We start from the raw sequence: 56,801 nt of genomic DNA, 5'->3' as shown, positions 1-56,801 counted from the left end.
GAGTACGACGGGTACGACGCGGACGGCGCCGACACCGTGCACGTGCTGGCGGCCGGGCCGGACGGCCCGCTGGGTACCGGGCGGCTGCTGTACGGTCCCGCCGCGGCCGGGAAGACCGGTGGCGCCGACGGGTCCGTCGGCTCGCTCGGGCGGCTGGCCGTCACCCGCGCCGCCCGGGGTCTGGGCATCGGAGTCGCGCTGGTGCGGGCCATCGAGGCGGAAGCGGCCCGGCTCGGGCTGACGGCCGTCGATCTGCACGCGCAGACCCGGGCGCTCGGGTTCTACGAGCGGCTGGGGTACGCGGCGTACGGCCCGGAGTTCACCGACGCGGGGATCGCGCACCGCGCGATGCGCAAGGCGCTCTGACCCGTCACGCGGCTCGGGTTCACGTCGGGGCGCCCGGTCCGATCTGAGCCGGTATGCCAGGCGCGCGTGGCACCCTGAGGGTCTTGATCGTCGAGGCCGGAAGGTCGCCCCGTGGACCAGTTGGCGCTGCTCTTCCTGCTGCTGCTCGGAGCGGTGGTCACCGTACCGCTCGGGAACCGGCTGGGGCTGCCCGCGCCGGTGCTGATGACCCTCGGCGGCATCGTCCTGGCCCTGCTGCCGTTCGTGCCCGATGTCGGGATTCCGCCCGACTACATCCTGCCGCTGGTGCTGCCGCCGCTGCTCTACGCCTCCGTACAGCGCACCTCCTGGCGGCAGTTCACGGCCAATGTGCGGCCCATCCTGCTGCTCGCCGTGGCGCTGGTGTTCGTGACGACCGCCGCGGTCGCGGCCGTCGCCCACGCCGTCGTGCCCGGTCTGCCGATCGCCGCCGCGGTGGCCCTGGGCGCCCTGGTCGCGCCGCCCGACCCCGTGGCGGCGACCGCGGTCGCCGGGTCGCTCGGGCTGCCCCGGCGGCTGGTGTCGATCCTGGAGGGCGAGGGGCTGTTCAACGATGTGACCGCCATCGTGCTGTACCACGTGGCGATCGGGGCCGCGGTGGGCGGAACGTTCTCCTGGGCCGAGGCCACCGGCGAGCTGGTGCTGTCCGCCGTGGTGGCGGTCGTGGTCGGCGTCGCGCTCGGCTGGGGCGCGAACAAACTGATGGGCCTGCTCGGGGACGCGACCCTGCAGATCGGGCTCACGCTGCTGGTGCCGTTCGTGAGTTACGTCCTGGCCGAGGAGTTCCTCGGGTCGGGTGTCCTCGCCGTCCTGACCACCGCGCTGTACCTCGCCGAGTACGCGGTCGACGCCGACGACGTCATCGGCCGGCTCGCCGGGACCACCTTCTGGCAGATCGTCGACACCCTGGTCACCGGAGTCGCGTTCGGGCTCATCGGCCTCGAACTGCACAACGTCTTCGGCACCGCCACCGGGCGCTGGGGCGACATGCTCGGCTGGGCGTCCGCCGTGGTCGGCGTCGTCGTCGGCGTACGGCTGATGTGGCTGCTGCCCGCGGCCCGGCTGGCGAAGCGGCTGCACACCCGGCGGGACTACGACGAGGAGATCCCGGTCGGCTGGCGGGAGACCGTCGTCATGTGGTGGTCCGGGATGCGCGGCGTCGCCTCGGTCGCACTGGCGCTCGCGATTCCGCTGCGGACGGACGACGGGTCGGCGTTCCCGGCGCGGGAGGAGATCGTCTTCATCGCGTTCGCCGTCATCATGGCGACGCTCGTGTTCCAGGGGCTGACCCTGCCGTGGCTGGTGAGGCGCCTCGGCGTACGCGCCGACGCGGGCGGCGAGCGGGAGTTGGAACGCCGCCTGGCGGTCCGGGCGGCCGAGGCCGCCCGGCGCCGCCTGAACCAGATCGAGGAGGCCGAGGACCTGCCCGAGGAGGCGAGGGAACAACTGCTGCGCCGGGCGTACGACATCGGCGCCAGGATCAGCCCCGACATGGTCGACGAGGAGCGGCGCGAGGCGTACGCCCAGCGGGTCGAGCGGCTCCGGGCGGTGCAGCGCATCCAGCGGGAGATGCTGTCGGCCGCCCGCCACGAGGTGCTGTCGGCGCGCCGCGAACCGGGCGCGGACCCGGAGATCGTCGACCGGGTGCTCCGCCACCTCGACGTGCGCAGCCTCCGCTGAGCGGCGCGTCAGCCGCGTCCCGTGTGCGCGTGGCTGCCGTCCGGGCTCTGCCCGTCCGCGTCCGCCGTGTACGCACCGGAGTTGTTGCTGTGGATCTCCTCGGCGGCCGGCGGCCTGCGGTCGGACTTGCCGCGCTCCGACCACTGCCCGGCCGGCGGCAGTTCGGCCGCCGACGTCGCGATGCGCGGCAGCGCGTACGGATGCTTCTCGCACAGCCAGGCGATCATCTGCTCGCGGATCACGCACCGCGCGGTCCAGATGTCGTCCGCGTCCTTCGCGGTGACCACGGCACGCACCTGCATGGTGCTCGGTGTGGTATCCGTCACAGCCAGGCTCCAGTCGCGGCCGTCCCACGCCTTGCAGTTGTGCAGAATCTCCTGGAGCTTCTCGCGCATCAGGCTCACCGGCGCGGAGTGGTCCAGCTGGAAGAAGACCGTGCCCGTCATCTGGGCCCCGCCGCGCGACCAGTTCTCGAACGGCTTGCTGGTGAAATACGACACAGGCATGGTGATCCGGCGCTCGTCCCAGGTCCGTACGGCGAGGAACGTCAGTGTGACCTCCTCCACCACACCCCATTCGCCGTCCACCACCACGGTGTCGCCGATCCGGACCATGTCGCCGAACGCGATCTGGAAGCCGGCGAACAGGTTGCCCAGCGTGGACTGCGCGGCGACACCCGCGACGATGCCGATGATTCCGGCCGAGGCCAGCAGCGAGGTGCCCACGGCCCGCATGGCCGGGAAGGTCAGCAGCATGCCCGCGAGCGCGACCACGACGACCACCGCGGTCACGATCCGCATGATCAGCGTGACCTGCGTCCGGACCCGCCGCACACGGGCCGGGTCACGCGTCGAGGACGCGTACCTGGCATAGGTGGACTCCACGACGGCGGCGGCGATCCGGATCACCAGCCATGCCCCGGCGCCTATGAGTGCGAGTGTGAGCAGGCGGCCTATGGCTGTCTCGTGGTCCTGGATGGCCTGCCATTCGGTTTCCCGGTAGGTCCCTCTCAGCAGTGCGGTCAGCAGGATGACCTGGAGGGGCAGCCGGCAACGGCGCAGCAGGCCCCACAGGGGTGTCTCGGGGTGCCGGTCGTCCACGCGGCGCAGCAGCAGGTCGACGAGCCAGCCCAGCACCAACGTGAGGACGACCGACCCGCCGACGACGATCAACGGACGCAGTACGTTCTCCATGCCTTCGAACCTAACCGGCATCATGGCCTGATGAACATCATGCTTTTTCACTCGACCTATGGCCTGCGGCCGGCGGTGCACGCGGCCGCCGGCCGGATGCGGGGCGCAGGGCACGAGGTGTACGTGCCCGACCTCTTCGAAGGACGGACTTTCGAGACCGTCGAGGAGGGCATGGCGTTCCAGGACGAGATCGGCAGGGACGAGCTGCTCAAGCGGGCGGTACTGGCTGCCGCTCCGCACTCCGACGCGGGGCTGGTGTACGCCGGTTTCTCCTTCGGCGGTTCCGTCGCCCAGCATCTGGCGTTCGCCGACGAGAAGGCCCGCGGAGTGCTGCTGCTGCACGGGACGTCCGACATCGCGGACGACGCGTCGGTGGACGACCTGCCCGTGCAGCTGCACGTGGCGGACCCCGACCCCTTCGAGCCGCACGACTGGCTGAACGCCTGGTACCTGCGGGCGCGGCGGGCCGGTGCGGAGGTGGAGGTCCACAACTACCCGGGCGCCGGACACCTCTACACGGACCCGGATCTGCCGGACTACGACGCGGAGGCCGCCGAGCAGACCTGGCAGGTCGCACTGGCCTTCCTGGACACGCTGTAGCGGGTACGCGCGCAGAGCAGCGGCTGCCGGGGCGAGCCCGCCCCGGCAGCCGCTGTCAGTTGTCGGTGGTCAGCAAGGAGGTCAGCCTGCCCGGTAGGCCGTCCAGTTGTTGGTCATGCGCGTCACCTGGCCCGCGGTGAACTGGTACATGCAGGAGTCGTACGTGTAGTCCATGAAGTTGTGGATCGGGTCGACGCCCGCCTTGGAGGCGCAGGAGTCGCGGCCGGTCGGACACTCGTACGCGGCGCTCTTCTCGGCCGGGGTGTCGGAGACGTAGTCGCCGTTGCCGTTACAGCCGCCCTGGAAGGTGTGGTAGAGCCCCAGCCAGTGGCCGACCTCGTGGGTGGCGGTGTCGCCCTCGTTGTAGTTGGCGGCGGATCCGCCGGGCAGGGACTTGTCGAGGACCACGACGCCGTCGTCCGACGGGTTCGAGGCGTACGAGCTCGGGAAGGTCGCCCAGCCGAGCAGGCCGCCGCTGAGGTTGGCGGTGTAGAAGTTCAGCGCGCCCGCGCCGCCCTTGCGCAGCGCGGACTTCATCGACTTCTCCTGGGTCGAGCCGGAGGAGAGGTTGTACCAGGAGGCGTTGTCGGTGTAGTCCGTGCCGGCCAGCGTGAACTGGAAGTTGGTGTTGGCGTTGCCGGTTCCCTGGCCGCCGAAGGCCGAGTTGAGGACCGCCATCTGCTTGCTGATGTCGGTCGAGGTGAGCTTGCCGGTGGTTCCGCTGTGGATGACGTGGAAGTAGACCGGGATGGTGGTCACGGCGGCGGCGGAAAGGTTTCTGCCGTTCATGCGGGCCTTGGACAGCTTCTTCTGGAGGTCGGCGTCCATGGCCTTGGCCTGCGCCTCGGTCACCTCGTTGGGCTCGTCCTTGTGCGCTGCGCCGCCGGGGCGTGCTTCGCGGGCGTGGGCGCTCGCGCCGGCGGGCTCGGCGCACTCCTCGGCGGGGGCCTTGGCGGCGGCGATCCCGGTGGGTGCGGAGAGCGGGGACAGGACAAGAGTTCCGGCCATCACGGCCGTACCGATGAAGCGGTTGCGCAGACGTGGGGATATCCGGGCAAGAGCGCGCACGTTGACTCCTCGTGGGGGCGGGCGGAGGTGACTTCCTCGCCGCTGCCGGGAGATTACGTGCGCATGCCAGATCTTGATGAGGATTGAACAAGCCCAATCAATCCTCTGGTCAATTGGGGCATCGGGGCGAAAACTTTCGGCCTGGTCCGGACTTTGAGATGGCTTGGTAACGCGGAGCGTTACCGAGGCGGGTGGTGTGTCCGGTTTCGGATGGCGGATTTACACCACCCGCCTGCTGGCGTGATCTGTGCGTAACAAGCCGGGATGTGGCTGAAAATCGCCCATCAATGGCGGTCAGTGGACCGGTTGGTTCACCCGCTCGACCTTCTGCGTTCCGTTGAGCGTGCGGTACGAGCGCGTCCACTTCGCGGTCGCGGACTGCGCGGTCTTGTCGGAGATGACGTAGTAGTCCATCTGCGAGCGCTCGGCGGTGACGTCGAGCACCCCGTAGCCGTGGGAGTCCATGTCCAGCCACTTCACATGGCGGTTGGCGGCCCTTACCGCGGTGGAGGCGGCCAGCGAGACGGTCCCCGGCGCGACCCGGAGGATGTCGTCGAGGTTGTCCGAGGTCACCGAGGTGACCACGAACTCCGTGGCGGCGGACCGCGAGAGCGGATACGTCGCCGCCTTGACCGGCACATCGTTGGCCCACGCCATGTGGATGTCCCCGGTGAGGAAGACGGTGTTCCGGATGCCCCGCTGGACCAGGTGCGCCAGCAGTTCCCTGCGGTCATCGGTGTAGCCGTCCCACTGGTCGACGTTGACGGCCAGGCCCTCCTGGGGCAGTCCGAGCAGTCCGGCCAGCGGCCCCAGCAGATGAGCCGGTACGGAGCCGAAGGCCACCGGCGAGATCATCACCGAGGTGCCGACCAGCTTCCAGGACGCGTCGGAGGCCGCCAGGCCCGACTTGAGCCAGTCGAGCTGGGCCCGGCCGGTGACCGTGCGCTCGGGATCGTCGACCTTTCCGCTGCCCACCGTCGCCTGCTGCGACCGGAAGGAGCGCAGGTCCAGCAGGTGGAGGTCGGCCAGCTTGCCGAAGCGCAGCCGGCGGTAGACGGTGCCCTCGGTGGAGGTGCGTACGGGCATCCACTCGAAGTACGCCTGCTTGGCGGCGGCCGCGCGCTGCGCCCATTCGCCCTCGGCGCCGGGCGTGTGGTTCTCGGCGCCGCCCGACCAGGCGTCGTTGGCGATCTCGTGGTCGTCCCAGATCGCGATGACGGGGTGCGCGGCGTGCAGCGCCTGGAGGTCGGCGTCCGTCTTGTAGGTGGCGTGCCGGGTGCGGTAGTCGGCGAGCGTGAGGATCTCGTGCCTGGGCTCGTGCTGCCGTACGACGTGGTCCGACGCCGGGTAGCCGCCCGTCGCGTACTCGTAGATGTAGTCGCCGAGATGGAGGACCGCGTCGAGGTCGGTGCGGGCGGCCAGGTGTCTGTACGCCGAGAACCAGCCCGCCTCCCAGTTGGCGCAGGAGACCACACCGAACCGGACGCCCGGCGTCGCCGCGTCGATGGCAGGAGTCGTCCGGGTCCGGCCGACGGGGGAGACCGTGCCGCCCGCGGTGAACCGGAAGTAGTAGTCGGTGGCCGGGCGCAGCCCCCGGACGTCGACCTTGACCGTGTGGTCGGAGGCGGCGGTCGCGGTGGTGGAGCCGCGGGTGACCAGCTGGGTGAAACTCCTGTCCTCCGCGACCTCCCAACCGACCGTGGTGTCGGGACCCTTGCCGGAGCCGGGCACGGCGTCCGGGGCGGGGGTGAGGCGAGTCCACAGCAGGACTCCGTCGGGCAGCGGGTCGCCGGACGCGACGCCGTGCAGGAAGGCGGGGGCCGCGGTGACGGCGGCGGCAGCGGGGGCTCCGAAGGCTATCGGGGCGACAACGGCGGTGGCGGCAGCGGCTTTGACGACCGTGCGGCGACGCGGCGAAGAAGAAGGGAGAAGACTGGTCACGGCCGATCACATTACTGACCGGTATGCGAGACGGGCGGGCGAACTCCGAAAGTTTGCCCGCCCGTCGGCGCTCGGTTGACCCTGTGTCAGCCTGTCGGGCCGTCAGCCCTCATATCGTCCGGCGTATCAGCCCTTCAACGCCTTGTCGATCGCCTCGGTGTACTCCGCGGGGCTCTGCGGCGTCTCGATCTTCTTGCCGTCCATCTTCAGCGTGGGCGTGCCTTCCACGCCGCTCTTGTCGAAGGTCTTCGACATCTCCAGCGCCCACTTGTCGTAGGTGCCGTCCTTGACGGCCTTCTCGAACGCCGCGTTGTTCTGCAGGGCGGCCACGTCGTCCGCGACCTTCAGCAGGTAGGCGTCGTCGGCGAACTTGTCGTCGCTCTCCTCGGGATGGTTGTCCTTGGAGTAGAGCGCGCTCTTGTACTCCAGGAAGGCCTCGGGGCTCACATCGAGCGCCGCACCCAGCGCGCTCAGCGCGTTCTTCGAGCCCTCGCCCGGGATGCTGCGGTCGATGAAGGTGGCGCCGACGAACCGGAGCTTGTACTTGCCGGCGTCGACGTCCTTCTTCATCTGCTCGCCGATCACCTGCTCGAAGGTCGCGCAGATGGGGCAGCGCGCGTCCTCGTACAGCTCCAGCGTCTTCTTCGCGTCCTTCTTGCCGATGACGACGGTCGTGCCGTTCTCGCCCTCGGTGTTCGCCGGCGCGACGAGCTTCGCTTCCTTCGCCGCCTCCCACGCGTCGGGCTTGTTCAGCTGCGTGATGGCGTAGCCGATGCCGCCGGCCAGCGCGAGGACGCCGACGACGGAACCGGCGACGAGCAGTTGGCGGCGGGTCTTGTCCTTCTTGGCCTGGCGCTCGCGCTCCTGGCGCAGCCGCTCACGGGCGGCCGCCTTGTTGGCCTGGTTGTTGCGTGCACTCATGATCGTTTTCTCCGTGTGATGCCGTGTGATGCCGTGTGATGCCGTGTGATGCCGTGCGGTGACGGGGGTGGACTGCGGTGCTCAGGCGGTTATCGGAGCCGAGCAGGGCGGTCCACGCCGTCCCACGGAGTGCACGAGGACGCGGGCGCGCGTGGTGGGCGTCCGGCGGGCGGGCCGCGCCCCGCGCCGTACAGGGGCGACCACGGAACCGGCCGCGGCCACCGCGGTCAGCAGCGGCCGGAAGGCGAAGGCCGCCACCGCCCGCAGCAGCTGGGCCAGCGCACTCTCGCCGCGCCGCAGCCAGCCGGCGGCCAGCAGGCCGACCGCGACATGCGCGGCCAGCAACAGCCAGGGGGTCGCCGGACCGGGGGAGTCCAGCAACAGGGCCGCCGGATGCTGTGCCGGGCCGGCGGCCCGGGCGAGCGGGACCCCGACATCGGAGCCCCCACAGAGCACGTCCACACCGAACGAACGCAGCGGGCCGGCGACCGGGCCGCCGGCCGGTCCGTAGCAGACCTGCTGACCGGAGGTGAACACCGTGTCGGCGGCGAGTTCCAGCGGGACCAGCAGCCCGGCGATGCGCCAGTAGCCGCGCTCCCGGCCGGCCAGTGCGTACGCGAGGACGAACACGGCACCGGACAGCGCGGCTACCACGGTCAGCGGCAGCGGCACCCCGGACAGCAGGACGTGCGAAGCGGCCGAGAGCGTCACGACGAGCGCCGTGAAAAGCGCCGCGCGAAGTGCCCTGAGCCGGCTCGCCGATATGTCCACCGGGTGAGTGTCCCACGCCTTCCTGTAAGGGCCTCCTAAGGGCAAGGGCCCCTAGGGGGTGTCCGGCCGATCATGCCGGGCTCCCGTCGGCTGGCACGCACATCTGCCGCGTTGGCCACATCCACCCATAGCTCCGCTATGGCCGAATCCGGCCGCCTTGCAGCTGCACGCACCAGCCGCCGCTCGCTGATCCGGCCTGACCGACCGGACACCCCCCAAGACCGGTTACAGCCCCGGGATCCTGCCGTTGCGGAAGAGGTCCACGAAGATCTGGTGGTCGGCCCGCGCCCGCGCCCCGTAGGTGTGCGCGAAGTCCACCAGCAGATCGCCGAAGCCGTCCTCGTCGGCCGCGATCGCCGCGTCGATGGCCCGCTCCGTCGAGAACGGCACCAGCGAGTGGCCGCTCTCGTCGTCCGCCGCCGCGTGCATCGTGGCCGTGGCCCGGCCGAGGTCGGCGACGACCGCCGTGATCTCCTCCAGGTCGTCGATGTCGGACCAGTCCAGGTCCACCGCGTACGGCGAGACCTCGGCCACCAGCTGCCCGGCGCCGTCCAGCTCGGTCCAGCCCAGCCACGGGTCGGCGTGGGCCTGGAGCGCCCGCTGCGAGATCACCGTGCGGTGGCCCTCGTGCTGGAAGTACTCGCGGACGGCCGGGTCGGTGATGTGCCGGGAGACGGCCGGGGTCTGCGCCTGCTTGACGTAGATCACCACGTCGTTCTCCAGGGCGTCGCTGTTGCCCTCCAGCAGGATGTTGTACGACGGCAGCCCGGCCGAACCGATGCCGATACCGCGGCGGCCGACGACGTCCTTGACCCGGTACGAGTCGGGGCGGGCCAGGCTGGAGTCGGGCAGCGTCTCCAGATAGCCGTCGAACGCGTCCAGCACCTTGTAACGGGTGGCGGCGTCCAGCTCGATGGAACCGCCGCCGGGCGCGAAGCGGCGCTCGAACTCGCGGATCTCGGTCATCGATTCGAGCAGCCCGAAGCGGGTGAGCGAGCGGGCGACGCGCAGCGCGGCCAGCAGCGGCCCGTCCGCCGTGTCCAGGGTGAAGGGCGGGACCTCGTCGTTCTTGGCGCCGGTCGCCAGGGCGTGGATGCGCTCGCGGTAGGCGGCGGCGTACGTCCGGACCAGCGCGGTGATCTGCTCGTCGCTGAGCGCCTTGGTGTAGCCGATCAGCGCGACGGAGGCGGCGAAGCGCTTGAGGTCCCAGGTGAAGGGGCCCACGTACGCCTCGTCGAAGTCGTTGACGTTGAAGACCAGCCGGCCGTTGGAGTCCATGTACGTGCCGAAGTTCTCCGCGTGCAGATCGCCGTGGATCCACACCCGGCCGGTCCGGTCGTCCAGGTAGGCCCCGTCGTGCTGGTCCTCCTCCAGGTCCTGGTAGAAGAGGCACGCGGTGCCGCGGTAGAACGCGAAGGCCGAGGCGGCCATCTTGCGGAACTTCACCCGGAAGGCGGCCGGGTCGGCGGCCAGGAGCCGGCCGAAGGCGGTGTCGAAGACGGCGAGGATCTGCTCGCCGCGCTGGTCGGCAGTGGGCTGCGGAACCGACATCGCTGGGTGCCTCCTGGTGCGTGCCAATCGGGACAGGTGTTCCCGCCCCTCCAACGCACGAAGGTACTCGCGAGTGCCCGCCCCGTTGTCAGTGCCGGGACGTAGACTTCGACGCTGTTCATCCAACCCGTGCCGACCGTTCCGCTGGAGGCCCCCGCCGTGGCAGCAACGTCCGAAAAGCCCCCTTTCACGCACCTCCACGTCCACACCCAGTACTCGCTGCTGGACGGTGCCGCGCGGCTCAAGGACATGTTCAACGCCTGCAACGAGATGGGCATGACGCACATCGCCATGACGGACCATGGCAACCTGCACGGCGCGTACGACTTCTTCCATCAGGCCAAGAAGGCCGGGGTCACCCCCATCATCGGCATCGAGGCGTACGTCGCGCCCGAGTCCCGGCGGAACAAGCGGCGCATCCAGTGGGGCCAGCCGCACCAGAAGCGGGACGACGTCTCCGGTTCCGGTGGTTACACCCACAAGACGATCTGGGCGGCGAACAAGACCGGCCTGCACAACCTCTTCCGGCTCTCCTCCGACGCGTACGCCGAGGGCTGGCTGACCAAGTGGCCGCGGATGGACAAGGAGACCATCGCCCAGTGGTCGGAGGGGCTCATCGCCTCCACCGGCTGCCCCTCGGGCGAGGTCCAGACGCGGCTGCGCCTCGGCCAGTTCGACGAGGCACTGAAGGCGGCCTCCGAGTACCAGGACATCTTCGGCAAGGACCGGTACTTCCTGGAGCTGATGGACCACGGCATCGAGATCGAGCGCCGGGTCCGCGACGGTCTGCTGGAGATCGGCAAGAAGCTCGGCATCCCGCCGATCGTCACCAACGACTCGCACTACACGTACGCGAACGAGGCGTCCGCGCACGACGCCCTGCTCTGTATCCAGACCGGCAAGAACCTCTCCGACCCGGACCGCTTCCGGTTCGACGGCACGGGCTACTACCTGAAGACGACCGAGGAGATGTACGCCGTCGACTCCTCGGACGCCTGGCAGGAGGGGTGCGCCAACACCCTGCTGGTCGCCCAGCAGATCGACACCGAGGGCTGGTTCCAGGAGCGGAACCTGATGCCGAAGTTCGACGTGCCCGAGGGGTTCACGGAGGTCACCTGGTTCCGTGAGGAGACCATGCGCGGCATGGCGCGGCGGTTCCCCGGCGGCATCCCGGACGACCGCCTCAAGCAGGTCGAGTACGAGATGGGCATCATCATCGAGATGGGCTTCCCGGGGTACTTCCTCGTGGTCGCCGACTTCATCATGTGGGCCAAGAACAACGGCATCGCGGTGGGTCCCGGCCGAGGCTCCGCGGCCGGCTCGATCGTCGCGTACGCCATGGGCATCACCGACCTCGACCCGATCGAGCACGGCCTGATCTTCGAGCGGTTCCTCAACCCCGAGCGCATCTCCATGCCCGATGTCGACATCGACTTCGACGAGCGCAGGCGTGGTGAGGTGATCCGGTACGTCACCGAGAAGTACGGCGCCGACAAGGTCGCCATGATCGGCACGTACGGCAAGATCAAGGCGAAGAACGCGATCAAGGACTCCGCGCGGGTGCTCGGCTACCCGTACGCGATGGGTGACCGGCTCACCAAGGCGATGCCCGCCGACGTCCTGGGCAAGGGCATCGACCTCAACGGCATCACCGACCCGGCCCACCCGCGCTACAGCGAGGCCGGCGAGATCCGGGGGATGTACGAGAACGAGCCGGACGTGAAGAAGGTCATCGACACCGCGAAGGGTGTCGAGGGCCTGGTCCGGCAGATGGGCGTGCACGCGGCCGGCGTGATCATGTCCAGCGAGACGATCACCGACCACGTCCCGGTCTGGGTGCGGCACTCCGACGGCGTGACCATCACGCAGTGGGACTACCCGAGCTGTGAGTCGCTCGGCCTGCTGAAGATGGACTTCCTGGGGCTGCGCAACCTCACGATCATGGACGACGCCGTCAAGATGGTGAAGGCCAACAAGGGCGTCGATCTCGAACTGCTCGCCATCCCGCTGGACGACCCCAAGACGTACGAACTGCTCCAGCGCGGCGACACGCTCGGTGTGTTCCAGTTCGACGGCGGACCGATGCGGTCCCTGCTGCGGCTGATGAAGCCCGACAACTTCGAGGACATTTCCGCCGTCTCGGCCCTCTACCGGCCGGGCCCGATGGGCATGAACTCGCACACGAACTACGCGCTCCGCAAGAACGGCCAGCAGGAGATCACCCCGATCCACCCGGAGCTGGAGGAGCCGCTCAAGGAGGTCCTCGGCCTCACCCACGGCCTCATCGTGTACCAGGAGCAGGTGCAGAAGGCCGCCCAGATCATCGCGGGCTACTCGCTCGGCGAGGCCGACATCCTGCGCCGCGTGATGGGCAAGAAGAAGGCCGACGAGCTGGAGAAGAACTTCGTCCTCTTCCAGGCCGGCGCCAAGAAGAAGGGCTTCTCGGACGCGGCGATCAAGGCGCTGTGGGACGTGCTGGTGCCGTTCGCCGGATACGCCTTCAACAAGGCGCACTCCTCCGCGTACGGACTGGTCACCTACTGGACCGCGTACCTGAAGGCGAACTACCCGGCCGAGTACATGGCCGCGCTGCTGACGTCCGTCAAGGACGACAAGGACAAGTCGGCGATCTACCTCAACGAGTGCCGGCGCATGGGCATCAAGGTGCTCCCGCCGAACGTGAACGAGTCGGAGTCGAACTTCGCCGCCCAGGGCGACGACGTGATCCTCTTCGGGCTGACCGCCGTGCGCAACGTCGGGCAGAACGTGGTCGACTCGATCATCCGCAGCCGCAAGGCGAAGGGGAAGTACTCCTCCTTCCCCGACTTCCTCGACAAGGTCGAGGCCGTCGTCTGCAACAAGCGCACCGTCGAATCGCTGATCAAGGCGGGCGCGTTCGACGAGATGGGCCACACCCGCAAGGGCCTGGTCGCCCACCACGAGCCGATGATCGACAACGTGGTGCAGGTCAAGCGCAAGGAGGCCGAGGGCCAGTTCGACCTCTTCGGCGGCATGGGCGAGGAGGACAGCAGCGAGCCGGGCTTCGGTCTCGACGTCGAGTTCTCCGACGTCGAGTGGGAGAAGGCGTACCTGCTGGCGCAGGAGCGCGAGATGCTCGGGCTGTACGTGTCCGACCACCCGCTGTTCGGTATCGAGCACGTCCTGAACGACAAGGCGGACGCGGCCATCTCGCAGCTGACCGGCGGTGAGCACGCCGACGGCGCGATCGTGACCATCGGCGGCATCATCTCCGGCCTCCAGCGCAAGATGACCAAGCAGGGCAACGCCTGGGCGATCGCGACCGTCGAGGACCTGGCCGGTTCTATCGAGTGCATGTTCTTCCCTGCGACGTACCAGCTGGTCTCGACGCAGCTCGTCGAGGACGCCGTGGTCTTCGTCAAGGGGCGGCTCGACAAGCGCGAGGACGTGCCCCGGCTGGTCGCCATGGAGCTGATGGTTCCCGACCTGTCCTCGGCGGGCACCAACGCGCCGGTGGTCATCACCATCCCGACCGTCAAGGTCACCCCGCCGATGGTGAGCCGGCTCGGCGAGATCCTCGGCCATCACCGCGGCAACACCGAGGTGCGCATCAAGCTCCAGGGCGCGCGCAAGACGACGGTGCTCCGGCTCGACCGGCACCGGGTCCAGCCCGATCCGGCGCTGTTCGGCGATCTGAAGGTGCTGCTCGGCCCGTCCTGCCTGGCCGGCTGAGGGGTCTCGCAGCTGCCGCAGCTGTCGCGGGTATGACGGAGGGCGCGCCCCGGAGGGCGCGCCCTTCGTCTGTGCCGGGAGGTACCGGCCGTCAGTTGTGGCCGAAGCGACGCTGGTGCTTACGCGCGACGTCCGCGGGGCTGCCCTGTGCCTTCGACTGGATGTGCTGCGCCGCGTCCATCGACGAGGACTTGGCGTGCTGCGATCCGCGCTCCGCGGCAGAGGTGCGGTCCTGTTGGCTGCCCTTGCGGTTCTTGTTCTTGGCCATGGTGGTGCCTCCTGCGGGGAATCTAGGGGCCAGGGCCGGGACCAGACTCACACAACCGAACAAACTGCGCATTTTGGATCATTGCTGTGTGTTATCGCGGTCCGTGCGGGAACAACTTCGGGATAACTTCGGCATCCGCCGCGCCGATGATCGAGTTCCGGCCGTTAACCCCCGTACGGTCGGGCAGACTCGAAGGAAACCCGATGCAACCGTTCCCGAAAGAGGGTGGAACGCGTGGACCGCTGCGTCGTCCTGGTGGACGCCGGCTACCTGCTGGGCGCCGCCGCGAGCCTTCTCGCCGGAGAACCTTCCCGCTCCCGCATCACGGTCGACCACGCCGCCCTCATCCAGGGGCTGCGGGAGCGCGCCGAAGCGGACACGCAACAACCGCTGCTGCGCATCTACTGGTTCGACGGCGCCCCCGACCGGGTCCCGCAGCCCGAACACCGGCGCCTGCGCGTCATGTCCCGCGTCACGGTCCGGCTGGGCGCCCTGACCCGCAGTGACGGGCGCTGGGCGCAGAAGGGCGTCGACGCGGCCATGCACGCGGAACTCACCGAACTGGCCAGAAATCGCGCTTGTTCCGATGTGGTGCTGGTGACCGGCGACGGCGATCTGCTGCCCGGCCTGATGTCCGCCAAGGAGCACGGCGTCGCCGTACACCTGTGGGCGGTCCAGGCCGCCGACGGCGACTACAACCAGTCCGAGGACCTCGTCGCCGAGGCCGACGAGCGCCGGGTGCTCGACCGGATCTGGATCACCCGGGCCGTACGCGCCAAGGAACTCACCGGAGTCTGCGCGCCGCCGCCCGCGACGCGCCCCGAGATCGCGGCGATCCTGTCCGCCCCGCTGCCCGAGTCCGCGCTCGCGGAGGCGACCCGCAACGGCACCGCACCCGCGCCCGCCGCGAACGGCACCCCGGCCGCGCACACCCAGGCGTCGCCCGGCACCAAGGGTGTCCCCACTCCCAAGGACCTGGCCGGCCTGCGCGGCCCCGGTTCGCAGCCGGTGCACCACCCCGCCAATGCGACCCTGCGGTGGTCCTCCGACAAGGGGTGGATCGAGCGCGGCGGCCCGCTCGGCGAGCCCGCCGAGACCGCCTCGCTGCCCACCCTGGCCCAGCTGACCAGTGCCGAGCAGCGCTGGGCGGACCGCGAGGAGGACATCACCACCGTCGGCGGTGACCCCTTCGAGGTCGGGCAGGTCTTCGCGCGCCGCTGGATGGAGCGGCTGCCGGAGACCGTCCATCTGCAGACGCTGTCGACCATGTACCCGCGGATTCCGCACCGCATCGACGGTGAACTCCTCCGGTACGCGGCCAGATTCGGCCTCCTCGCCCACAAGGACGACCAGATCGACGAGCACGACCGCTATGCGATCCGGGCAGGGTTCTGGCGCGAAATCGACGTCCGGGCGGCGGCCGAGCACACCGCGGCGGGCCCGGACAGGACTTAGCGCCCACGCGCTCGCCGCCCCCGTTCGCGCAACCCGGGCGCGTTCCGTACGGCGGAACCCCGTAGGCTCATCCCTCGTGAGTACGGGCACAGCACAGGCGGGACGCGGCCGCGCGGCCGGAACGGCGCAGGCCCCGGTCGTGTGCGCGGTGCGTGACCTGGTCAAGACGTATCCCGCTGTCCGCGGCCGCCGCGGCGCCCCCGCCACACCGGAAGTGCGCGCCACCGACGGAATCTCGCTGGACGTCCGCCGAGGCGAGATCTTCGGCCTGCTCGGACCCAACGGCGCCGGCAAATCCAGCCTCGTACGCCAGCTGACCGGACTGATGCGGCCCGACTCCGGCAGCGTGCGGATGCTCGGGCACGACCTGGTGGGGCACCCGGAGCGGGCGGCCCGGCTCATCGGCTATCTCGGCCAGGAGTCGACCGCGCTCGACGAACTCACCGTCTCCCTCGCCGCCGAGACCACCGGGCGGCTGCGCGGGCTCGACGCGCGGGCCGCGCGGGCCGAGCGGGACGCCGTACTGGACGAGCTCGGGCTGACCGAGCTCGCCGGGCGTCCGCTGAAGAAGCTGTCCGGCGGACAGCGCAGGCTCGCGTGCCTGGCGGCGGCGCTCGTCGGCGAGCGGCCGGTCCTGGTGCTGGACGAGCCGACCACCGGTATGGACCCGGTGGCGCGGCGCGCCGTGTGGGCCGCCGTCGACCGGCGGCGCGCGGAACGCGGCGTGACGGTGCTGCTGGTCACCCACAACGTCATCGAGGCCGAGACCGTGCTGGACCGGGTCGCCGTCCTCGAACGCGGCAAGGTCATCGCCTGCGACACCCCGGCCGGGCTCAAGGCGCAGGTCGCCGGCGAGGTACGGCTGGAGCTGGTCTGGCGGGAGCGGGCACCGCTCGACGTCCCCGAGGTGGCCGCGCTGCGCGGCTCCGCCCAGGAGTCCGGCCGCCGCTGGGTGCTGCGGCTGGCTCCCGACGAGGCGCGGGCGGCGGTCGCCGCGGTGACCGGGGGAGCGGCCTTCGCGGCGCTGGACGACTTCACCCTCACGACGCCGAGCCTGGAGGACGTCTACCTGGCGCTCGGCGGGCGTACCAAGGGGCTGGTGAAGGCGTGAACCCACCTCGCAGGAACGTGAACGCAGGGACATGGGACAGGAGCACCACAGCGTGAGTGTCGTGCCCGCCGAGGCGGTGACCGGAAGGCAGGCCCCCGCGCACAGCGCGGAGGCGGTGGCCGCGCAGGAGGCTGCCCCGCTCGCGCCGCGCGCACGGCTGCTGCCGTCGCTCGTGGCCGTGTACCGGGCGCAGCTCTCGCGCGCCCGGGTGGCCCGTATCCCGCTGCTCTTCGTGGCCACCTTCCAGTCCGTCGGGATCATGGTCCTGATGCGCGGGGTCGTCGACGGCGGTTCCGAGGCGCGGGCCGTGGTCGCCGGGTCCAGCGTGCTCGTCGTCGCGTTCGTCGCGCTCAATCTGCTGGCGCAGTACTTCGGGCAGCTCCGGGCCGGCGGCGGCCTCGACCACTACGCCACCCTCCCGGTGCCGCCCGCCGCGGTGGTGCTGGGGGCGGCGGGCGCGTACGCCTCCTTCACCGTCCCCGGGACGGTGGTCACCGCGGTCGTGGGCTCCACGCTCTTCCAGCTGCCGATGACCCACCTGTGGGTGCTGGCCGCCGTCATCCCCCTCTCCGGCGCCGCCCTGGCCGGGCTGGGCGCGGCGCTGGGGCTGCTCGCCCCGCGCCAGGAGCTGGCCACGCTGCTCGGGCAGCTCGGCATGTCCGCGGCCCTGCTGCTGGGCGTACTGCCGCCCGACCGGCTGCCCGGCGTGCTCGGGTGGGCGCGGGATCTGCTGCCGTCCACGTACGGGGTGGAGGCGTTCGCCCGTACGTTCGACCGCCACCCGGACTGGCCGGCGGTCGCGCTGGACCTCGCGGTCTGCGCGGGCGTGGGCGTGGTCTCGCTGGTGGCCGCCACCTGGGCGTACCGGCGCGCGGCCGTCCGCTGACCCGATCGGACGTCCCGCCTCCGGGTGAGCGACGGCCGCCTGGCACGATGGCAGGGTGACCGCACCTCTGACACCGCCTCACGAGCAGCCCCCCAACGATCCCTGGCAGCAGCCGGCCGCCGGGGGCTCGCCCTACCACGCATCGGCCGAGGCAGTGCCGGACGACGGGCCCGGGACGGCCGTCGAGGTGCGGCAGGCCGCCGTGGTGACGGTGATCGTGGCCGCCACCGGTGCGCTGCTCGGGCTGCTGTGGCTGTGGCTGGCGCCGCGGGTGCAGCTCGTCTCGGACGGTGAGGCGGTCTTCCTCAAGGACACCGAGGGGGAGGCGGCGGTCGGCGCGGACGGCACGTTCATACTGCTGGCGCTCGCTTTCGGCGCGGTGAGCGCGGCCGCGGTCTTCTGGTTCCGCCGGCGCGGCGGGGTACCGATGGTGGTGGCCCTGGCCGTGGGCGGCCTGCTGGGCTCGGTACTGGCCTGGCAGCTCGGCGTCCATCTCGGCCCCTCGCAGGACCTGGTCGCGCAGGCGAAGGCGGCGGGCAAGGGCGTGCCCTTCGACTCGCCGCTCGAACTGGTGGCGAAGGGGGCGCTGCTGGCGTGGTCGATGGGCGCGCTGGCGGTGCATCTCGCGCTGACGGCGGTCTTCACCCCGCGCGACCCGGAACCCCAGCTCTCCTGGGGCCCGCCGCCGCAGTAGACCCTGTCCGGGCGCCGGCCGTCCGCGCCTGCCGCACAAGCCCGGCAAGATCGGCCGTGCAGGGCCTACGCGCGGGCGATGGGGGCCAGGGTCGCGTTGGTCAGGGTGGCCAGGGTCGACGGCGGGAGTTCGATCTCCAGGCCCCGGCGGCCCGCCGAGACGCAGACCGTGTCGTGGCCGGCCGCCGACGCGTCCAGTACCGTGCGCAGCTTCTTGCGCTGACCCAGGGGCGAGATGCCGCCCCGTACATAGCCCGTCGTGCGTTCCGCCGCCGCCGGGTCCGCCATCGCCGCCCGTTTGCCGCCGACCGCCGCCGCCAGGGCCTTCAGGTCCAGCGAGCCGGAGACCGGGACGACCGCGACGGTGAGTTCCCCGTCCACGTCCGCGATCAGGGTCTTGAAGACCTGGTCCGGTGAGACGCCCAGCGCCTGCGCCGCCTCCTCGCCGTAAGAGGCGGCCGCGGGGTCGTGCTGGTACGCGTGGACGGTGAAGTCGGCGCCCGCGGCGGTGAGGGCGACCGTCGCGGGAGTGCCGGCGGACTGCTTCTTCTTCTGTTTCGCGGCCAAGGAGCTTCTGCCTCGCGTCAGTTGGGGCTGGTCGGAGTCCGGGTCAGGTCGATGGCCGGCAGCGACGGCAGGTGGCGGATCACCGCGGTCTCGGAGCGCAGCAGCTTCAGTTCCTCCGCGAGCCGGCTTGCCGTGTCCGGCGCCTGGAGCAGCCGCTGCTTGGCCGGGGTGTCCAGCACCGCGGCCGCCGCGACCAGGTACGAGACCACCGACGGCTCGTCCGGCAGTTCCGCGCCGGTGGACAGCGACCGCTCCCGCGCCCCGGCCAGGCGCTTCTGGTAGTTGCGGAAGGCGCGCAGCACCCCCTCGGCCAGCGCGCCCGCGCCTTCGCCCGCGTCCTCGGGGAGTTCCTCGATCTCGGCGACGAGGTACGGGCCGGTCGCGTCGACCGACAGCAGGCGGACCCGCGTGGTACCGGTGGCCAGCACCTCGAAGCCGCCGTCCTCGCGCTCCCGGATGGTCGCGGCGTCCGCGACGCAGCCCACCGGGTGGAAGGCCTGGATCGGGTCGTCGCCGAAGCCCGCCGCCGGGCCCCGTTCGGGCACGGCCGTCTGGTCGGGCAGGCCGGGCGCGGTCGGCGCGACCTCCCGGCCGTCCTTGATCGCGACGACGGCGAACCGGCGCGGCTCGTCCTCATCGGCCTTCAACAGGTCGCACATCATGGCGCGATAGCGCTCCTCGAAGATGTTCAGGGGCAGCACGAGGCCCGGGAACAGTACCGAGTTCAGCGGGAAGAGCGGGAGCCGGGCGGTGGTCACAGCGCTCAAGCGTAATGGCCGCGGCGGCGGATCCGTCCGGCCCGTCCACCCACCGGGACCTGGGGAGCCGTCCGGGAGCGCACGGCGTCGCGTACGGCGAGGAAACGGCCGAGCGGATCGTCGGTGAACACGTCCCAGGGGAACGACGTCGCGTACGGGCCGATGAGCCGGAACTGCTTCGACGCCTCGGCCCACCGCTGCCGCGCCAGGAGGACGTACGCCAGTACGTTGCGGACCTCGGCGGGCCAGGGGTCGCCGGCCACGTACTGCGCGGAGAGCGCGATCGCGAGGTCGGCCGCCCGGTCGATCCGGCCGACGGGTACGGGCGCCGCGCCCCCGCCGGTGAGGCACGCGAGCGCGGCCCGCAGCGGGAGGGCCTGGACCAGGGAGCCGGGCCGGGTGTCCTCGGCGGCCCGCTCGGCGAAGTCGAAGCACTCGTGCGGGGAGCCCTGGACGGAGAGGTAGAGGAGGGCGGAGACATGGCAGCCGTAGTGGTGCGGGGCGCGCCGCACCGCCTGCGCCCACAGGGGCGCGAACGCGTCGGGCGCGGCCTCGGTGCCGCACGCGTGGTCCAGGGCTATCCGCCACGGCACCGGGTCCCGCGGGTCGCCCCCGGCGGCCGCGGCGCGGATCAGCGGCGCGGCCTCTCGCAGGAGTTCGGCGCGGGCCGGTGACTCCCAGCCCCGGCGGACCGCGAGCTCGGCCGCGACCAGCAGGGCGTCGGGGTCGCGGGGCGCGGCGGCCAGCCAGCCGGCGAACCACTCGGGGCGGCGGTGGGCGAAGGCGGCGAGCCGGACGGCGTACCGGTCGCGGTTCTCCCACTCCGCGTGCTCGCGGGTCAGTGCGAGAAGCCGGGCGGCCTGCCCGTACTCGCCCCGCCCCGCCGCGACCAGCGCCGGAGCGAGCCGCGCGTCGGGTGCGTCGAGCAGCACCTCATCGACGGGCGAGCCGGGCGACGGCCGGATGGCGGCCGGACGGTGACCGCGGTGGAAGAGCATGGTCGAACCATTCAAAACCGCAGGTCGGGCGCGTGTCACCAGTTTTCTGTGAAGCTTTGGTGGCGGCGATTTGGTTGTAGCGGCGAGAGTCAAGAGAGAGTAAAGAACAGAGAGTGAAGAACGGACCGGTCAGCCGCGCCGCAGGAGACGTGAGGCACCCGCCGCGACCGTGGTGGCGAGGATCCAACCGAGCAGGATCAGCGCCGCCGCGGCCCACTGCCAGCGGCCCTCGACCCGCCAGTAGCCGTCCTGCCCGAGATTGATCACCGGGAGCAGCAGGTCCAGCGCGTACAGGGAGGCGTTCCACTCGGGGTGCTCGTCCGACTTGATCGCCGCCGGATCGTACCGGGAGAACGCCACCGCCCCCGCCGCCCACAGCACCGCCATCCACAGCGCTGCCCGGCCGGGCCGGTATCCGTACGCCACCGTCCAGTCCTGCAGGAAGCCCCACAGCTTCGCGGCCAGCGGCAGCGTCTCGCGGCGTCTGCGCTGCTTGGCGAGCAGCACCTCGCGGGCATCGGCGTCCTCGCCGCTGTTGCGCAGCACGGTGGCCAGCCGCTCGTACGGCTCCGGGGCGTACTCGGGCGTCGCCGCCTCCACCCACTCCAGGCGCCGCGCGAGCGGGAAGTGCCCGCGCGGGACCAGGTTCTCGTAACTGAAACCGCCCATCGCGAAGCCGCCGGGCCCCGGCCAACTGGTCGATTTGTCGACGAGGTTGACGACCCTGGCGCCGGACAGGACCACCCGCCCCCGCTCCGGCCGCTCGCCGAGGAACCGCAGCTCGGGCGTCTGTATCCGGCGCAGCGACACCTCCTGGTCGTTCTCCAGGGTGAAGCGCGCCCGGTCGAAGTCCACGGCGTCACCGAACCGGCCGTCGTCCAGCCGTATCCCGCCCTGGCACTCGAAGCGCTGCACCCGGGTACCGCGCAGCGGGGTGTTGCCGATGCCGTACGGCGGCGTGCCGCCGTTGCCGGCACCGCTGAGCGCGATGGCCGTCATGTACAGCGTGCGCTCGACGGTCAGCTGCGGGGCGTTGAGCGCCCGGCGGCCGTACGGATTGCGCAGCCGGCTCCCGCGCAGACTGAGCGAGACCCCGACCTTGGCGCCGCGCAGGCTCAGCTCGCCGTACGACTCGATCATCTCCGCCTGGAGATCCTGGGCGACCGACAGGCCGTCCGCGGCGATGGAGCGCCCCTTGCGGTCCCGGTGGACGACGATCTGGCTGATCAGCAGGTCGGTGCCGATGTGGGCGTCGGTCAGCCGGATTCCGCCCGCGACCCGGCAGCGCGGCATGTGCAGATCGCCCTCGGTGTGCAGCCGGGCCGCCTCGATCCGGGGGATCGCGCAGCCCACCATGCGCAGGGTGGTGAAGCGGGCCTCCGGCACCAGCAGCTCATTGTCGAACCGGCAGGCGTTGAGTTCGACGTACGGCTCCACCGTGCCGCCCGAAAGATCCAGCGTGCCGGTGATCCGTACGCCCCGGAGCTTGAGCGACGCGACGCGCCCGGGCTGCGCCGGCGGGCCGCTGAGCAACAGCAGGGCGACGGTGTCGGCGCGCACGCTGCGCTCCGGGCCCCAGGGCAGGTTGGACATCGGGTCGTTCTGCTGGATGTCCGGGGTACTGAGATCGCAGGTGCTCCCGGTGCGAAACGCCTGCCACATGCGCCGTTCCTGCGGGCTCAGGTCGTCGGGCATGTCGTCGCCGCGCGGCTCGGTCAAGGCCGCCCCTTTCCGCGATTTCGTACAGCCGTTCTTCCCGCTGTGTGACGGGCTGAACGCTAGTGGTCATGAGAGACGTGTGGGGCGCGTATCAGCCAGTGATACAGACGTCCGGCGGTCTGGGACGGTCTGAGAGAATTGGCCACGTGATCTCACGTATCGACCTGCGCGGCGACGCCCTCCCCGAGGGTGCCGCCCTGCGCGACCTGCTGCCCCGTGCCGAGTTCGACGTGGAAGCCGCCCTGGAGAAGGTGCGGCCCATCTGCGAGGACGTACGCCATCGTGGCACGGCGGCGCTGATCGAGTACGCGGAGAAGTTCGACGGCGTGCGGCTGGAGCGCGTACGCGTTCCGGCCGAGGCGCTCGCCGAGGCGCTGGAGCGGCTGGATCCCGCCGTCCGGGCCGCCCTGGAGGAATCCATCCGGCGCGCCCGCATCGTGCACCGCGCGCAGCGCCGCGCCGAGCACACCACGCAGGTCGTGCCCGGCGGCACGGTCACCGAGAAGTGGGTGCCGGTCGAGCGGGTCGGGCTGTACGCGCCGGGCGGCCGTTCCGTGTATCCGTCGTCCGTGGTCATGAACGTGGTCCCGGCGCAGGAGGCGGGCGTCGAGTCCATCGCGCTGGCCTCCCCGCCGCAGAAGGAGTTCGGCGGCCTGCCGCACCCGACGATCCTCGCCGCCTGCGCCCTGCTCGGCGTCGACGAGGTGTACGCGGCCGGCGGCGCCCAGGCCGTCGCCATGTTCGCGTACGGCACCTCGGGCCCGGACGGGTGCCCCCCCGCCAACATGGTCACCGGCCCCGGCAATGTCTGGGTCGCCGCCGCCAAGCGCTACTTCACCGGCCGGATCGGCATCGACACCGAGGCCGGCCCCACCGAGATCGCGGTCCTCGCCGACTCCACGGCCGACCCGGTGCACGTCGCCGCCGACCTGATCAGCCAGGCCGAGCACGACCCGCTCGCCGCGGCCGTCCTGGTCACCGACTCGCTCGAGCTGGCCGACGCGGTCGAGAAGGAGCTGGAGCCGCAGATCGCCGCGACCAAGCACGTCGAGGACCGGATCGTGCCGGCCCTGTCCGGCAAGCAGTCCGCGATCGTCCTGGTCGACGGCATCGACGAGGGCCTGCGGGTCGTCGACGCGTACGGCGCCGAGCACCTGGAGATCCAGACCGCCGACGCCGCCGCGGTGGCCGCGCGGGTCCGCAACGCGGGCGCGATCTTCGTCGGCCCCTACGCGCCCGTCTCGCTCGGCGACTACTGCGCCGGCTCCAACCACGTCCTGCCGACCGGCGGTTGTGCCTGCCACTCCTCCGGGCTGTCCGTCCAGTCCTTCCTGCGCGGCATCCACCTCGTGGACTACACACGCGACGCGCTGGCCGAGGTCACCCACCACGTGGTGACGCTCGCCGAGGCGGAGGACCTGCCCGCGCACGGCGCCGCTCTCAAGGCAAGGTTCGGCTGGAAGGTGCCCGGCAAGTGAGCATCGGAATCGACGACCTCCCCATCCGCGACGAGCTGCGCGGCAAGTCGCCGTACGGCGCGCCCCAGCTCGACGTACCCGTACGGCTGAACACCAACGAGAACCCCTACCCGCTGCCCGAGCCGCTGGTCGAGCGGATCGCCGAGCGCGTCCGCGAGGCCGCCCGCCACCTCAACCGCTACCCCGACCGGGACGCGGTCGAGCTGCGCACCGAGCTGGCGAAGTACCTGACGCGCACGGCCGGGCACCCGGTCTCCACGGCCAACGTCTGGGCTGCCAACGGCTCCAACGAGGTCATCCAGCAGCTTCTGCAGACCTTCGGCGGCCCCGGCCGCACGGCCATCGGCTTCGAGCCGTCGTACTCGATGCACGCCCTCATCTCGCGCGGCACCGGCACCGGCTGGCTCTCCGGACCGCGCCGCGAGGACTTCAGCCTGGACGTGCCCGAGGCCGCGCGGACCATCGCCGAGCAGCGGCCCGACGTCGTCTTCATCACCTCGCCCAACAACCCCACCGGTACGGCCGTCGACGCCGGGACCGTGCTGGCCCTGTACGAGGCGGCGCAGGCGGCCAAGCCGTCCCTGGTGGTGGTCGACGAGGCGTACGGCGAATTCAGCCACCACCCCTCGCTGCTGCCGCTCATCGAGGGCCGGCCGAATCTCGTCCTGTCCCGCACCATGTCCAAGGCCTTCGGCGCGGCCGGACTGCGTCTCGGCTACCTCGCCGCACACCCCGCCGTCGTCGACGCCGTACAGCTGGTCCGCCTGCCGTACCACCTGTCCGCCGTCACGCAGGCCACCGCGCTCGCCGCGCTGGAGCACACCGATACGCTGCTCGGGTACGTCGAACAGCTCAAGGCCGAGCGGGACCGCCTGGTCACCGAGCTGCGGGCGCTCGGCTTCGAGGTCACCGAGTCGGACGCGAACTTCATCCAGTTCGGCCGCTTCGCGGACGCCCATGCGGCCTGGCAGGAGATCCTCGACCACGGCGTCCTGGTCCGTGACAACGGCGTACCGGGGCGGCTGCGGGTCACCGCGGGCACCCCGGCCGAGAACGACGCGTTCCTGGAAGCGGTTCGCACAGTCAAGAAGGAGCAGAGCGCATGACTCGCGCGGGTCGCGTAGGAAGAATTGAACGGACCACCAAGGAGACCTCGGTCGTCGTCGAGATCAACCTCGACGGCACCGGCAAGGTCGATGTGTCGACCGGGGTCGGGTTCTACGACCACATGCTCGACCAGCTCGGCCGCCACGGCCTCTTCGACCTCACGGTCAAGACCGACGGCGACCTGCACATCGACTCGCACCACACCATCGAGGACACCGCCCTCGCCCTGGGCGCCGCCTTCAAGCAGGCGCTCGGCGACAAGGTCGGCATCTACCGCTTCGGCAACTGCACCGTGCCGCTGGACGAGTCGCTCGCCCAGGTCACCGTGGACCTCTCCGGCCGGCCGTACCTCGTGCACACCGAGCCGGAGAACATGGCGCCGATGATCGGCGAGTACGACACGACGATGACCCGGCACATCCTGGAGTCGTTCGTCGCGCAGGCGCAGATAGCGCTGCACGTCCACGTCCCGTACGGGCGCAACGCCCACCACATCGTGGAATGCCAGTTCAAGGCGCTGGCCCGCGCGCTGCGCTACGCCAGCGAGCACGACCCGCGCGCCGCCGGAATCCTGCCCTCCACCAAGGGCGCCCTGTGACCGGCCTTTCCACGGTCCTGATCGTCGTCGGACTCTTCCTCGCCGGAGGTGTCTACTCCTTCTCCAAGCAGCAGATGCCCAAGGGCCTGATCGTGCTGCTCGCCATCGGCTCGGCGATGTGCCTGCTCGCCGGCGTCCTGCGGATCCAAGGAATCTGGCAATGAGCGCAACCAAGAAGGTCGTCGTCTTCGACTACGGATTCGGCAACGTCCGCTCCGCCGAGCGGGCCCTCGCCCGCGTCGGCGCGGACGTCACCATCACCCGCGACTACGACGAGGCCATGAACGCCGACGGGCTGCTCGTCCCCGGCGTGGGAGCCTTCTCGGCCTGTATGAAGGGCCTCAAGGAGGCGCGCGGCGACTGGATCATCGACCGCAGGCTCTCCGGCGGACGCCCCGTCATGGGCATCTGCGTAGGCATGCAGATCCTCTTCGAGCGCGGCATCGAGCACGGTGACGAGACCGACGGCCTCGACGAGTGGCCCGGTACGGTCGCCCCGCTCAAGGCCCCGATCGTGCCCCACATGGGGTGGAACACGGTCAAGGCCCCGGCGGACTCCGAGCTGTTCGCGGGCCTCGACGCCGACGCCCGCTTCTACTTCGTGCACTCGTACGCGGTGCACGACTGGACCCTCGAAATCACCAACCCGAAGATCCGCGCCCCCCGGGTCACCTGGGCCACACACGGCGAGCCTTTCGTGGCGGCCGTGGAGAACCGGGCCCTGTGGGCCACCCAGTTCCACCCCGAGAAGTCCGGCGACGCCGGAGCCCAGCTGCTGACCAACTGGATTGGGACCTTCTGAACATGGCCAAGCTCGAACTCCTCCCCGCCGTCGACGTCCGCGACGGTCAGGCCGTACGCCTCGTCCATGGCGAGTCCGGCTCGGAGACCTCCTACGGCGACCCGCTGCAGGCGGCCCTCACCTGGCAGCGCGCGGGAGCCGAGTGGCTGCACCTGGTCGACCTCGACGCCGCCTTCGGCACCGGGGACAACCGGGCGCAGATCGCCGAGGTCGCCCGTTCCATGGACATCAAGGTCGAGCTGTCGGGCGGTATCCGCGACGACGCCTCCCTCGCCGCCGCCCTGGCCACCGGCTGCACCCGGGTCAACCTCGGGACGGCCGCGCTGGAGACCCCCGAGTGGGTCGCCAAGGTCATCGCCGAGCACGGCGACAAGATCGCGGTCGGTCTGGACGTACGCGGAACCACGCTGCGCGGCCGCGGCTGGACCCGCGACGGCGGCGACCTGTACGAGACGCTGGCGCGCCTGGACTCGGAGGGCTGCGCCCGCTACGTCGTCACCGACATCGCCAAGGACGGCACGCTTCAGGGCCCGAACCTGGAGCTGCTGAAGAACGTCTGCGCGGCCACCGACAAGCCCGTCGTCGCCTCCGGCGGCGTCTCCTCGCTGGACGACCTGCGCGCGATCGCGTCGCTCGTCCCGCAGGGGGTGGAGGGCGCCATCGTCGGCAAGGCGCTGTACGCGAAGGCGTTCACGCTGGAAGAAGCACTGGCGGCGACTCGTTGAGCGAACGGAGTCGGATGACCGGCGAAGTGCGGCGCGTGCAGAGCGGAAGTCCCTGGGAGGAGACCATCGGCTTCGCTCGCGCCGTCGCGGCCGGCGACCGGGTCTCCGTATCGGGTACCACGTCCTTCAAGGGCCGGGTGCTTTACGGCGAGGGCGACCCGTACGAACAGACCAAGGTCGCCTTCGGCAACGCGCTGGAGGCGCTGGCGGAGTTCGGACTCGGCGCCGAGTCGGTCATCCGGACCCGCATGTACCTGACCCATGCGCGGGACGTCGACGAGGTGTCCCGGGCGCACAAGGAGCTGTTCGACTCCGTGCGCCCGGCCGCGACCCTTCTCGTGGTGGAGGGATTCGTCGACCCGCGCATCCTGGTCGAAGTGGAAGTCGAAGCATTCCGAGGAGCCCCTGAATGACGCTGGCCGTAAGGGTCATCCCCTGCCTGGACGTGGACAACGGCCGGGTCGTCAAGGGGGTCAACTTCCAGAACCTGCGGGACGCCGGCGACCCGGTCGAGATGGCCAAGCTGTACGACGCCGAGGGCGCCGACGAGCTGACGTTCCTGGACATCACGGCGTCCTCCGGCGACCGCGAGACCACGTACGACGTGGTGCGGCGCACCGCCGAGCAGGTCTTCATCCCGCTGACCGTGGGCGGCGGCGTGCGCACCGCGGACGATGTGGACAAGCTGCTGCGCGCCGGCGCCGACAAGGTGGGCGTGAACACCGCGGCCATCGCGCGCCCCGAGCTGATCCGCGAGATCGCGGAGCGGTTCGGCCGCCAGGTGCTGGTCCTGTCCGTCGACGCCCGCCGCAACGAGGCGGGGGCCTTCGAGGTCACCACCCACGGTGGCCGCCGCGGCACCGGCATCGACGCCGTCGAGTGGGCGCACCGGGCCGCCGAGCTGGGCGCGGGGGAGATCCTGCTCAACTCGATGGACGCCGACGGCACCAAGGACGGCTACGACACCGAGATGATCGCGGCGGTGCGCAAGCACGTCACCGTCCCGGTCATCGCGTCCGGCGGCGCCGGCAAGCTGGCCGACTTCCCGCCGGCGATCACGGCGGGCGCGGACGCGGTACTGGCCGCCACGGTCTTCCACTTCGGCGACCTGCGCATCTCCGAGGTGAAGGCCGCGCTGCGCGAGGCGGGCCACCCGGTGCGCTGACCCGGGGCAACCCCCGGCCCGACGGCCAGGGGGTATCGCGAGCTACGCCGGGGCGCAGTGTCTCCTTCGGTCGCGAGAACGTCGCGCTGCACGTGTACGGCTTCCCGTTCCGGACCTGAGAGGACCCCGACGATGCCCGCCAGCACGGGAGCCGGCACCGCCGTATCCGCGCCCAGGCCCGCGCCCCGGGAACGCCCCGCGCACCGGGACGGCAATGTGCTGCGGTGGCTCGGTGCTTACACCGCCTCGCTCGTCGGGGACAGCGTGTACTTCGTCGCCCTGTCCTGGGCCGCCGTCCAGGCCGGCAGTGCGTCCCAGGCCGGGCTCGTGCTCGCCCTCGGGGCACTGCCGCGGGCCGTGCTCATGCTCGGTGGCGGAGTGATCGCCGACCGGTTCGGGCCCCGGCGGGTCGTCATCGGCAGCGATCTCGTGCGGTGCCTGGTGATCCTCTCCGTGGCCGCGGTGCTGTTCGCCGCCCGGCCCGGGCTGTGGCTGCTCGCCGTGGCCGCACTGCTCTTCGGCGCGGTCGACGCGCTCTTCATGCCCGCGGTCGGCGCGCTGCCACCCCGGATCACCACGCCCGGGCAACTCACCCGCGTCCAGGGCCTGCGCGGCCTCGCGATGCGCGTCGGCAATGTCGCGGGCGCGCCGCTGGGCGGGCTGGCGGTCGCCGCGGGCGGGTCGGCCGCCGCGTTCCTGGTGGCCGGCGCGCTGTTCGCCGTGTCGCTGGCCCTGCTGCTGGCCGTACGGGTCGCCCCGCTGCCGACGGCGGGTCGGGAGCCCGGCCGGCGGGACACGCTGGGCCGCGATCTGGCCGACGGGCTGCGGTACATTCGCCGGCACCGCGTCCTCGCCCCGCTCGTGCTGGTCATCGCCATCGGCGACCTGGGCTTCGTCGGCCCGCTCAACGTCGGACTGACCCTCCTCGCCGAGGACCGCGGCTGGGGCGCGGCCGGCATGGGCTGGACCGTCGGCGGCTTCGGCGCGGGAGCGGGCGTGGCCTCGCTGTTGCTGGCCGTACGCGGGCGGCTGCCGCGGGCCGGTCTGGTACAGGGATGGTCACTGGCCCTCGGCGCGGTCGCGATCGGTGCGCTCGCCTTCGTGCCCTCCGTGCCCGCCGCGGCCGCCGTCGGCGTGGGCATCGGCCTGCTGGCAGGGCTCAGCGGCGCGCTGTGCCACGCCCTCGTACAGACCACCACCGACCCGGCCTACCTGGGCCGGGTCACCTCCGTCTGCAGCCTCTTCAGCCTCGGGGTCGCGCCGCTCAGCTTCCCGCTCACCGGTGCGGCCATCGGCGTGTGGGGCCTGCAGCCGGTGTTCGTCGCCAGCGCAGCGATCTGCGCGGTGAGCGGTGTCATCGGACTGTGCACACCGGCCCTGCGCCGCGCGGAACTGCCGTAACGGTCGACGTCAGGAGTGAAGGCGTCAGGACGTCAGGCCGAGCCTCGCCCCGTGCAGCTTGGCGATCGCCTCCTTGTCGCCGTCCAGCTCCACCCGAGCCGCGTCCTGCCGCCCGAAGGCGAACAGCGTCAGCTCACCCGGCTCACCCGTCACCGTGACCACCGGGGTGCCGCGGTGCGCCACCGCCGTCTGGCCGTCCGGGCGGCGCAGCACCAGCCCGACCGGCGCCTTGCGGCCCAGCACCCGCGCCACCTTCTCCAGGCGGCTCCACAGGACATCGGCGAACACCGGATCGAGATCGCGCGGCGTCCAGTCCTGCTGCGCCCGCCGGACGTCCTCGGCGTGCACGTAGAACTCCACCGCGTTCGCCGCCTCGTCGATCGGCTTGAGGGCGTACGGCGACATCCGCGGCGGCCCGGTGCGGATCAGCTGGATCAGCTCTTCGTACGGCTTCGACGCGTACTCCGCCTGCACCCGCTCCAGACGCGGCCTCAGCGCGCCGAGCAACAGCCCGCCCGCCGCGTCGGGGCGGCGCTCGCGCACCACCTCATGCGCGGCGAGATCGCGGGTCTTCCAGCCGTCGCACAGGGTCAGGGCATCAGGCCCGGCCGCTTCCAACAGATCGGCGAAAAGTAGCCGTTCACGCTTCGCATGGGTCGACATGGCTGCCAGCGTACGACCGGATGCGCAGCGCTGCCACGGCACCGCCCGCGGGCGCGGCCCGTCCGGCCCGGCCTGCCCGAGGCCGCAGCCTGTCCGCCCACCCGGGCCGCCCACCTGCCGGACATCCGCCCGCCGGGCCGCGCCGTCACGGCAGAATGGCCCCATGACCAGCACGACGCCCCAGACTCCTTCCCCGAGCGGCGGCCTGGACCCCGCCGTCGCCGCCCGCCTCAAGCGCGGCGCCGACGGCCTCGTCCCCGCGATCGCCCAGCAGTACGACACCGGCGAGGTGCTCATGCTCGGCTGGATGGACGACGAGGCGCTGCACCGCACCCTCACCACCGGCCGCTGCACCTACTGGAGCCGCAGCCGGCAGGAGTACTGGGTCAAGGGCGACACCTCCGGGCACGTCCAGCACGTCAAATCCGTGGCCCTGGACTGCGACGGGGACACCGTCCTGGTGAAGGTCGACCAGGTCGGCGCCGCCTGTCACACCGGCGACCGCACATGTTTCGATGCCGATCAACTCCCCCTTGGACAGTAGGTAGGCTCAGCCGCCATGGATCTCGAGACGTTCCGCAAGCTGGCCGCCGACCGCCGCGTCATCCCCGTCAGCCGCAGGCTGCTGGCGGACGGCGACACTCCGGTCGGGCTCTACCGCAAACTGGCCGCCGAGCGCGAGGGCACCTTCCTGCTGGAGTCCGCCGAGAACGGCCGCTCCTGGTCCCGGTACTCCTTCATCGGCGTACGCAGCGCCGCCACGCTCACCGCACGCGACGGCGAGGCCCACTGGATCGGCACCCCGCCGGTCGGCGTCCCGGCCGGCGGCGACCCGCTCCAGGCCCTGCGGGCGACCGTCGAGACCCTGCACACCCCCCGGGACCTGGCGGGCGGCCTGCCGCCGTTCACCGGCGGCATGGTCGGCTACCTCGGATACGACATCGTCCGCCGCCTGGAGAAGATCGGCGACAGCACGCGGGACGATCTGAAGCTGCCCGAGCTGACCATGCTGCTCACCTCGGACCTCGCGGTACTGGACCACTGGGACGGCACCGTCCTGCTGATCGCCAACGCCATCAACCACAACGACCTCGAAACGGGCATCGACGAGGCCTACGCCGACGCCGTCGCCCGCCTCGACGCCATGGAGGCCGACCTCGCCCGGTCGGTCGCCGGCGTCCCGGCCGCACTGCCGCCCTCCGAGCTGCCCGAGTTCTCCGCGCTCTGGGGCGGCGAGGCGTACCAGTCCGCCGTCGACGACATCAAGGAGCGCATCCGCGCGGGCGAGGCGTTCCAGGTCGTACCGTCCCAGCGCTTCGAGACGCCGTGCCACGCGAGCGCACTGGACGTGTACCGGGTCCTGCGGGCCACCAACCCGTCGCCGTACATGTACCTCTTCCGCTTCGACGGCTTCGACGTCGTCGGGTCCAGCCCGGAGGCGCTGGTCAAGGTCGAGGACGGGCAGGCCATGGTGCACCCGATCGCCGGCACCCGGCACCGCGGCGCCACCCCGCAGGAGGACCAGGCCCTGGCCGACGAGCTGCTCGCGGACCCCAAGGAGCGCGCCGAGCACCTGATGCTCGTCGACCTCGGCCGTAACGACCTGGGGCGGGTGTGCGAGCCCGGCAGCGTCGAGGTCGTCGACTTCATGTCGATCGAGCGGTACTCCCACGTGATGCACATCGTGTCCACCGTGACCGGCAAGGTCGCCGACGGCCGGACCGCTTTCGACGTGCTCACCGCCTGCTTCCCGGCCGGAACCCTCTCCGGGGCTCCCAAGCCGCGCGCCATGCAGATCATCGAAGAGCTGGAGCCCACGCGGCGCGGTCTGTACGGCGGCTGCGTCGGATATCTCGACTTCGCCGGCGACTCCGACACCGCCATCGCCATCCGCACTGCGCTGCTGCGCGACGGCACGGCGTACGTCCAGGCCGGGGCGGGTGTCGTCGCCGACTCGGACCCGGTTGCCGAGGACACGGAGTGCCGCAACAAGGCGGCGGCCGTACTGCGCGCGGTGAGCACCGCGAACCGCCTCCACGGTTCGTGAAGCGGTAGGGGATAGTGGGGTGCGTGAGTGCCGTACCCCACCCCACCCCAAGTGACGATGCCGCCGACGCTGACGCCGCCGGAGGTGCCGGAGCCGGACCCGGAGCCGTGCCGGCCGCCAGAAGCAGCCGCCGCAGTGTGGCCGCCGCGCTGCTGCTCGGCGCCGTGGGCGCGGCGGTCGTGCTGCTCGCCTCGGGGCAGACCTGGGCCGAGGGTTCCGCCGCCGTCGGCGGCGGAACGCTGCCGCTGGAGGCCGACGGCCGTGACGTCACCGGCGTCCCGGCCGCGCTCGCCGTCGTGGGCCTGGCGGCTCTCGTGGCCGTGTTCGCGGTCCGCAGAGCCGGACGGGTGCTGGTGGGCGCGCTGCTCGCGCTGAGCGGCGCGGGTGCCGCTGTGGCGGCCTTCCTGGGCGCCTCGGACAGCGACGCGCTCAACGCGGAGGCGGCGCGCACCGCCGCCGACTCGACGGCCACCGTGGACGCCCTCAGCCACACGGCCTGGCCGTTCGTCTCGGCCGCCGGCGGCCTGCTGATCCTGCTCGCGGGGCTGCTCGCCCTTCGGTACGGCAAGAACTGGCCCGCCATGTCGGGACGGTACGAGCGCGACGGCACCCCCCGGGCGCGCCGGGCCGCCCGTACCGCGGTGGACCCGGAGCGCCCCGAGGAGCTCTGGAAGGCGCTCGACCGGGGCGAGGACCCTACGCGTGAATCCTGACGCCACGCGTGCCTCCTGACTTCACACGCCACGCGTGACTCCCGACCTCACACGTGACTCCTGACACCCCGGCCCTTTTCACCCCGCGGAGTGCGGGACAATGGCCAGCGACAGCGCAACGAAAGCAACGAGGAGCAAGCTCATGGCGGGCAGCAGCCACGGACACACCCCGGCCGCCTGGACCGGTGTCACCATCGCCGTTATCGGTTTCTGCATTTCCGGTGCCTTCATGGTGCTGGCCAACCCGCTCGGGTTCTGGGCCGGCTTCGTTGTCGTCGCGCTCGGTGGTGTGGTCGGCATGGCGATGAAGGCCGCCGGTCTCGGCCAGAAGCAGCCGGCCCCCGCACCCGTGCGGGCACGTGCAGAGGCGCAGCTCCAGAGCAGCTGATCCGGTTCGTACGAAAGGCGCAGCCCCCGGGGCTGCGCCTTTCGTCGTGACCGGGGACAATCGCCGGGTGGACGACTCATCCCCCTCGCCTGCCGCGTTGCCTTCCGCCGGCCCCGCTGCGGCGCCCCAAGAGCCCGCTTCCGGTCGCGAGGGGCTCGTCAGGCGCCTCGCGGCGCCCGTCGGCGCCCTGGCCGCGGTGGTCGCCGGCTTCGCGTACGTCGGCGCGGTCGACCCCAACGAGCCCGGCCACTACCCCGTCTGCCCGCTGCTGAAGCTGACCGGGATCCTCTGCCCGGGCTGCGGCGGGCTGCGGAGCGCGCACGCCTTCGCGCACGGTGACCTGGCAGCCGCCTTCGGCGCCAACGCGCTCGCCGTGCTCGGGTACGGGATCTTCGCCGTGCTGATCGCCGTGTGGCTGGTGCGCGCGGTACGGGGCCGGGCGTGGCAGCCGGCCCTGTCCGCGCTGCGGCCCGTGTACTGGTGGGGGATCGGGGCCCTCGTCCTGGCCTTCACGGTGGCCCGGAATCTCCCCTTCGGGGCGGTTCTGGCGCCCTGAATGCACCGTTCCGCCCGTCCAGGTCGTGGGACGGCGTCAACCGGATGCGAGGCCTACGCCTTCCTGCGGATACCATCAGGAGTGCTGATCCCGTTCCACCGTGAACCAGCCAGACCACTGTCACCGTCCCGGAAGGGGGCCGCTCGCGTGAGTGTGCTCGACGAGATCATCGAAGGTGTCCGCGCCGACCTCGCAGAGCGGCAGGCGCGTGTGAGCCTCGACGAGCTCAAGGAGCGCGCCGCCAAGGCGCCCCGGGCCAAGGACGGCGTCGCCGCGCTGCGCGGCGACAGCGTCAAGGTGATCTGCGAGGTCAAGCGCTCCAGCCCGTCGAAGGGCGCGCTCGCCGCGATCGCCGACCCGGCAGCGCTCGCCGCCGACTACGAGGCGGGCGGCGCGGCCGTCATCTCCGTACTGACCGAGGAGCGCCGTTTCGGCGGTTCGCTGGCCGACCTGGAGGCCGTACGGGCCCGGGTCGACATCCCGGTGCTCCGCAAGGACTTCATCGTCACCGCCTACCAGCTGTGGGAGGCGCGGGCGTACGGCGCGGACGTCATCCTGCTCATCGTCGCCGCGCTCGACCAGGAGGCCCTGGTCTCGCTGATCGAGCGGGCCGAGTCGATCGGGCTCACCCCGCTCGTCGAGGTGCACGACGAGGAGGAGGCCGAGCGCGCGGTCGAGGCCGGCGCGAAGATCATCGGGGTCAACGCGCGGGACCTGAAGACGCTGAAGGTCGACCGCTCGACGTTCGCCCGGGTGGCTCCCGAGATCCCGGCCGGCATCGTCAAGATCGCCGAGTCTGGTGTGCGCGGCCCGCACGACCTGATCGCCTACGCCAACGAGGGTGCCGACGCGGTGCTCGTCGGCGAGTCGCTGGTCACCGGGCGCGACCCGAAGTCCGCCGTCGCCGATCTTGTCGCGGCCGGCGCCCACCCGGCGATCCGGCACGGACGGAGCTGACGCTCCGATGACCGGTGTCCGCCGTCCCGCTGCCCGCGCCGGGGTTCGCCGCCCTGGCGTCTGGCTGCGCTCGGCCGGTGTGCCGGCGCGGCTGCCGCACGCGCCGCTGGCGCGTGGCTGCCGGCCGCGCGGCTGCCGGGCACCGGCGCGGCGGGTGCACGGGCGGCGGGTGCGGTATGTGATCGGGTCGGAGCCGGGGCAGGTCAACGGCATGCGATGGCGCGGCTGAGCGCGCCGTGACCGGGGTGCGGTGCCTGTACGCGGTGCGTCTGTACGCGTTGCGTATGGTGCCGGTGCCCCGTGGCCGGGGTGCGGTGTGCGTGCGTTTTGCGCGCGGTGCCGGGCCCTGTGGCCGGGGTGCGGTGTCCGTGCGTTTTGCGCGCGGTGCCGGTCCTCCGCGGCCTGCTTTCCGGACTGCGCTGCAATCGACTTGCGGCTCCGCCGCGTGGTCACCGCGCTTCGCGCGAGTTGCGACGCTTTACGTCCGAAAAGCAGGCCGCTCCGGCCCGTCCCCTCCCCGCCGTTGCCGGGTGCGGGACGTCGGCGCAGACGGTGAGTCCACCCGTAGGCACATCTCGGGGGCTATGGCCCCCCTCTGAGGAGTACGTCGGATGTCTTCTGACTTCTTCATTCCGGATCCGGACGGTCATGTCCCCACCGCCGAGGGGTACTTCGGCGACTTCGGTGGCAAGTTCATCCCCGAGGCGCTCGTCGCCGCGGTGGACGAGGTCGCCGTCGAGTACGACAAGGCGAAGGCCGATCCCGCCTTCGCCGCGGAGCTCGATGATCTGCTGGTCAATTACACCGGGCGGCCCAGTGCGCTGACCGAGGTGCCCCGGTTCGCCGAGCACGCCGGTGGGGCGCGGGTCTTTCTCAAGCGGGAAGACCTGAACCACACCGGGTCGCACAAGATCAACAACGTGCTGGGGCAGGCGCTGCTCACCAAGCGCATGGGCAAGACGAGGGTCATCGCGGAGACCGGTGCCGGGCAGCACGGGGTTGCCACGGCCACTGCGTGTGCGCTGTTCGGGCTCGAGTGCACCATCTACATGGGTGAGATCGACACCCAGCGGCAGGCCCTCAATGTGGCGCGGATGCGCATGCTGGGTGCCGAGGTCGTGGCGGTCAAGTCCGGGAGCCGGACGCTGAAGGACGCCATCAACGAGGCGTTCCGGGACTGGGTCGCCAATGTGGACCGGACGCACTACCTGTTCGGGACCGTGGCGGGGCCGCATCCGTTCCCGGCCATGGTGCGGGACTTCCACCGGGTCATCGGTGTGGAGGCGCGCCGGCAGATCCTGGAGCGGGCCGGGCGGTTGCCGGACGCGGTGGCCGCTTGTGTGGGCGGTGGCTCCAATGCCATCGGGCTGTTCCACGCGTTTCTGCCGGATGTGGGGGTGCGGCTGGTCGGTTTCGAGCCGGCCGGGCACGGCATCGAAAGCGGGGAGCATGCGGCGACCTTGAGTGCGGGTGAGCCCGGGATTCTGCACGGGTCGCGGAGTTATGTCCTTCAGGACGAAGAGGGGCAGATCACCGAGCCGTATTCCATCTCGGCCGGGCTGGACTACCCGGGGATCGGGCCCGAGCACGCCTATCTGAAGGACACCGGGCGGGGCGAGTACCGCGCGGTGACCGATGACGAGGCCATGCAGGCACTGCGGTTGCTGTCCAGGACCGAGGGGATCATCCCGGCCATCGAGAGCGCGCACGCGCTCGCCGGTGCGCTGGAGCTGGGCAGGGAGCTGGGCAAGGACGGGTTGCTGATCGTCAACCTGTCCGGTCGCGGCGACAAGGACATGGACACCGCTGCCCGGTACTTCGGGCTGTACGAGGAGGGGGCCAAGTGACCGGCAACGCAGAGCTGTTGGGGCAGGTCCTCGCCAAGGCGAAGGGGGAGGACCGGGCGGCGCTGGTGGCGTACCTGCCGGCCGGGTTCCCCACGGTGGACGGCGGGATCGAGGCCGTGAAGGCGGTCATCGCGGGTGGCGCCGACGTGGTCGAGGTCGGGCTGCCGCACAGCGACCCGGTGCTGGACGGGCCGGTCATCCAGACCGCCGACGACATCGCCCTGCGGGGTGGCGTCAAGATCGCCGATGTGATGCGTACGGTGCGCGAGGCGCACGAGGCGACCGGTGCGCCGGTGCTGGTGATGACGTACTGGAATCCGATCGACCGGTACGGGATCGAGCGCTTCACGGCCGAGCTGGCGGCGGCCGGCGGCGCGGGCTGCATCCTGCCCGACCTGCCGGTCCAGGAATCCGCGGAGTGGCGCGAGCATGCCGGGAAGCACGGTCTCGCGACGGTGTTCGTGGTGGCGCCGAGCAGCAAGGACGAGCGGCTGGCCACCATCACGGCCGCCGGTTCCGGCTTTGTGTACGCGGCCTCGCTGATGGGCGTCACCGGCACCCGTGAGTCGGTCGGTGAGCAGGCGGCGGACCTGGTGCGGCGTACGCGGGCGACGACCGAGCTTCCGGTGTGTGTCGGGCTCGGTGTGTCCAACGCCGAGCAGGCCCGGGAGGTCGCCGGGTTCGCGGACGGGGTGATCGTCGGTTCCGCGTTCGTCAAGCGGCTGCTGGACGCGCCGGATCTCGCGGCGGGCCTGGCCGACGTACGGGCGCTGGCGGGCGAACTGGCGGCGGGCGTGCGTCGCCGCTGACGCCCTGCGTCGCTCGTACGGGTGGATATCGGGTCGGGGAGGCACGCGAGTGCCTCCCCGGTTCGTTTGCGGGACGTGAGCGAGAACAACCGAGATGGAAAACGAGCTGCCCGAGAGCGACTCATCGAGGAGCGCGAGCGGCAGAAGGCGCGCGACAAGCGCAGGCGGACACTGATCGTGTCCGCCGCGGTCGTCGGTGTGCTCGGCCTGGCCGCGGTGGTGGGCCTGATCGCCGCCAATGCCGGCGGCGGTGACGAGGAGGACACCGCGGGTCCCGTCGTGGCGCCGAGCGGTGCGACCGGGAAGGACGCTCTCGCGATCCCCGTGGGGAAGGACAGCGCCAAGTCGACTCTTGTCATCTGGGAGGACTTCCGCTGCCCCGCGTGCAAGTCGTTCGAGGACAACTACCGGAAAACGATCCATGAGCTCACGGACAAGGGACAGCTCAAGGTCGAGTACCACCTCGCGACCCTGATCGACGGGAACATGGGCGGCAGCGGTTCGCTGCGCTCGGCCAACGCGGCGGCCTGTGCGCAGGACGCCGGGAAGTTCACCGAGTACCACGACGTCCTCTTCAAGAATCAGCCGCCCGAGCCGGACGACGCCTTCGCCGAGAACGACCGTCTGATCGAGCTGGCCGGCCAGGTCAAGGGGCTGGACACCGCGGCGTTCAAGCAGTGCGTCAACGACGGCACGCACAACAGCTGGGTCGCCAAGTCCAACGAGGCGTTCCAGGCGGGCAACTTCCAGGGCACCCCGACCGTCCTGCTCAACGGGAAGAACATCTTCGGGGACCAGCAGAACCCGCTGACCCCGGAGAAGCTGAAGCAGAAGGTCCAGGAGGCGGCGAAGAGCTGACGGAGTTATGGAGACGTTGCCGGGTGGGTTGCCCTGGGTCCCACCCGGCACGGTAGCGTCGGACTTGCCATGGACCTTGCTTATATCCCCAGCCCGTCGACCGGCGTGATCCATCTCGGACCGATCCCGCTGCGCGGCTACGCGTTCTGCATCATCATCGGCGTCTTCGTCGCTGTCTGGCTCGGCAACAGGCGCTGGATCGCGCGTGGTGGCCGGGCCGGCACCGTAGCCGACATCGCCGTCTGGGCGGTGCCCTTCGGCCTGGTCGGAGGGCGGCTGTACCACGTCGTCACCGACTACCAGCTGTACTTCAGCGAGGGCCAGAACTGGGTCGACGCCTTCAAGATCTGGGAGGGCGGCCTCGGTATCTGGGGCGCGATCGCGCTCGGCGCGGTCGGTGCCTGGATCGGCTGCCGCCGGCGCGGTATCCCGCTGCCCGCCTGGGCCGACGCGCTGGCGCCCGGTATCGCCTTCGCGCAGGCCATCGGCCGCTGGGGCAACTGGTTCAACCAGGAGCTCTACGGCCGGGCCACCGATCTGCCCTGGGCGCTGAAGATCAGCGAGGGGGACAACCGGGTCGCCGGCACCTACCACCCGACGTTCCTCTACGAGTCGCTGTGGTGCATCGGCGTCGCGCTGCTGGTCATCTGGGCCGACCGCCGCTTCAGGCTCGGGCACGGCCGGGCGTTCGCACTGTACGTCGCCGCGTACTGCGTGGGCCGGAGCTGGATCGAGTACATGCGCGTCGACGAGGCGCACCATGTGCTGGGGCTGCGGCTCAACGTCTGGACGTCGATCATCGTCTTCGTGCTCGCCGTGGTCTACCTGGTCGTCTCGGCGAAGCTGCGGCCGGGCCGCGAGGAGATCGTGGAGCCGGCCGCCTCCGGCGCGGGCGACAAGGGGGGCGACGCGGAGGCCGTGTCCCTGGACAAGGGCGACGAGGCCGAAGGTTCCGCCCAGGACCCCGAGGACGCGGCCGCTGAGGCCAAGAAGACCTGACGACGTACGCGAGAAGGGGCCGCAGCACCGGACAGGCCCTGTGGCCCCTTCTCGCGTACTAGTGCCGGCGCTGGGCCAGGGTCAGGGTGCGGCGGGCTCCTGCGACCACCGCCGCGTCCACGAAGCGGCCGTCGGGCAGGGCCAGTGCGCCGCCGTCCGTGGCGGCCGCCTTCACGATGTCCTCGGCGGCCTCGATCTCCTCCGGAGTAGGCAGATACGCCCGCTCGATCACCGGCAGCTGGCGGGGGTGGATCGCCGCCCGGCCCAGGAAGCCGAGCGCCCGGCCGTGCGCGCAGGAGCCGGCCAGGCCCGACAGGTCCCGGACGTCGGGGAAGACCGACTGGGTGGGCGGGGCCAGGCCCGCCGCCCGGGCCGCCACCACCGTCCGGGCCCGCGCCCAGTCGAGCCCCTCGTCCGCGACACCGAGGTCGGCGCGCAGATCGGACTCGCCGAGCGCGATACCGCGCAGTGCCGGGTGGGCGGCGGCGATCGCGAAGGCGCGCTCGACCCCCAGGGCGGATTCGAGCAGGGCGTACAGCGGCGGGCCCTTGCGCCGGTCGGGGCCGGTCAGGCCGACGACGTGCAGGATCTCGGACGGGTGCGTGATCTTCGGCAGGCGCAGGCCGCCCAGGCCCGGGAGCGCGGCCAGGGCCTCGATGTCCGCGACGCCGAGGGGGCTGTCCAGGGGGTTGACGCGGACGTGCACAGGGACCGGCTGGGGAGTGGCGAGCAGTTCCGCGGTGGCCGACCGGGCGTACTCCTTGCGGCCCGGCGCGACCGCGTCCTCCAGATCGACCAGCACCACGTCGGCCCCCGACGCGAGGGCCTTGGCCACCACCTGCGGGCGGTCGCCGGGGGCGTACAGCCAGGTCAGGTACGCGTCCGTCACAGCGCGCCGCCCTCCCGCAGCCGGGAGATGTCGCGCCGGGACAGCCCCAGGCCGGTCAGGATCTCTTCCGTGTCCGCGCCGTGCGGACGGCCCGCCCAGCGGATCGCGCCCGGCGTCTCGGAGAGGCGGAACAGGACGTTCTGCATCCGCAGGGGGCCGAGTTCCTCGTCCTGGACCTCGGTGATCGTGTCGAGCGCCTGGTACTGCGGGTCGGCCATCACGTCGCGGATGTCGTAGACCGGGGCGATGGCGGCCTCCGCCTTCTCGAAGGCGCTGATCACCTCGTCGCCGCGGTGCGCGGAGATCCAGCCGCCGACCGCCTCGTCGAGTACGTCCGCGTGCAGGGCCCGGCCGGTGCCGGTCGCGAACCATGGTTCGTCGATCAGCTCCGGGCGGCCGACCAGGTGCATGACCCGTTCGGCGACGGACTGGGCCGAGGTGGAGACCGCGAGCCAGCGGCCGTCGGCGCTGCGGTAGGTGTTGCGCGGCGCGTTGTTGCTGGACCGGTTGCCGGTGCGCGGCTGTACGTAGCCGAGCTGGTCGAACCAGATCGGGTGCGGGCCGATGGCCGTCAGGATCGGCTCGATGATCGCCAGGTCGACCACCTGGCCCCGGCCGGTGCGGTCGCGGCCCGCCAGCGCGGTCATCACGGCGTACGCGGTCGACAGCGCGGCGATCGAGTCGGCGAGGCCGAACGGCGGGAGGGTGGGCGGCCCGTCCGGCTCGCCCGTGATCACCGCGAAGCCGCTCATCGCCTCGGCGAGGGTGCCGAATCCGGGACGGCGGGAGTACGGGCCGAACTGGCCGAAGCCGGTGACGCGGGCCAGGACCAGGCGGGGGTTGGCGGCGCTGAGCTCCTCCCAGCCGAGGTTCCACTTCTCCAGGGTGCCGGGGCGGAAGTTCTCGATGATCACATCCGTTTCGGCGGCGAGGGTGAGGAGGACCTCGCGCCCGCCGGGGGTGGACAGATCCAGCGTCATGGTGCGCTTGTTGCGGCCCAGCAGCTTCCACCACAGGCCGACGCCGTTCTTGGCCGGGCCGTGGCCACGGGACGGGTCCGGCCGGTGCGGATGCTCGACCTTGATGACCTCGGCGCCGAAGTCGCCGAGCATCGTGGCGGCGAGCGGGCCCGCGAAGAGGGTGGCCAGGTCGAGTACGCGCAGGCCCGTGAGCGGGGCGGGGGCTGTCATGCGGTGCCTTCCGACTGGGCCGACTGGGCGTCGATCTCGTTGCGGGCCGGCATGGACGCGGAGGCGCCGGGCCACTGGACGGAGAGCGCGGCGGCGGCCGACGCCCAGGCGAGGGCCTCGGGCATCGGCCTGCCCTCGCCCAGGGCCACGGTGAGCGCGCCGACGAAGGTGTCACCCGCGGCGGTCGTGTCGACGGCCCGCACGCGCGGGGCCGGGACGGTGAGGGGTGCGGCGGTGCCTCGGGCCGCGTACAGACTGCCCGCCGCGCCGAGGGTGATCACCACCTCCGGTACCTGGCGCAGGAGCGCCTCGGCCGCCTCGTGCGGCTCTGTGAGCCCGGTGAGGGCGGCGGCCTCGTGCTCGTTGGGCACCAACAGGTCGGTGAGCGCCAGGAGTTCGTCGGGCAGCGGCTGGGCGGGGGCGGGGGTCAGTACCGTCCGTACGCCGTGGGCGTGCGCGGCGCGCGCACCCGCGAGCACGCCGGACATGGGGAGTTCGAGCTGGAGGAGCAGGGCACCGGAGGCGGCGATACGGTCCTCGTCGCCCGGTTCGAGCCCGGTCACGGTGCCGTTGGCGCCCGGGACGACGACGATCGCGTTGCCGCCCTCGTCGTCCACCACGATGTGGGCGGTGCCGCTGGCGCCCTCGACCGTGCGCAGGCCGTCGGTGTCGACGCCGGAGGCGGCCAGGGTGGCGCGCAGCCGTACGCCGAACTCGTCGGCGCCGACCGCGCCGATCATCGCCACCGTGCCGCCGGCGCGGGCGGCGGCGACCGCCTGGTTGGCGCCCTTGCCGCCGGGGACCGTACGGAACTCGCGGCCCGTGACGGTCTCTCCGCGGCGCGGGGCCTTCGCCACGTAGGCGACGAGGTCCATGTTCGTGCTGCCGAGCACGGCGATGGTCGTCCTGGTCATGGGTGGAGTGCCTCCTGTGCGGTGAGTGCTGCCAGGGTGTCGAAGCCGATGCCGTCCAGGGTGGCGACCGAGGTGGCGAGGCGGTTCTTGAGCGGGGCCGTCCAGCGGGCCGGGATCGCTTCGGGACGGCCGGCGATGAGTCCGGCGAGGGATCCGGCGGTCGCGCCGTTCGAGTCGGTGTCCCAGCCGCCGGACACGGCGCGGCAGATGGACCGGGTGAAGTCCCCGTCGGCGTGGGTGAGGGCGGCGGCGAGGAGGGCGGCGTTGGGGAGGACGTGGACCCAGTGGTGGTGGCCGTACGCGGTGTGGAGGCGGTCCACGACCTGGTCGAAGTCGTCGGGGCGGGCGCGGGCGGTGCCGATGCCGAAGCGGACCGCCTGCGCCAGGCGGGAGCCGGGCGGGACGACGGACAGGCCGGTGCGCAGGCAGGCGTGTACGTCGGTGGTGCCGCCGGCCGCGTCGGCGAGGGCGGCGGCCACGAACATCGCGCCGTACACGCCGTTGGCGGTGTGGGTGAGGGTGGCGTCCCGGTACGCCGATCCGGCCGCGGCGGCCGGATCACCGGGGTGGGTCCAGCCGTGCACGTCGGCCCGGATCAGGGCGCCGATCCACTCGCGGAACGGGTTGCGGTGGGTGGCGGTGTGCGGGGGCTCGATGCCGTCGAGGAGGTTGCGGTACGCGAGGCGCTCGGCGGTGAAGGTCCGGCCGGCCGGCAGCTCGTCCAGCCAGAGCCGGGCGACGTCCTCGGTGCGGAAGTCCCTGCCGTACCGCTGGAGAAGGATCAGGTTGAGCAGCGGGTAGTTGAGGTCGTCGTCCTCGGGCATGCCGTCGATGTTCTCGGCGAGGGAGGTCGGCGCGCTGCGGCGGTTCCACGGGTGGCGGGCGGCGAGGCCGGCGGGCAGGCCGCGGGCGGTGAACCAGGTGTGCAGGGGCCAGTTGCCGGTGGCGCGGGCGAGGGCACGGATGGCGGGGAGGGGAAGCTTCTCGACGGGTTTCCCGAGCAGACACCCCACGGCCCGCCCGAGCCACGCGGCATGCAGCCGGCGGAGCAGGGCACCGGCTGGGCGCGCGGCGCCCCCCGGGCCCGGCCCGGCGCCGGCCCCGGGCGTGGGCGCGCCCTTTCCGCCTGGCCCGGCGCCGGAGGCGGTCGGGGCGGATGGGCCCCGATGGGGTCCGGTGCCGCTCCCGCGCGGGGCGGCCCCGGGCGCGGGTGCGCGGGAGCTTTCCCCGACCCCGCCCCTTCCCGAAACCGGGGGCGGGCCCCCGGACCCCCGGCCTGCCCAGGCTTCGCCGGGTGTGTGTGCCTTGCGCTCGGCGGGCGGGCTGGCGCTGGTTGTGGGCGGCGCGGTGCCCGTCGCGGCCATGGCCACGGCCGGTCGTGTGCCGATGCCGGTTGTGCCCGGCATGGCGCCTCGGGCGACGCGGCCCGGGCCGGAGGGCCAGGTCGCACCGCGGCCGGGGGCGGGCGCAGGGGAGCTGTCCCCCACCCCGCCCCTTCCCGGAACCGGGGGCAAGCCCCCGGGCCCCGGCGCCTCCGCCGCGCGTGGCGATGCCGCCGCTGCGACGTCGACATCGGTGCGCGCCACCGGGTGGGCTTCCGGCCGGGCGGCTGCCCGGCCCGGCCCTGCGGTCCATGGCGGCGCTGTCTCATACGCCGAAGGCGTGGGCCGGTTCGGGTCGGCTGCGCAGGTTGTGGCCGGGGCCGTCGGTTCGGTGGGCCAGGCCGGGCAGGCTGCCCGGATCGCGGCGAGGTCCGTTGGTTCGGCCGCCGACAGGGGGGAGGGCAGCCGGGCGAGTCGGTCCAGCAGCTGTACGGCCAGCTCGCGCAGGCGGGGGTCCGCCGGGGCCGGGGACGCGCCTGCCCGGTCCGGGGCGGGCGGGCCTCCCGCTGAGAGCCAGGCGCGCCGGATCTCATCCGCGTCCCGGCCGTCCTCGGCGGCCTGCCGCAGCTCGTGGCCGACCAGGTCCTCGGGCTGGACCCAGGTCAGGCGCAGAGCGCCCAGCTCGGTGGGCTCCATGGCCGCGGGCGGAGCTTCCGGTGCCGCCGCGCGGCCGCACCCGGGCCGCGCCACGCTCCGGCTCGTCGGGTGGTCCTCCGCGGGAGCGGGCTGGGTGCCCGGCGGCATCACGTACCCGCAATCGCGCCGAAGGCGGACTCGTGGGCGCGGCGGCGCCGTACGTCGCGGGCGAAGACCTCCCGGGTAACCCCGGCGAGGGACGCCGCCGGCGCGTGCAGGTCCAGGCGGCTCGCCTCCGACACCTCCTTCGACCAGTCGCGCGGAATGATGCCCTCGCCGCGCAGCGCTCCCGCGATCGCCCCGGCCATCGTGGCGATCGAGTCGCAGTCGCGGCCGTAGTTCACCGCGCCGAGGACGGTGTGCCGGTAGTCCCCGTCGCCGATCAGCAGCATGCCCAGCGCGACGGGCAGTTCCTCGATCGAGTGCAGCCGCGACGGGCGGCGCGCCGCGAGGGACGGCGCCCGGTAGTCCGGTCCCACCGTGTCGAACGGCGCCACCGCCTCCCGCAGCGGGCCCAGCGCCGACTCGAAGTCCATGTGGCGGGCCGCCACGTCGCAGACCGCCTCGATCGCGGACCGCGTGCCGTCCTTCGCCAGGGCGAGCGCCCGGTCGATCACCGTGGCGGGCGTCGCGCCCGGGAGGAACGCCGCGGCCACCGCCGCCGCGAACACCCCCGCCGCTTCCCGCCCGTACGAGGACTGGTGCGCGCCGGCGATGTCCAGCGCCTCGGCGTACGCACCCGCCGGATTGCCCGCGTTGACCACGCCTACCGGTGCCATGTACATCGCCGCACCGCAGTTGACGATGTTGCCGGTCCCCGCCTCGCGCGGGTCCACATGGCCGTAGTGCAGCCGGGCCACGAGCCACTTCTCCGCCAGGAAGATCCGCTGGACGGGCAGTGCTTCCGCCTCCAGCTCCGGGATCCAGCGCGGCGTGGAGATGAGGTCGGGGACGAGGTGGTCGGCGACCGCGTACGCGTCGAGGTGGTCGCGGACGGCCCCGTACACGCGGACCAGCGCGTGCGTCATAAGGGTGTCGTCCGTGACGTGCCCGTCGCCCTTGTGGTACGGGGCGATCGGCCGGGCCGTACGCCAGTCCTCGTGGAACGGTCCGACGATGCCGCGTACCGGCCCGCCGTGCCGCTCGGCGATCTGTTCCGGGGTCCAGCCCTCGACCGGGCCGCCGAGCGCGTCGCCGACCGCGGCGCCGACCAGGCAGCCCGCTGTCCTGTCCTCCAATGTGAGCAATGTGAGCGTCATGCCCGAATCATCCCTCTGGTGTGGTCAGTTCCGTGTGCACCAGGAGTTCGGCGAGTTCGACGAGATCGGTGCCGGCGAGGCGGGGCAGCGCGCAGCCGGAGAGTGTGCGGCAGGCCTCCCGCCAGGTGGCGGGCAGCGACTCGCCGCCGCCGATCGCGCCGGTCAGCGCGCCGGCCAGGGCGGGGGCGGAGTCGGCGACCCGGGACAGGCAGGCCGCGGCGGGCACGGCCTCGGTCACCCGGCCGCGGGCGGCGGTGGCGAGGGCGAGGGCCACGGGGACGGTTTCCGCGGCGGCGATCCCGTAGCTGTAGACGTGGTCGACGATCTCGTGTTCGAGCAGCGGTACGAGCGCGAAGGCGCCGTCCGTGGTGCGGGCGAGCTTCACGGCGTGCCGGGCATTGCGGCCGATCTCGGTGGAACCCGGGAGCTGGGCGAGGGCGGCGTCCACGGCGGCGTCGACGTTCGCCCCGCCGAGCGCGGCGGCGACGGCCGCGGCCATGGCCCTGGCGCCGTGTACGCCGTCGCCGTCCTGGGTGTAGCGGGCGTCGAAGTCCGCGAGCCCGGCGGCGGCGGACGGGTCGCCGGGGTGGACGACGGCGAGTACGACGGCCCGTACGCAGGCCGCGTCGTCGAAGTAGTGCGGGTTGTCGTGGCCGGTCGCGGGCGGACGCAGGCCCTTGGCCAGGTTGCCGAGACCCGCGCGGACGGAGATCCGGGCGCGCAGGGGGAGGACCGCCGACTCCACCTCGGGCGCGCGTTCGGCGGCGGCGGCGACCTCGCTGGCCAGGGCGTTCCACGCGAGGTCGATGGCGGCGCGCATCCGGCGCGACCGGCCGAGGTCGCTGAGCAGCGCGCCGGCGGCGGTGAGGACGGATTCGGCGGTGAAGGCGGCCCATTCGGCGTCGTCGGAGGGGCCGAGGCGGAGGGGCTCGGGGGGCTGGTTGAGGGCGATGGGGACGGGGAGGGTGGTGGTGGCGTTCTGCTCGGCGAAGGTGTCGAGCTCGCGGGTGAGGCGGCGGGTCCACTCGGGCATGCGGGCGGCGCGGTGCCGGGCGGCGGGCCACCCGGCGGCGTCGCCTGCGGCGAGGCCGAGCAGGAGGCCCTCGATGCGGCGGGGCTGGTACGGGACGAGCGCGCCGGGCCGGTACGCAGCCACCTCCCCGACGTACGCCCCGACCCCCCGCGCCCGGTCTGTGCCCCGGGGCGGGGCGGCGGTGCCGGCCGCGCCGCCGGGCCGCGCGCGCACGCCGACGGCCTGCGCCGCCCCGGCCGCAGACCCGCCCTCGTCCAGCTCGGCACCGGGCGCCATCTCGGCGGTACCGCCGGGCCGCGCCCCGTCCCTGGTCCGGTCTGTGTCCCCGGGCGGGGCGGCGGTGCCGGTCCGGGCCCTGCTTCCGGCCCGGGTGGCGGTCCCGCTCTCGGCTGTAACCGCCGCCCTGGCCCCGGCGCCGCGGGCTGGGGTCTCACGGGCGCCCGGGCGCCGGGTCTCCTCGGGCAGCACGGCGACCCCGGCGGGCGGGGCTGCGGACGCTTCCCCCACCCCGCCCCTTCCCGAAACCGGGGGCAGGCCCCCGGGCCCCCGGGGCGCGCTTCGCGCAGCCGTTGTGGGGGGCGAGGCGTCGGCGTGCTGCTCGGGCGGGGTCAGGACGCCCGGTCCCGCGGCGATGGGGGGAGTGGCGTTGCTGTGCGGGCCTGCCCCCAGCTCTGCTGCGGCGGCGGCTGCCAGCGGCGGCCAGCCCCCGGGCCCCCGGGCTGCGCTTCGCGTAGCCGTTGTGGTGGGCGGGGCGTCGGCTCGCGGTTCGGCCGGGGTCAGGCCGCCCGGCGCCGCGGCGAGGGGGGGAGTGGCGCTGCTGTGCGGGCCTGCCCCCAGCTCTGCTGCGGCGGCGGCTGCCAGCGGCGGCCAGCCCCCGGGCCCGACGGTGGCGGCGGCTGTTACCGGGGGCAGGCCCCCGGGCTCGACCGTGGCGGCGGGTGGGTGCCCGGGTGCGAGTCCCGCCGTGAGGGCGCTGGTGTGCCGGCCGGGCTCCGTCGTGGCGGCGCTGGTGTGCGGAAGTGGGGGGTCCGCTCCCGGGCCCCCGGGCGCGCCGTCGGCCGGGGCGGGGTTCGGGGTCATGGCATCACCTCGATGTCGTCGTCCGGGGTGAGCAGCTCCGCGATGTCCAGTACGTGGTAGCCCTGCATCGAGGGCAGACAGCTGCCCCGGACCGGGCCGATCGCCCCGCCCCACTCCGCCGGGATCGCGGCCTGGCCCGACATGGCGCCTGCCAGCGCCCCCGCCACCGCGGCCGTCGTGTCCGCGTCGCGGCCCATGTTGACCGCGGTCAGGACCGACGCGGTGAAGTCGCCGCGCGCCGCGGCGAACGCTCCGAAGGCCAGGCCCACCGCCTCGGGGGCCAGGTCCGTCCAGGGGTAGCCGCCGATGACCACCGCCGAGCGGACCGCGCGTTCGACGTCCAGGGGGTCGGTTCCGGGCCGGAGGCCGTCCCGCTGCGCGGCCGCCACCGCGCGGCGCAGCGAGCGGGCCGTCCAGGAGTCCTCGGGCACGACGGACAGCGCGGCGGCGATCACGGACGACGTACTGCCGCCCGCCATGGCCGCCGCGACGCCCGCCGCCACGGCCTGGCCGCCGTAGATGCCCTCGCCGTCGTGGCTGACACAGCCGTCGACGGCGACCAGCCGCGCCGCCTCGGCCGGCCGCCCCGCCGCGAAGACCCCGAAGGGCGCGGCGCGCATCGCGAGGCCGTCGCTCCAGGCATGCCGGTGCTGGGCGGAGATGGGCGCGGCGAGCCCCCGGCGGAGGTTCTCCAGGGTGCCGCGCTCGCTGAAGCCCGCGCCGCGGAACGGGCCCTCGTCGAGGTCCGCGATCCAGTGGTGCCAGGCGGTCTCGACATGGGCGACGGTGAGCGCCGAGCCGTGCCGCGCGAGCAGCAGGCCGGAGAAGATCGCGTACTCCGTGTCGTCCGTGCCCGCCGGGTCGTCCGTGACGAAGCCTTCGATACGGCCCCAGCGGCGCCGGATCTCCGACGGTGTCATGTTCTCCGCGGGGGCCCCGAGCGCGTCACCGACGGCGAGGCCGAGCAAGGAGCCCCTGGCGCGTTCGAGGAGGACGTGGGGATTGCATGCAATCAACGCCATGGTGTGCCTCTCGCAGTCTGCGGACACCTTTGTGCATACGTGCCACGCCGAGGCCCCGCCGCGCGCCGCGAAACACCCGTGTCACCCGGTCGCCCCGCCTCGCCGGGCGCCCGCGACGCACCCGCCACGCGCCCGCGAACCTTCCGCCGGGCTCCCGCGCCGCCCCCGCTCCGCCCTGGTAAGTACGGCCTTCCTTGCTGGCAGAGGCCTTGATTCGTGCGTACTTTCGAGGGTGTTGAGGGGGAGCGGCGGGGGCGAATCGGCCCCGCCGCCGGGGAAGGGAGCACCAGGCGCAATGGCCATCATCGACACCGAAGCGGCACTGCACGACGCTCACCGCGACAACCACACGCACCGCGATGTCAGCGGCGGCTGGCTGCGGCCCGCGGTGTTCGGTGCGATGGACGGCCTGGTGTCCAACCTGGCGCTGATGACCGGCGTGGCCGGCGGCGCGGTCTCCCAGCAGACGATCGTGATCACCGGGCTCGCCGGACTGGCCGCGGGCGCGTTCTCCATGGCTGCGGGCGAGTACACCTCCGTGGCCTCCCAGCGCGAGCTGGTCCAGGCGGAACTGGATGTCGAACGGCGCGAGCTGCGCAAGCACCCCAAGGACGAGATGCGGGAACTGGCCGCGCTGTACGAGTCGCGCGGCGTCGAGCCGGACCTCGCCCGCGAGGTGGCCCGGCAGCTGTCGAAGGACCCGGAGCAGGCCCTGGAGATCCACGCGCGCGAGGAGCTGGGCATCGATCCGGGCGATCTGCCGTCGCCGACGGTGGCCGCGGCGTCGTCCTTCGGTTCCTTCGCGCTGGGTGCCCTGCTGCCCGTACTGCCGTACCTGCTCGGGGCGAGCGCGCTGTGGCCCGCGGTGCTGCTGGCGCTGCTCGGCCTGTTCGCCTGCGGCGCGGTCGTGGCGCGGGTGACGGCGCGGTCCTGGTGGTTCAGCGGGCTGCGGCAGCTGGCGCTCGGCGGGGCCGCCGCCGGTGTGACGTACGTCCTGGGCAGTCTGTTCGGTACGGCCCTAGGCTGAGAGCTCATCCGGAGCTATACATAAGAGCCCGTTACTTGGCGGTTTCGAGTCGTTAACCACTGGGCATGAGTCGGAGGCGCTGCGGCAATGAAGCCTGCTCCGCTCCGGGCCACGGATCACTGATCATCGTCGATCTGTCCGCTTTGGTCTCCTCCACCACATCCTCCAGCTGTCCGCATGCTGGAATGAGCTATCCGCTTCGCGAGAAGCCATCCATCATGTAACCTGCACGAAATTTCGCAGAGGGCCAACGTCGTCCCTCGGCAATGCATATGCCACGACGACGACGGGAGTGCCGATGCGTTCCGACGCCTGGTCGCCCATGGATGGTCGCCCTGCCAAGCAGGGGATGTACGACCCCCGTAACGAGCACGACGCCTGTGGCGTCGGGTTCGTGGCCACACTGACTGGTGTCGCCAGTCACGCACTGGTCGAGCAGGCGCTGACCGTACTGCGGAACCTCGAGCACCGTGGCGCCACCGGCTCCGAGCCGGACTCCGGCGACGGCGCCGGAATCCTGCTCCAGGTACCGGACGCCTTCCTGCGCGAGGTCACCGAGTTCGAGCTGCCCGAGGCCGGGGCGTACGCCGTCGGTATCGCCTTCCTTCCCGCCGACGGCTCCGCACAGGCCGTCGCGCAGATCGAGGCGATCGCCGTCGAGGAGGGCCTGACGGTCCTCGGCTGGCGCGAGGTGCCCGTCACCCCGGACCTGCTCGGCAACGGCGCCCGCGCCACCATGCCGGCCTTCTCCCAGCTCTTCGTCAGTGGGGGCACCTCCCGGACAGAGTCTGGGGGAGGCACGAGCGGCCTGGACCTGGACCGCAAGGCGTTCGTGCTGCGCAAGCGCGCAGAGCGTGAGGCCGGGGTGTACTTCCCCTCGCTCTCCGCCCGCACGATCGTCTACAAGGGCATGCTGACCACCGGCCAGCTGGAGCCCTTCTTCCCCGACCTGTCGGACCGCCGCTTCGCCACGGCCATCGCGCTCGTGCACTCGCGGTTCTCGACCAACACCTTCCCGAGCTGGCCGCTCGCCCACCCGTACCGCTTTGTCGCGCACAACGGCGAGATCAACACGGTCAAGGGCAACCGCAACTGGATGCGCGCCCGCGAGTCGCAGCTCGCCTCCGACGCGTTCGGCTCTGCCGACAATGGACACAGCGGCGCGGAGAAGCTCGAGCGGATCTTCCCCGTCTGCACGCCCGACGCCTCCGACTCGGCGTCCTTCGACGAGGTCCTGGAGCTGCTGCACCTCGGCGGCCGGTCCCTCCCGCACAGCGTGCTGATGATGATCCCGGAGGCGTGGGAGAACCACACCTCCATGGACCCGGACCGCCGCGCTTTCTACCAGTACCACTCCACGATGATGGAGCCCTGGGACGGCCCGGCCTGTGTCACCTTCACCGACGGCACCCAGGTCGGCGCGGTCCTCGACCGCAACGGTCTGCGCCCCGGCCGCTACTGGGTCACCGACGAGGGTCTCGTCGTGCTCTCCTCCGAGGTCGGCGTCCTGGACATCGACCCCGCCAAGGTCGTCCGCAAGGGCCGGCTGCAGCCCGGCAGGATGTTCCTCGTCGACACCGCCGAGAAGCGGATCATCGAGGACGACGAGATCAAGGCCGCCCTGGCCGCCGAGCACCCGTACAAGGAGTGGCTCGAGGCCGGCGAGATCGAGCTCGAGGACCTCCCCGAGCGCGAGCACATCGTCCACACGCACGCCTCGGTCACCCGCCGCCAGCAGACCTTCGGCTACACCGAGGAAGAGCTGAAGATCATCCTCGCGCCGATGGCCAAGACCGGCGGCGAGCCGCTCGGCTCCATGGGTACCGACTCCCCGATCGCGGCCCTCTCCGAGCGCCCCCGGCTGCTCTTCGACTACTTCACCCAGCTGTTCGCGCAGGTCACCAACCCGCCGCTGGACGCCATCCGCGAGGAGCTCGTCACCTCGCTGCACTCCTCGCTCGGCCCGCAGGGCAACCTGCTGGAGCCGACCGCGGCGTCCTGCCGCAGCGTCACGCTGCCCTTCCCGGTGATCGACAACGACGAGCTGGCCAAGCTCATCCACATCAACGCCGACGGCGACATGCCGGGCATGACCGCCGCCACGCTGTCCGGTCTCTACCGGGTCAGCGGCGGCGGCGACGCCCTGGCCGCCCGGATCACCGAGATCTGCGCCGAGGCCGACGCCGCCATCGAGGACGGCGCCCGGCTGATCGTCCTCTCGGACCGCCACTCGGACGCCGAGCACGCGCCGATCCCGTCGCTGCTGCTCACCGCCGCCGTGCACCACCACCTCATCCGCACCAAGCAGCGCACCCAGGTGGGCCTGCTGGTCGAGGCCGGCGACGTACGCGAGGTGCACCACGTCGCGCTGCTCATCGGGTACGGCGCCGCCGCCGTCAACCCGTACCTGGCGATGGAGTCGGTCGAGGACCTGGTCCGCGCCGGCACCTTCCTGCCCGGCCTGGAGCCCGAGAAGGCCATCCGCAACCTGATCTACGCCCTCGGCAAGGGCGTCCTGAAGGTCATGTCCAAGATGGGCATCTCGACCGTCGCCTCCTACCGCGGCGCGCAGGTCTTCGAGGCCGTCGGCCTGGACGAGTCCTTCGTCGAGACGTACTTCAACGGCACCGCCACCAAGATCGGCGGCGCCGGCCTCGACGTCATCGCCAAGGAGGTCGCCGCCCGGCACGCCAAGGCGTACCCGGCCTCGGGCGTCCCCTCCGCGCACCGCGCGCTGGAGATCGGCGGCGAGTACCAGTGGCGCCGCGAGGGCGAGCCGCACCTGTTCGACCCCGAGACGGTCTTCCGCCTCCAGCACGCCACGCGCAACCGCCGGTACGACATCTTCCGGCAGTACACGGACCGCGTGAACGAGCAGTCCGAGCGCCTGATGACGCTCCGCGGCCTGTTCGGCTTCAAGTCCGACCGTCCGTCGATCTCCATCGACGAGGTCGAGCCGGTCTCCGAGATCGTCAAGCGCTTCTCCACCGGCGCCATGTCGTACGGATCGATCTCCCGCGAGGCGCACGAGACCCTCGCCATCGCCATGAACCAGCTGGGCGGCAAGTCCAACACCGGTGAGGGCGGCGAGGACCCGGACCGCCTGTACGACCCGGCGCGGCGTTCGTCGATCAAGCAGGTCGCCTCCGGCCGCTTCGGTGTGACGAGCGAGTACCTGGTCAACGCGGACGACATCCAGATCAAGATGGCGCAGGGCGCGAAGCCCGGCGAGGGCGGCCAGCTGCCCGGCCACAAGGTCTACCCGTGGGTCGCGAAGACCCGGCACTCCACCCCGGGTGTCGGCCTGATCTCCCCGCCGCCGCACCACGACATCTACTCCATCGAGGACCTGGCTCAGCTGATCCACGACCTCAAGAACGCCAACCCGGCCGCGCGTATCCACGTGAAGCTGGTGTCGGAGGTCGGTGTCGGCACGGTCGCCGCCGGTGTCTCCAAGGCGCACGCGGACGTCGTCCTCATCTCCGGCCACGACGGCGGTACGGGCGCCTCGCCGCTCACCTCGCTCAAGCACGCGGGCGGTCCCTGGGAGCTCGGCCTCGCCGAGACCCAGCAGACGCTGCTGCTCAACGGCCTGCGCGACCGGATCGTCGTCCAGACCGACGGCCAGCTCAAGACCGGCCGCGACGTGATCATCGCCGCGCTGCTGGGCGCCGAGGAGTTCGGTTTCGCGACCGCGCCGCTCGTCGTCTCGGGCTGCGTCATGATGCGCGTCTGCCACCTGGACACCTGCCCGGTCGGCATCGCCACGCAGAACCCGGTGCTGCGCGACCGGTTCTCCGGCAAGCCCGAGTTCGTCGTCAACTTCTTCGAGTTCATCGCCCAGGAGGTGCGCGAGCTCCTCGCCGAGCTCGGCTTCCGGACGATCGAGGAGGCCGTCGGCCACGCAGAGCTGCTCGACACCGAGCGGGCCGTGGGCCACTGGAAGGCGCAGGGTCTCGACCTGGCCCCGCTCTTCTACGTCCCCGAGCTGCCGGAGGGCGCGGTGCGCCACCAGCTGATCGAGCAGGACCACGGCCTGGAGAAGGCCCTGGACAACGAGCTGATCGAGCTGGCCGCGGACGCGCTGCGCGCCGCGAGCGCCGAGGACGCCCAGCCGGTCCGCGCGCAGGTCGCGATCCGCAACATCAACCGGACCGTCGGCACCATGCTCGGCCACGAGGTGACCAAGAAGTTCGGCGGTGCGGGCCTGCCCGACGACACCATCGACATCACCTTCACCGGCTCGGCCGGCCAGTCCTTCGGCGCCTTCGTGCCGCGCGGCGTGACGCTGCGCCTGGAGGGCGACGCCAACGACTACGTCGGCAAGGGCCTCTCCGGCGGCCGCGTCATCGTCCGCCCGGACCGTGGCGCCGACCACCTGGCCGAGTACTCGACCATCGCGGGCAACACCATCGCCTACGGTGCGACCGGCGGCGAGATCTTCCTCCGCGGCCGGACGGGCGAGCGCTTCTGTGTCCGTAACTCCGGTGCGACGGTCGTCTCGGAGGGCGTGGGCGACCACGGCTGCGAGTACATGACCGGCGGACACGCGGTGGTGCTGGGCGAGACCGGACGTAACTTCGCGGCCGGCATGTCCGGCGGTGTCGCGTACGTCATCGACCTCGACCGGGACAACGTCAACTCCGGCAACCTGGGGGCCGTCGAGGTCCTGTCGGACGCCGACCAGCAGTGGCTGCACGATGTGGTGCGCCGCCACCAGGAGGAGACCGGTTCGACGGTCGCCGAGAAGCTCCTCGCCGAGTGGGACACCGCGGTGACCCGCTTCAGCAAGATCATCCCGACCACGTACAAGGCAGTGCTCGCCGCCAAGGACGCCGCTGAGCTGGCCGGACTCTCCGAGTCCGAGACCACCGAGAAGATGATGGAGGCGGCGACCAATGGCTGACCCTAAGGGCTTTCTCACCACCGGGCGCGAGGTCGCCAAGACCCGCCCCGTCGGGGAACGGCTGAAGGACTGGAACGAGGTCTACGTTCCTGGTTCGCTGCTGCCGATCATCAGCAAGCAGGCCGGGCGATGCATGGACTGCGGCATCCCCTTCTGCCACAACGGCTGCCCGCTGGGGAACCTCATCCCCGAGTGGAACGACTACGCGTACCGCGAGGACTGGGCCGCCGCCAGCGAGCGTCTGCACGCGACCAACAACTTCCCGGAGTTCACCGGCCGCCTGTGCCCGGCTCCCTGCGAGTCGGCGTGTGTCCTCGGCATCAACCAGCCGGCCGTCACCATCAAGAACGTCGAAGTCTCGATCATCGACAAGGCGTGGGACAGCGGCGACGTCACCCCGCAGCCGCCGGAGCGGCTGTCGGGCAAGACGGTCGCGGTCATCGGCTCGGGCCCGGCGGGCCTGGCCGCCGCGCAGCAGCTGACCCGGGCCGGTCACACGGTCGCCGTCTACGAGCGCGCGGACCGCATCGGAGGACTCCTCCGGTACGGCATCCCCGAGTTCAAGATGGAGAAGGTGCACATCAACCGCCGCATCGAGCAGATGCGCGCGGAGGGCACCAAGTTCCGTACGGAGGTCGAGATCGGCCGCGACATCGACGCCGCGAAGCTGCGCAAGCGGTACGACGCGGTGGTCATCGCCGCCGGCGCCACCGTCTCGCGTGACCTGCCGGTCCCGGGGCGCGAGCTGAACGGCATCCACTTCGCCATGGAGTACCTGCCGCTCGCCAACAAGGTGCAGGAGGGCGACTTCGTCGCCCCGCCGCTCACCGCCGAGGGCAAGCACGTCGTCGTCATCGGCGGCGGTGACACGGGCGCCGACTGCGTCGGCACCGCTCACCGCCAGGGCGCGGCGTCCGTCACGCAGCTGGAGATCATGCCGCGGCCGGGCGAGGAGCGGAACGCCAACCAGCCGTGGCCGACCTTCCCGATGCTGTACAAGGTCACCTCCGCACACGAGGAGGGCGGCGAGCGGGTCTACTCCGTCTCCACCACCCACTTCGAGGGCGACGAGGACGGCAACGTCCAGTTCCTGCACCTCGTCGAGGTCGAGTTCAAGGACGGCAAGCTGGAGCAGAAGGCGGGCACCGAGCGGAAGATCCCCGCTCAGCTGGTCACGCTGGCCATGGGCTTCACCGGCACGGACCGCTCGAACGGCCTCGTCGAGCAGTTCGGCCTGGAGCTCGACGAGCGCGGAAACGTCGCACGCGACGCGGACTTCGCGACGAACGTCCCCGGCGTGTACGTCGCGGGCGACGCGGGCCGCGGCCAGTCGCTGATCGTCTGGGCGATCGCCGAGGGCCGCTCGGCGGCGCGCGGGGTCGACCGCTTCCTCACCGGTGCGAGTGAACTTCCCGCTCCGATCAAGCCGACGGACCGCGCGCTGCTGGTCTGACCGGCCCACCTGAAGAAACGTCCCGTACAGCGTCGTACGGAACTGACCGCGGCGTCTGCCCTTCCCCGACCGGAAGCGGGCAGGCGCCGCGGCATGTTTCCTGAAAAGGATCTTGGGGAGAAAAGCGCGGAATCCACTCAAGGAGGATGCGATGAACTTCAAGACCCTCGTACTGACCGCCTCGGCTGTCGCAGCGCTGGGACTGGCGGGCACGACGCCGGCCCCCGCGCATGCGGCGCCGTCCCGCGCGCTGGGAGTCGACTGCGACGGATACGTGCACCACAACAACCCGGATCACGGCATCGCGGCCTGCAAGAACAACACCGATCGCACGATCACCTTCCGGGCGGAGGTGGTCTGCGGACGCGCGCCGGACGTGTCGGGCGACTGGGTGACGCTGCCGCCCGGCGGATACGGGGAGTCAAACGGCATCTGCGCGTTCTACAGCAGCGGGGTGGGGGCGGTGGGGTGGACGATCGAGTGACCGTTGGCGGGGTGACGGTCGCCGGGGGCGAGGGGTGGACGGGAAACCCGGGGCCGCCCGCTTTGTGAGTATGGCGGGCCGGGTCGGACCGTCAAGGGCGCTCCCTTCGGTCGCGTCGCTGCGCGATGGCCTTCGGCC

Annotated in this window: 51 protein-coding genes and 1 pseudogene (1 of these 52 running past the window's edge); 32 read left to right on the top strand and 20 right to left on the bottom strand. The window is 71.9% G+C overall.

The window, feature by feature from the left end; genetic code table 11:
• A protein-coding gene (locus ACWV17_RS28765) for a GNAT family N-acetyltransferase (RefSeq protein WP_455361954.1) crosses the window boundary here: on the top strand, positions 1 to 366 show its 3' portion. It extends 117 nt beyond the left edge of the window; the window shows 366 of its 483 coding nt (coding positions 118–483); the start codon falls outside the window, past its left edge; it ends in the stop codon at positions 364 to 366.
• Positions 367 to 477: 111 nt separating this feature from the next.
• Complete coding sequence (locus ACWV17_RS28760) at positions 478 to 2,064, top strand: Na+/H+ antiporter (RefSeq protein WP_455361953.1); 1,587 nt, start codon at positions 478 to 480, stop codon at positions 2,062 to 2,064.
• An 8-nt stretch (positions 2,065 to 2,072) separates the two neighbouring features.
• On the opposite strand, the gene ACWV17_RS28755 is transcribed toward ACWV17_RS28760, so the two are convergent.
• Positions 2,073 to 3,257 (bottom strand): mechanosensitive ion channel family protein, encoded by a 1,185-nt coding sequence (locus tag ACWV17_RS28755; protein WP_455361952.1) that lies wholly within the window; start codon positions 3,255 to 3,257, stop codon positions 2,073 to 2,075.
• A gap of 30 nt (positions 3,258 to 3,287) precedes the next feature.
• Between ACWV17_RS28755 and ACWV17_RS28750 the strand changes: the two genes are divergently transcribed.
• On the top strand, positions 3,288 to 3,857 hold the full coding sequence (locus tag ACWV17_RS28750) for a dienelactone hydrolase family protein (protein ID WP_455361951.1): 570 nt from the start codon (positions 3,288 to 3,290) through the stop codon (positions 3,855 to 3,857).
• Between the two features lie 81 nt (positions 3,858 to 3,938).
• Here the strand turns inward: ACWV17_RS28750 and ACWV17_RS28745 are convergent, their stop codons facing one another.
• From ACWV17_RS28745 to ACWV17_RS28725, 5 genes are all read right to left on the bottom strand, one after another.
• The gene (locus ACWV17_RS28745) at positions 3,939 to 4,865 is read right to left on the bottom strand and encodes a zinc metalloprotease (RefSeq protein ID WP_455361959.1); all 927 of its coding nucleotides are present in this window, start codon (positions 4,863 to 4,865) and stop codon (positions 3,939 to 3,941) included.
• Between the two features lie 354 nt (positions 4,866 to 5,219).
• Positions 5,220 to 6,866 carry an alkaline phosphatase D family protein gene (locus ACWV17_RS28740; protein WP_455361950.1) on the bottom strand — a complete coding sequence of 549 codons (1,647 nt, stop codon included), beginning with the start codon at positions 6,864 to 6,866 and terminating at the stop codon, positions 5,220 to 5,222.
• 126 nt (positions 6,867 to 6,992) lie between these two features.
• Entirely contained in the window at positions 6,993 to 7,787 is a 795-nt protein-coding gene (locus ACWV17_RS28735) for a DsbA family protein (protein ID WP_455361949.1), read from the bottom strand.
• A gap of 81 nt (positions 7,788 to 7,868) precedes the next feature.
• Positions 7,869 to 8,558: a hypothetical protein gene (locus ACWV17_RS28730; protein WP_455361948.1), complete on the bottom strand. Its 690-nt coding sequence runs from the start codon at positions 8,556 to 8,558 to the stop codon at positions 7,869 to 7,871.
• A gap of 225 nt (positions 8,559 to 8,783) precedes the next feature.
• The gene (locus ACWV17_RS28725) at positions 8,784 to 10,109 is read right to left on the bottom strand and encodes a DUF2252 domain-containing protein (protein ID WP_455361947.1); all 1,326 of its coding nucleotides are present in this window, start codon (positions 10,107 to 10,109) and stop codon (positions 8,784 to 8,786) included.
• Between the two features lie 159 nt (positions 10,110 to 10,268).
• Here ACWV17_RS28725 and dnaE point away from each other — a divergent pair, with 159 nt between their 5' ends.
• Entirely contained in the window at positions 10,269 to 13,820 is a 3,552-nt protein-coding gene (dnaE, locus tag ACWV17_RS28720; RefSeq protein WP_455361946.1) for a DNA polymerase III subunit alpha, read from the top strand.
• A 91-nt stretch (positions 13,821 to 13,911) separates the two neighbouring features.
• On the opposite strand, the gene ACWV17_RS28715 is transcribed toward dnaE, so the two are convergent.
• Positions 13,912 to 14,088, bottom strand: a complete 177-nt coding sequence (locus tag ACWV17_RS28715; protein WP_455354393.1) for a hypothetical protein — start codon at positions 14,086 to 14,088, stop codon at positions 13,912 to 13,914.
• A gap of 225 nt (positions 14,089 to 14,313) precedes the next feature.
• On the opposite strand from ACWV17_RS28715, the gene ACWV17_RS28710 reads away from it, so the two are divergent.
• From ACWV17_RS28710 to ACWV17_RS28695, 4 genes are all read left to right on the top strand, one after another.
• A complete protein-coding gene (locus ACWV17_RS28710; protein ID WP_455354392.1) occupies positions 14,314 to 15,543 on the top strand; it encodes an NYN domain-containing protein in 1,230 nt (409 codons plus the stop codon).
• Between the two features lie 76 nt (positions 15,544 to 15,619).
• The gene (locus tag ACWV17_RS28705) at positions 15,620 to 16,654 is read left to right on the top strand and encodes an ABC transporter ATP-binding protein (protein ID WP_455361945.1); all 1,035 of its coding nucleotides are present in this window, start codon (positions 15,620 to 15,622) and stop codon (positions 16,652 to 16,654) included.
• A gap of 52 nt (positions 16,655 to 16,706) precedes the next feature.
• Entirely contained in the window at positions 16,707 to 17,540 is an 834-nt protein-coding gene (locus ACWV17_RS28700) for an ABC transporter permease (RefSeq protein WP_455354390.1), read from the top strand.
• A gap of 55 nt (positions 17,541 to 17,595) precedes the next feature.
• Positions 17,596 to 18,234, top strand: coding sequence for an ABC transporter permease (locus tag ACWV17_RS28695; protein WP_455361944.1), 639 nt, complete (start codon positions 17,596 to 17,598; stop codon positions 18,232 to 18,234).
• 65 nt (positions 18,235 to 18,299) lie between these two features.
• Here the strand turns inward: ACWV17_RS28695 and ybaK are convergent, their stop codons facing one another.
• From ybaK to ACWV17_RS28675, 4 genes are all read right to left on the bottom strand, one after another.
• The gene (gene ybaK / locus ACWV17_RS28690; protein ID WP_455361943.1) at positions 18,300 to 18,800 is read right to left on the bottom strand and encodes a Cys-tRNA(Pro) deacylase; all 501 of its coding nucleotides are present in this window, start codon (positions 18,798 to 18,800) and stop codon (positions 18,300 to 18,302) included.
• Positions 18,801 to 18,817: 17 nt separating this feature from the next.
• Entirely contained in the window at positions 18,818 to 19,558 is a 741-nt protein-coding gene (locus tag ACWV17_RS28685; protein ID WP_455361942.1) for an LON peptidase substrate-binding domain-containing protein, read from the bottom strand.
• A gap of 5 nt (positions 19,559 to 19,563) precedes the next feature.
• Complete coding sequence (locus tag ACWV17_RS28680; protein WP_455361941.1) at positions 19,564 to 20,556, bottom strand: hypothetical protein; 993 nt, start codon at positions 20,554 to 20,556, stop codon at positions 19,564 to 19,566.
• Positions 20,557 to 20,685: 129 nt separating this feature from the next.
• Complete coding sequence (locus ACWV17_RS28675) at positions 20,686 to 22,275, bottom strand: oxidoreductase (RefSeq protein ID WP_455361940.1); 1,590 nt, start codon at positions 22,273 to 22,275, stop codon at positions 20,686 to 20,688.
• Positions 22,276 to 22,421: 146 nt separating this feature from the next.
• Here ACWV17_RS28675 and hisD point away from each other — a divergent pair, with 146 nt between their 5' ends.
• The 9 genes from hisD (at position 22,422) to ACWV17_RS28630 (ending at position 29,551) form a co-directional block, all read left to right on the top strand.
• Entirely contained in the window at positions 22,422 to 23,753 is a 1,332-nt protein-coding gene (gene hisD, locus ACWV17_RS28670) for a histidinol dehydrogenase (protein WP_455361939.1), read from the top strand.
• Positions 23,750 to 24,859, top strand: a complete 1,110-nt coding sequence (locus ACWV17_RS28665; protein ID WP_455354383.1) for a histidinol-phosphate transaminase — start codon at positions 23,750 to 23,752, stop codon at positions 24,857 to 24,859. Before hisD ends, ACWV17_RS28665 begins: the two co-directional genes overlap by 4 nt.
• A complete protein-coding gene (gene hisB / locus ACWV17_RS28660; RefSeq protein ID WP_455354382.1) occupies positions 24,856 to 25,458 on the top strand; it encodes an imidazoleglycerol-phosphate dehydratase HisB in 603 nt (200 codons plus the stop codon). The genes ACWV17_RS28665 and hisB overlap by 4 nt, the downstream gene beginning before the upstream one ends.
• Positions 25,455 to 25,622: a hypothetical protein gene (locus ACWV17_RS28655; protein ID WP_455354381.1), complete on the top strand. Its 168-nt coding sequence runs from the start codon at positions 25,455 to 25,457 to the stop codon at positions 25,620 to 25,622. Before hisB ends, ACWV17_RS28655 begins: the two co-directional genes overlap by 4 nt.
• A complete protein-coding gene (gene hisH / locus ACWV17_RS28650) occupies positions 25,619 to 26,260 on the top strand; it encodes an imidazole glycerol phosphate synthase subunit HisH (RefSeq protein WP_455354380.1) in 642 nt (213 codons plus the stop codon). The genes ACWV17_RS28655 and hisH overlap by 4 nt, the downstream gene beginning before the upstream one ends.
• 2 nt (positions 26,261 to 26,262) lie before the next feature.
• Positions 26,263 to 26,985 carry a bifunctional 1-(5-phosphoribosyl)-5-((5-phosphoribosylamino)methylideneamino)imidazole-4-carboxamide isomerase/phosphoribosylanthranilate isomerase PriA gene (priA, locus tag ACWV17_RS28645; RefSeq protein WP_455354379.1) on the top strand — a complete coding sequence of 241 codons (723 nt, stop codon included), beginning with the start codon at positions 26,263 to 26,265 and terminating at the stop codon, positions 26,983 to 26,985.
• A 14-nt stretch (positions 26,986 to 26,999) separates the two neighbouring features.
• A complete protein-coding gene (locus ACWV17_RS28640; protein ID WP_455354378.1) occupies positions 27,000 to 27,398 on the top strand; it encodes a RidA family protein in 399 nt (132 codons plus the stop codon).
• A complete protein-coding gene (hisF, locus tag ACWV17_RS28635; protein ID WP_455354377.1) occupies positions 27,395 to 28,150 on the top strand; it encodes an imidazole glycerol phosphate synthase subunit HisF in 756 nt (251 codons plus the stop codon). Before ACWV17_RS28640 ends, hisF begins: the two co-directional genes overlap by 4 nt.
• 132 nt (positions 28,151 to 28,282) lie before the next feature.
• On the top strand, positions 28,283 to 29,551 hold the full coding sequence (locus tag ACWV17_RS28630; protein WP_455361938.1) for an MFS transporter: 1,269 nt from the start codon (positions 28,283 to 28,285) through the stop codon (positions 29,549 to 29,551).
• A 24-nt stretch (positions 29,552 to 29,575) separates the two neighbouring features.
• On the opposite strand, the gene ACWV17_RS28625 is transcribed toward ACWV17_RS28630, so the two are convergent.
• A complete protein-coding gene (locus ACWV17_RS28625; protein ID WP_455354375.1) occupies positions 29,576 to 30,214 on the bottom strand; it encodes a TIGR03085 family metal-binding protein in 639 nt (212 codons plus the stop codon).
• A 163-nt stretch (positions 30,215 to 30,377) separates the two neighbouring features.
• Between ACWV17_RS28625 and hisI the strand changes: the two genes are divergently transcribed.
• The 11 genes from hisI to lgt all read left to right on the top strand — a co-directional run bounded on the left by hisI (position 30,378) and on the right by lgt (position 39,388).
• On the top strand, positions 30,378 to 30,758 hold the full coding sequence (hisI, locus tag ACWV17_RS28620) for a phosphoribosyl-AMP cyclohydrolase (protein ID WP_455354374.1): 381 nt from the start codon (positions 30,378 to 30,380) through the stop codon (positions 30,756 to 30,758).
• Positions 30,759 to 30,773: 15 nt separating this feature from the next.
• Positions 30,774 to 32,261 (top strand): anthranilate synthase component I, encoded by a 1,488-nt coding sequence (locus tag ACWV17_RS28615; protein ID WP_455354373.1) that lies wholly within the window; start codon positions 30,774 to 30,776, stop codon positions 32,259 to 32,261.
• Positions 32,262 to 32,275: 14 nt separating this feature from the next.
• Positions 32,276 to 32,974: a TIGR02234 family membrane protein gene (locus tag ACWV17_RS28610; protein WP_455361937.1), complete on the top strand. Its 699-nt coding sequence runs from the start codon at positions 32,276 to 32,278 to the stop codon at positions 32,972 to 32,974.
• A gap of 142 nt (positions 32,975 to 33,116) precedes the next feature.
• Positions 33,117 to 33,362, top strand: coding sequence for an HGxxPAAW family protein (locus tag ACWV17_RS28605; RefSeq protein ID WP_455354371.1), 246 nt, complete (start codon positions 33,117 to 33,119; stop codon positions 33,360 to 33,362).
• A gap of 67 nt (positions 33,363 to 33,429) precedes the next feature.
• Positions 33,430 to 33,918 carry a DUF2752 domain-containing protein gene (locus ACWV17_RS28600; protein ID WP_455361936.1) on the top strand — a complete coding sequence of 163 codons (489 nt, stop codon included), beginning with the start codon at positions 33,430 to 33,432 and terminating at the stop codon, positions 33,916 to 33,918.
• Between the two features lie 147 nt (positions 33,919 to 34,065).
• Positions 34,066 to 34,875 carry an indole-3-glycerol phosphate synthase TrpC gene (gene trpC, locus ACWV17_RS28595; protein ID WP_455354369.1) on the top strand — a complete coding sequence of 270 codons (810 nt, stop codon included), beginning with the start codon at positions 34,066 to 34,068 and terminating at the stop codon, positions 34,873 to 34,875.
• Positions 34,876 to 34,882: 7 nt separating this feature from the next.
• The gene (trpM, locus tag ACWV17_RS28590; RefSeq protein WP_455354368.1) at positions 34,883 to 35,104 is read left to right on the top strand and encodes a tryptophan biosynthesis modulator TrpM; all 222 of its coding nucleotides are present in this window, start codon (positions 34,883 to 34,885) and stop codon (positions 35,102 to 35,104) included.
• A 382-nt stretch (positions 35,105 to 35,486) separates the two neighbouring features.
• On the top strand, positions 35,487 to 36,722 hold the full coding sequence (gene trpB / locus ACWV17_RS28585; protein ID WP_455361935.1) for a tryptophan synthase subunit beta: 1,236 nt from the start codon (positions 35,487 to 35,489) through the stop codon (positions 36,720 to 36,722).
• The gene (gene trpA, locus ACWV17_RS28580; protein ID WP_455361934.1) at positions 36,719 to 37,531 is read left to right on the top strand and encodes a tryptophan synthase subunit alpha; all 813 of its coding nucleotides are present in this window, start codon (positions 36,719 to 36,721) and stop codon (positions 37,529 to 37,531) included. The genes trpB and trpA overlap by 4 nt, the downstream gene beginning before the upstream one ends.
• Before the next feature lie 75 nt (positions 37,532 to 37,606).
• A complete protein-coding gene (locus tag ACWV17_RS28575; RefSeq protein WP_455361933.1) occupies positions 37,607 to 38,389 on the top strand; it encodes a DsbA family protein in 783 nt (260 codons plus the stop codon).
• A gap of 69 nt (positions 38,390 to 38,458) precedes the next feature.
• Positions 38,459 to 39,388 carry a prolipoprotein diacylglyceryl transferase gene (gene lgt, locus ACWV17_RS28570; RefSeq protein WP_455354364.1) on the top strand — a complete coding sequence of 310 codons (930 nt, stop codon included), beginning with the start codon at positions 38,459 to 38,461 and terminating at the stop codon, positions 39,386 to 39,388.
• 58 nt (positions 39,389 to 39,446) lie between these two features.
• Here lgt and ACWV17_RS28565 read toward each other — a convergent pair whose 3' ends face one another.
• From ACWV17_RS28565 to ACWV17_RS28530, 8 genes and pseudogenes are all read right to left on the bottom strand, one after another.
• Complete coding sequence (locus ACWV17_RS28565) at positions 39,447 to 40,277, bottom strand: HpcH/HpaI aldolase/citrate lyase family protein (protein WP_455361932.1); 831 nt, start codon at positions 40,275 to 40,277, stop codon at positions 39,447 to 39,449.
• The gene (locus ACWV17_RS28560; protein ID WP_455361931.1) at positions 40,274 to 41,467 is read right to left on the bottom strand and encodes a CaiB/BaiF CoA transferase family protein; all 1,194 of its coding nucleotides are present in this window, start codon (positions 41,465 to 41,467) and stop codon (positions 40,274 to 40,276) included. Before ACWV17_RS28560 ends, ACWV17_RS28565 begins: the two co-directional genes overlap by 4 nt.
• Positions 41,464 to 42,381 (bottom strand): ribokinase, encoded by a 918-nt coding sequence (gene rbsK, locus ACWV17_RS28555; RefSeq protein ID WP_455361930.1) that lies wholly within the window; start codon positions 42,379 to 42,381, stop codon positions 41,464 to 41,466. The genes ACWV17_RS28560 and rbsK overlap by 4 nt, the downstream gene beginning before the upstream one ends.
• Positions 42,378 to 43,745: an ADP-ribosylglycohydrolase family protein gene (locus ACWV17_RS28550; RefSeq protein ID WP_455361958.1), complete on the bottom strand. Its 1,368-nt coding sequence runs from the start codon at positions 43,743 to 43,745 to the stop codon at positions 42,378 to 42,380. The genes rbsK and ACWV17_RS28550 overlap by 4 nt, the downstream gene beginning before the upstream one ends.
• 327 nt (positions 43,746 to 44,072) lie before the next feature.
• Positions 44,073 to 44,399 (bottom strand): annotated as a pseudogene (locus ACWV17_RS28545) (ADP-ribosylglycohydrolase family protein); the annotation flags it as partial.
• A gap of 107 nt (positions 44,400 to 44,506) precedes the next feature.
• The gene (locus ACWV17_RS28540) at positions 44,507 to 45,658 is read right to left on the bottom strand and encodes an ADP-ribosylglycohydrolase family protein (RefSeq protein WP_455361929.1); all 1,152 of its coding nucleotides are present in this window, start codon (positions 45,656 to 45,658) and stop codon (positions 44,507 to 44,509) included.
• 7 nt (positions 45,659 to 45,665) lie between these two features.
• Positions 45,666 to 46,967, bottom strand: coding sequence for an ADP-ribosylglycohydrolase family protein (locus tag ACWV17_RS28535; protein ID WP_455361957.1), 1,302 nt, complete (start codon positions 46,965 to 46,967; stop codon positions 45,666 to 45,668).
• An 800-nt stretch (positions 46,968 to 47,767) separates the two neighbouring features.
• The gene (locus ACWV17_RS28530) at positions 47,768 to 48,793 is read right to left on the bottom strand and encodes an ADP-ribosylglycohydrolase family protein (RefSeq protein WP_455361928.1); all 1,026 of its coding nucleotides are present in this window, start codon (positions 48,791 to 48,793) and stop codon (positions 47,768 to 47,770) included.
• A gap of 295 nt (positions 48,794 to 49,088) precedes the next feature.
• On the opposite strand from ACWV17_RS28530, the gene ACWV17_RS28525 reads away from it, so the two are divergent.
• From ACWV17_RS28525 to ACWV17_RS28510, 4 genes are all read left to right on the top strand, one after another.
• Positions 49,089 to 49,820, top strand: coding sequence for a VIT1/CCC1 transporter family protein (locus ACWV17_RS28525; RefSeq protein WP_455361927.1), 732 nt, complete (start codon positions 49,089 to 49,091; stop codon positions 49,818 to 49,820).
• A 298-nt stretch (positions 49,821 to 50,118) separates the two neighbouring features.
• On the top strand, positions 50,119 to 54,726 hold the full coding sequence (gltB, locus tag ACWV17_RS28520; RefSeq protein WP_455361926.1) for a glutamate synthase large subunit: 4,608 nt from the start codon (positions 50,119 to 50,121) through the stop codon (positions 54,724 to 54,726).
• Complete coding sequence (locus tag ACWV17_RS28515) at positions 54,719 to 56,179, top strand: glutamate synthase subunit beta (RefSeq protein ID WP_455361925.1); 1,461 nt, start codon at positions 54,719 to 54,721, stop codon at positions 56,177 to 56,179. Before gltB ends, ACWV17_RS28515 begins: the two co-directional genes overlap by 8 nt.
• Before the next feature lie 151 nt (positions 56,180 to 56,330).
• On the top strand, positions 56,331 to 56,663 hold the full coding sequence (locus tag ACWV17_RS28510) for a hypothetical protein (protein WP_455361924.1): 333 nt from the start codon (positions 56,331 to 56,333) through the stop codon (positions 56,661 to 56,663).
• The last annotated feature ends 138 nt before the right edge of the window (positions 56,664 to 56,801 follow it).

It is taken from the genome of Streptomyces mabaensis, from assembly GCF_053763515.1.
This window is presented reverse-complemented; position numbering and strand designations above follow the sequence as displayed.

What these genes read in the sequence shown, in the direction of transcription:
- ACWV17_RS28510 (WP_455361924.1), top strand. Translation starts at nt 56,331, where the DNA reads ATGAACTTCAAGACCCTCGTACTGACCGCCTCGGCTGTCGCAGCGCTG.
- ACWV17_RS28525 (WP_455361927.1), top strand. Translation starts at nt 49,089, where the DNA reads ATGGCCATCATCGACACCGAAGCGGCACTGCACGACGCTCACCGCGAC.
- ACWV17_RS28725 (WP_455361947.1), bottom strand. Translation starts at nt 10,109, where the DNA reads ATGTCGGTTCCGCAGCCCACTGCCGACCAGCGCGGCGAGCAGATCCTC.
- rbsK (WP_455361930.1), bottom strand. Translation starts at nt 42,381, where the DNA reads ATGACCAGGACGACCATCGCCGTGCTCGGCAGCACGAACATGGACCTC.
- ACWV17_RS28625 (WP_455354375.1), bottom strand. Translation starts at nt 30,214, where the DNA reads ATGTCGACCCATGCGAAGCGTGAACGGCTACTTTTCGCCGATCTGTTG.
- ACWV17_RS28515 (WP_455361925.1), top strand. Translation starts at nt 54,719, where the DNA reads ATGGCTGACCCTAAGGGCTTTCTCACCACCGGGCGCGAGGTCGCCAAG.
- ACWV17_RS28605 (WP_455354371.1), top strand. Translation starts at nt 33,117, where the DNA reads ATGGCGGGCAGCAGCCACGGACACACCCCGGCCGCCTGGACCGGTGTC.
- ACWV17_RS28540 (WP_455361929.1), bottom strand. Translation starts at nt 45,658, where the DNA reads ATGACGCTCACATTGCTCACATTGGAGGACAGGACAGCGGGCTGCCTG.
- ACWV17_RS28755 (WP_455361952.1), bottom strand. Translation starts at nt 3,257, where the DNA reads ATGGAGAACGTACTGCGTCCGTTGATCGTCGTCGGCGGGTCGGTCGTC.
- ACWV17_RS28745 (WP_455361959.1), bottom strand. Translation starts at nt 4,865, where the DNA reads ATGGCCGGAACTCTTGTCCTGTCCCCGCTCTCCGCACCCACCGGGATC.
- trpB (WP_455361935.1), top strand. Translation starts at nt 35,487, where the DNA reads ATGTCTTCTGACTTCTTCATTCCGGATCCGGACGGTCATGTCCCCACC.
- ACWV17_RS28560 (WP_455361931.1), bottom strand. Translation starts at nt 41,467, where the DNA reads ATGACAGCCCCCGCCCCGCTCACGGGCCTGCGCGTACTCGACCTGGCC.
- ACWV17_RS28535 (WP_455361957.1), bottom strand. Translation starts at nt 46,967, where the DNA reads ATGGCGCCCGGTGCCGAGCTGGACGAGGGCGGGTCTGCGGCCGGGGCG.
- ACWV17_RS28630 (WP_455361938.1), top strand. Translation starts at nt 28,283, where the DNA reads ATGCCCGCCAGCACGGGAGCCGGCACCGCCGTATCCGCGCCCAGGCCC.
- ACWV17_RS28750 (WP_455361951.1), top strand. Translation starts at nt 3,288, where the DNA reads ATGAACATCATGCTTTTTCACTCGACCTATGGCCTGCGGCCGGCGGTG.
- lgt (WP_455354364.1), top strand. Translation starts at nt 38,459, where the DNA reads ATGGACCTTGCTTATATCCCCAGCCCGTCGACCGGCGTGATCCATCTC.
- trpM (WP_455354368.1), top strand. Translation starts at nt 34,883, where the DNA reads ATGACCGGTGTCCGCCGTCCCGCTGCCCGCGCCGGGGTTCGCCGCCCT.
- ACWV17_RS28530 (WP_455361928.1), bottom strand. Translation starts at nt 48,793, where the DNA reads ATGGCGTTGATTGCATGCAATCCCCACGTCCTCCTCGAACGCGCCAGG.
- gltB (WP_455361926.1), top strand. Translation starts at nt 50,119, where the DNA reads ATGCGTTCCGACGCCTGGTCGCCCATGGATGGTCGCCCTGCCAAGCAG.
- ACWV17_RS28615 (WP_455354373.1), top strand. Translation starts at nt 30,774, where the DNA reads ATGGATCTCGAGACGTTCCGCAAGCTGGCCGCCGACCGCCGCGTCATC.
- ACWV17_RS28735 (WP_455361949.1), bottom strand. Translation starts at nt 7,787, where the DNA reads ATGAGTGCACGCAACAACCAGGCCAACAAGGCGGCCGCCCGTGAGCGG.
- priA (WP_455354379.1), top strand. Translation starts at nt 26,263, where the DNA reads ATGGCCAAGCTCGAACTCCTCCCCGCCGTCGACGTCCGCGACGGTCAG.
- hisB (WP_455354382.1), top strand. Translation starts at nt 24,856, where the DNA reads ATGACTCGCGCGGGTCGCGTAGGAAGAATTGAACGGACCACCAAGGAG.
- ACWV17_RS28550 (WP_455361958.1), bottom strand. Translation starts at nt 43,745, where the DNA reads ATGGCCGCGACGGGCACCGCGCCGCCCACAACCAGCGCCAGCCCGCCC.
- hisI (WP_455354374.1), top strand. Translation starts at nt 30,378, where the DNA reads ATGACCAGCACGACGCCCCAGACTCCTTCCCCGAGCGGCGGCCTGGAC.
- ACWV17_RS28640 (WP_455354378.1), top strand. Translation starts at nt 27,000, where the DNA reads ATGACCGGCGAAGTGCGGCGCGTGCAGAGCGGAAGTCCCTGGGAGGAG.
- ACWV17_RS28715 (WP_455354393.1), bottom strand. Translation starts at nt 14,088, where the DNA reads ATGGCCAAGAACAAGAACCGCAAGGGCAGCCAACAGGACCGCACCTCT.
- ACWV17_RS28680 (WP_455361941.1), bottom strand. Translation starts at nt 20,556, where the DNA reads ATGCTCTTCCACCGCGGTCACCGTCCGGCCGCCATCCGGCCGTCGCCC.
- hisH (WP_455354380.1), top strand. Translation starts at nt 25,619, where the DNA reads ATGAGCGCAACCAAGAAGGTCGTCGTCTTCGACTACGGATTCGGCAAC.
- hisF (WP_455354377.1), top strand. Translation starts at nt 27,395, where the DNA reads ATGACGCTGGCCGTAAGGGTCATCCCCTGCCTGGACGTGGACAACGGC.